Annotated in this window: 45 protein-coding genes, 2 tRNA genes, 1 other RNA gene and 2 pseudogenes; 27 read left to right on the forward strand and 23 right to left on the reverse strand. The window is 60.7% G+C overall.

The window, feature by feature from the left end; all coding sequences use genetic code 11:
- Positions 1-77: 77 nt before the first annotated feature.
- From C482_RS08790 to C482_RS08815, 7 genes are all read right to left on the reverse strand, one after another.
- Positions 78-791 (reverse strand): hypothetical protein, encoded by a 714-nt coding sequence (locus tag C482_RS08790; RefSeq protein WP_006167199.1) that lies wholly within the window; start codon positions 789-791, stop codon positions 78-80.
- 436 nt (positions 792-1,227) lie between these two features.
- A complete protein-coding gene (locus C482_RS08795; RefSeq protein WP_006167200.1) occupies positions 1,228-2,937 on the reverse strand; it encodes a DUF7845 domain-containing protein in 1,710 nt (569 codons plus the stop codon).
- Positions 2,934-3,230, reverse strand: coding sequence for a hypothetical protein (locus C482_RS08800; protein ID WP_006167201.1), 297 nt, complete (start codon positions 3,228-3,230; stop codon positions 2,934-2,936). Before C482_RS08800 ends, C482_RS08795 begins: the two co-directional genes overlap by 4 nt.
- Positions 3,227-3,400: a hypothetical protein gene (locus tag C482_RS21490; protein WP_161605595.1), complete on the reverse strand. Its 174-nt coding sequence runs from the start codon at positions 3,398-3,400 to the stop codon at positions 3,227-3,229. Before C482_RS21490 ends, C482_RS08800 begins: the two co-directional genes overlap by 4 nt.
- Positions 3,397-3,918, reverse strand: coding sequence for a hypothetical protein (locus tag C482_RS08805; protein WP_006167202.1), 522 nt, complete (start codon positions 3,916-3,918; stop codon positions 3,397-3,399). The genes C482_RS21490 and C482_RS08805 overlap by 4 nt, the downstream gene beginning before the upstream one ends.
- A gap of 239 nt (positions 3,919-4,157) precedes the next feature.
- Positions 4,158-4,397, reverse strand: coding sequence for a DUF7563 family protein (locus tag C482_RS08810; protein WP_049896589.1), 240 nt, complete (start codon positions 4,395-4,397; stop codon positions 4,158-4,160).
- Between the two features lie 351 nt (positions 4,398-4,748).
- Positions 4,749-4,823 (reverse strand) — tRNA-Arg (locus tag C482_RS08815).
- 167 nt (positions 4,824-4,990) lie between these two features.
- On the opposite strand from C482_RS08815, the gene C482_RS08820 reads away from it, so the two are divergent.
- From C482_RS08820 to C482_RS08835, 4 genes are all read left to right on the forward strand, one after another.
- Positions 4,991-5,176, forward strand: a complete 186-nt coding sequence (locus tag C482_RS08820; RefSeq protein ID WP_006167204.1) for a DUF7511 domain-containing protein — start codon at positions 4,991-4,993, stop codon at positions 5,174-5,176.
- A gap of 326 nt (positions 5,177-5,502) precedes the next feature.
- Positions 5,503-6,354 carry a geranylgeranylglycerol-phosphate geranylgeranyltransferase gene (locus C482_RS08825; protein WP_006167205.1) on the forward strand — a complete coding sequence of 284 codons (852 nt, stop codon included), beginning with the start codon at positions 5,503-5,505 and terminating at the stop codon, positions 6,352-6,354.
- Positions 6,355-6,466: 112 nt separating this feature from the next.
- Positions 6,467-6,907 (forward strand): CoA-binding protein, encoded by a 441-nt coding sequence (locus tag C482_RS08830; RefSeq protein WP_006167206.1) that lies wholly within the window; start codon positions 6,467-6,469, stop codon positions 6,905-6,907.
- Between the two features lie 119 nt (positions 6,908-7,026).
- Positions 7,027-7,221 (forward strand): hypothetical protein, encoded by a 195-nt coding sequence (locus tag C482_RS08835; RefSeq protein WP_006167207.1) that lies wholly within the window; start codon positions 7,027-7,029, stop codon positions 7,219-7,221.
- 290 nt (positions 7,222-7,511) lie between these two features.
- Here the strand turns inward: C482_RS08835 and C482_RS08840 are convergent, their stop codons facing one another.
- Positions 7,512-8,492, reverse strand: a complete 981-nt coding sequence (locus tag C482_RS08840) for a PLP-dependent cysteine synthase family protein (RefSeq protein ID WP_006167208.1) — start codon at positions 8,490-8,492, stop codon at positions 7,512-7,514.
- 538 nt (positions 8,493-9,030) lie between these two features.
- Here C482_RS08840 and C482_RS08845 point away from each other — a divergent pair.
- Positions 9,031-10,332 carry an MFS transporter gene (locus C482_RS08845; RefSeq protein WP_006167209.1) on the forward strand — a complete coding sequence of 434 codons (1,302 nt, stop codon included), beginning with the start codon at positions 9,031-9,033 and terminating at the stop codon, positions 10,330-10,332.
- Between the two features lie 120 nt (positions 10,333-10,452).
- Here C482_RS08845 and C482_RS08850 read toward each other — a convergent pair whose 3' ends face one another.
- The gene (locus tag C482_RS08850) at positions 10,453-10,800 is read right to left on the reverse strand and encodes a DUF5798 family protein (protein ID WP_006167210.1); all 348 of its coding nucleotides are present in this window, start codon (positions 10,798-10,800) and stop codon (positions 10,453-10,455) included.
- A 149-nt stretch (positions 10,801-10,949) separates the two neighbouring features.
- Between C482_RS08850 and ffs the strand changes: the two genes are divergently transcribed.
- Positions 10,950-11,261, forward strand: an RNA gene (gene ffs / locus C482_RS20405) — signal recognition particle sRNA.
- 189 nt (positions 11,262-11,450) lie between these two features.
- Positions 11,451-12,242: a helix-turn-helix domain-containing protein gene (locus C482_RS08855; RefSeq protein ID WP_006167211.1), complete on the forward strand. Its 792-nt coding sequence runs from the start codon at positions 11,451-11,453 to the stop codon at positions 12,240-12,242.
- Between the two features lie 77 nt (positions 12,243-12,319).
- Here C482_RS08855 and C482_RS08860 read toward each other — a convergent pair.
- A pseudogene (locus C482_RS08860) lies at positions 12,320-13,524 on the reverse strand (RNA-guided endonuclease InsQ/TnpB family protein).
- Between the two features lie 142 nt (positions 13,525-13,666).
- Between C482_RS08860 and C482_RS08865 the strand changes: the two are divergent.
- Positions 13,667-14,143: a hypothetical protein gene (locus C482_RS08865; RefSeq protein WP_241431908.1), complete on the forward strand. Its 477-nt coding sequence runs from the start codon at positions 13,667-13,669 to the stop codon at positions 14,141-14,143.
- A gap of 305 nt (positions 14,144-14,448) precedes the next feature.
- Positions 14,449-15,372, forward strand: coding sequence for a DMT family transporter (locus tag C482_RS08870; protein ID WP_006167213.1), 924 nt, complete (start codon positions 14,449-14,451; stop codon positions 15,370-15,372).
- Between the two features lie 120 nt (positions 15,373-15,492).
- On the opposite strand, the gene C482_RS08875 is transcribed toward C482_RS08870, so the two are convergent.
- A complete protein-coding gene (locus C482_RS08875) occupies positions 15,493-15,741 on the reverse strand; it encodes a YhbY family RNA-binding protein (RefSeq protein ID WP_006167214.1) in 249 nt (82 codons plus the stop codon).
- A gap of 84 nt (positions 15,742-15,825) precedes the next feature.
- A complete protein-coding gene (locus C482_RS08880) occupies positions 15,826-16,158 on the reverse strand; it encodes a ribonuclease P protein component 4 (RefSeq protein ID WP_006167215.1) in 333 nt (110 codons plus the stop codon).
- A gap of 711 nt (positions 16,159-16,869) precedes the next feature.
- Here C482_RS08880 and C482_RS08885 point away from each other — a divergent pair.
- The 4 genes from C482_RS08885 (at position 16,870) to C482_RS08900 (ending at position 22,649) form a co-directional block, all read left to right on the forward strand.
- Entirely contained in the window at positions 16,870-18,777 is a 1,908-nt protein-coding gene (locus tag C482_RS08885; RefSeq protein WP_006167216.1) for an ABC transporter substrate-binding protein, read from the forward strand.
- Positions 18,778-18,788: 11 nt separating this feature from the next.
- Positions 18,789-19,658, forward strand: a complete 870-nt coding sequence (locus tag C482_RS08890; RefSeq protein ID WP_006167217.1) for a phosphatase PAP2 family protein — start codon at positions 18,789-18,791, stop codon at positions 19,656-19,658.
- Between the two features lie 94 nt (positions 19,659-19,752).
- Entirely contained in the window at positions 19,753-21,672 is a 1,920-nt protein-coding gene (locus tag C482_RS08895) for an ABC transporter substrate-binding protein (protein ID WP_006167218.1), read from the forward strand.
- Complete coding sequence (locus C482_RS08900) at positions 21,672-22,649, forward strand: phosphatase PAP2 family protein (RefSeq protein ID WP_006167219.1); 978 nt, start codon at positions 21,672-21,674, stop codon at positions 22,647-22,649. The genes C482_RS08895 and C482_RS08900 overlap by 1 nt, the downstream gene beginning before the upstream one ends.
- A gap of 116 nt (positions 22,650-22,765) precedes the next feature.
- Here the strand turns inward: C482_RS08900 and C482_RS08905 are convergent, their stop codons facing one another.
- Positions 22,766-23,188 (reverse strand): hypothetical protein, encoded by a 423-nt coding sequence (locus C482_RS08905; RefSeq protein WP_006167220.1) that lies wholly within the window; start codon positions 23,186-23,188, stop codon positions 22,766-22,768.
- A 116-nt stretch (positions 23,189-23,304) separates the two neighbouring features.
- Here C482_RS08905 and C482_RS08910 point away from each other — a divergent pair, with 116 nt between their 5' ends.
- The 3 genes from C482_RS08910 (at position 23,305) to C482_RS08920 (ending at position 25,271) form a co-directional block, all read left to right on the forward strand.
- The gene (locus C482_RS08910; protein WP_006167221.1) at positions 23,305-23,811 is read left to right on the forward strand and encodes an MOSC domain-containing protein; all 507 of its coding nucleotides are present in this window, start codon (positions 23,305-23,307) and stop codon (positions 23,809-23,811) included.
- A gap of 81 nt (positions 23,812-23,892) precedes the next feature.
- Positions 23,893-24,690, forward strand: coding sequence for a YqcI/YcgG family protein (locus C482_RS08915; RefSeq protein WP_006167222.1), 798 nt, complete (start codon positions 23,893-23,895; stop codon positions 24,688-24,690).
- Positions 24,687-25,271, forward strand: a complete 585-nt coding sequence (locus C482_RS08920; RefSeq protein ID WP_006167223.1) for a cysteine hydrolase family protein — start codon at positions 24,687-24,689, stop codon at positions 25,269-25,271. The genes C482_RS08915 and C482_RS08920 overlap by 4 nt, the downstream gene beginning before the upstream one ends.
- Positions 25,272-25,305: 34 nt before the next feature.
- Here C482_RS08920 and C482_RS08925 read toward each other — a convergent pair whose 3' ends face one another.
- Positions 25,306-26,076, reverse strand: a complete 771-nt coding sequence (locus C482_RS08925; RefSeq protein WP_049896594.1) for a DUF2797 domain-containing protein — start codon at positions 26,074-26,076, stop codon at positions 25,306-25,308.
- 156 nt (positions 26,077-26,232) lie between these two features.
- Between C482_RS08925 and C482_RS08930 the strand changes: the two genes are divergently transcribed.
- From C482_RS08930 to C482_RS08940, 3 genes are all read left to right on the forward strand, one after another.
- Positions 26,233-26,580 (forward strand): BsuPI-related putative proteinase inhibitor, encoded by a 348-nt coding sequence (locus C482_RS08930; RefSeq protein ID WP_006167225.1) that lies wholly within the window; start codon positions 26,233-26,235, stop codon positions 26,578-26,580.
- 292 nt (positions 26,581-26,872) lie between these two features.
- Complete coding sequence (locus C482_RS08935) at positions 26,873-27,778, forward strand: CbiX/SirB N-terminal domain-containing protein (RefSeq protein WP_049896595.1); 906 nt, start codon at positions 26,873-26,875, stop codon at positions 27,776-27,778.
- 7 nt (positions 27,779-27,785) lie between these two features.
- A complete protein-coding gene (locus C482_RS08940) occupies positions 27,786-29,036 on the forward strand; it encodes a DR2241 family protein (RefSeq protein ID WP_006167227.1) in 1,251 nt (416 codons plus the stop codon).
- Between the two features lie 353 nt (positions 29,037-29,389).
- On the opposite strand, the gene C482_RS08945 is transcribed toward C482_RS08940, so the two are convergent.
- Positions 29,390-29,638 carry a hypothetical protein gene (locus tag C482_RS08945; RefSeq protein WP_006167228.1) on the reverse strand — a complete coding sequence of 83 codons (249 nt, stop codon included), beginning with the start codon at positions 29,636-29,638 and terminating at the stop codon, positions 29,390-29,392.
- 374 nt (positions 29,639-30,012) lie between these two features.
- Here C482_RS08945 and C482_RS08950 point away from each other — a divergent pair, with 374 nt between their 5' ends.
- The 3 genes and pseudogenes from C482_RS08950 to C482_RS08960 form a co-directional block, all read left to right on the forward strand.
- Positions 30,013-30,327, forward strand: a complete 315-nt coding sequence (locus C482_RS08950; RefSeq protein WP_006167229.1) for a hypothetical protein — start codon at positions 30,013-30,015, stop codon at positions 30,325-30,327.
- Positions 30,324-30,983, forward strand: a complete 660-nt coding sequence (locus C482_RS08955; RefSeq protein WP_006167230.1) for a zinc ribbon domain-containing protein — start codon at positions 30,324-30,326, stop codon at positions 30,981-30,983. Before C482_RS08950 ends, C482_RS08955 begins: the two co-directional genes overlap by 4 nt.
- Positions 30,976-31,263 (forward strand): annotated as a pseudogene (locus tag C482_RS08960) (hypothetical protein); the annotation flags it as partial. The gene C482_RS08955 and the pseudogene C482_RS08960, both read left to right, overlap by 8 nt.
- 177 nt (positions 31,264-31,440) lie before the next feature.
- Here the strand turns inward: C482_RS08960 and C482_RS08965 are convergent.
- Both C482_RS08965 and C482_RS08970 read right to left on the reverse strand, forming a co-directional pair.
- Positions 31,441-32,133 (reverse strand): phage holin family protein, encoded by a 693-nt coding sequence (locus tag C482_RS08965; protein WP_006167232.1) that lies wholly within the window; start codon positions 32,131-32,133, stop codon positions 31,441-31,443.
- 86 nt (positions 32,134-32,219) lie between these two features.
- A complete protein-coding gene (locus C482_RS08970; RefSeq protein WP_006167233.1) occupies positions 32,220-32,450 on the reverse strand; it encodes a methytransferase partner Trm112 in 231 nt (76 codons plus the stop codon).
- A gap of 138 nt (positions 32,451-32,588) precedes the next feature.
- Here C482_RS08970 and C482_RS08975 point away from each other — a divergent pair, with 138 nt between their 5' ends.
- The gene (locus C482_RS08975; protein ID WP_006167234.1) at positions 32,589-34,331 is read left to right on the forward strand and encodes an ATP-binding protein; all 1,743 of its coding nucleotides are present in this window, start codon (positions 32,589-32,591) and stop codon (positions 34,329-34,331) included.
- The gene (locus C482_RS08980; protein WP_241431910.1) at positions 34,328-36,784 is read left to right on the forward strand and encodes a hypothetical protein; all 2,457 of its coding nucleotides are present in this window, start codon (positions 34,328-34,330) and stop codon (positions 36,782-36,784) included. Before C482_RS08975 ends, C482_RS08980 begins: the two co-directional genes overlap by 4 nt.
- Before the next feature lie 120 nt (positions 36,785-36,904).
- On the opposite strand, the gene C482_RS08985 is transcribed toward C482_RS08980, so the two are convergent.
- Positions 36,905-38,290, reverse strand: a complete 1,386-nt coding sequence (locus C482_RS08985) for an adenylosuccinate synthase (RefSeq protein WP_006167236.1) — start codon at positions 38,288-38,290, stop codon at positions 36,905-36,907.
- Between the two features lie 387 nt (positions 38,291-38,677).
- Here C482_RS08985 and C482_RS08990 point away from each other — a divergent pair, with 387 nt between their 5' ends.
- Positions 38,678-38,983: a hypothetical protein gene (locus C482_RS08990; protein WP_006167237.1), complete on the forward strand. Its 306-nt coding sequence runs from the start codon at positions 38,678-38,680 to the stop codon at positions 38,981-38,983.
- Between the two features lie 415 nt (positions 38,984-39,398).
- Here the strand turns inward: C482_RS08990 and C482_RS08995 are convergent, their stop codons facing one another.
- The 4 genes from C482_RS08995 to C482_RS09010 form a co-directional block, all read right to left on the reverse strand.
- Positions 39,399-42,137 carry a DUF7527 domain-containing protein gene (locus C482_RS08995; RefSeq protein WP_006167238.1) on the reverse strand — a complete coding sequence of 913 codons (2,739 nt, stop codon included), beginning with the start codon at positions 42,135-42,137 and terminating at the stop codon, positions 39,399-39,401.
- Positions 42,138-42,174: 37 nt separating this feature from the next.
- On the reverse strand, positions 42,175-42,453 hold the full coding sequence (locus C482_RS09000; RefSeq protein WP_004216022.1) for a UPF0058 family protein: 279 nt from the start codon (positions 42,451-42,453) through the stop codon (positions 42,175-42,177).
- 211 nt (positions 42,454-42,664) lie between these two features.
- Entirely contained in the window at positions 42,665-43,837 is a 1,173-nt protein-coding gene (locus C482_RS09005; protein ID WP_049896592.1) for an ABC transporter ATP-binding protein, read from the reverse strand.
- A gap of 131 nt (positions 43,838-43,968) precedes the next feature.
- Positions 43,969-44,439, reverse strand: coding sequence for a DUF5793 family protein (locus tag C482_RS09010; RefSeq protein WP_049896596.1), 471 nt, complete (start codon positions 44,437-44,439; stop codon positions 43,969-43,971).
- 164 nt (positions 44,440-44,603) lie between these two features.
- Between C482_RS09010 and C482_RS09015 the strand changes: the two genes are divergently transcribed.
- Positions 44,604-45,350, forward strand: a complete 747-nt coding sequence (locus C482_RS09015) for a class I SAM-dependent methyltransferase (protein WP_006167242.1) — start codon at positions 44,604-44,606, stop codon at positions 45,348-45,350.
- 103 nt (positions 45,351-45,453) lie between these two features.
- A tRNA-Gly gene (locus tag C482_RS09020) sits at positions 45,454-45,524 on the forward strand.
- Here the strand turns inward: C482_RS09020 and C482_RS21495 are convergent.
- A complete protein-coding gene (locus C482_RS21495) occupies positions 45,493-45,648 on the reverse strand; it encodes a hypothetical protein (protein WP_161605596.1) in 156 nt (51 codons plus the stop codon). The two genes, C482_RS09020 and C482_RS21495, sit on opposite strands and share 32 nt — an antisense overlap.
- Positions 45,649-46,081: the final 433 nt, after the last annotated feature.

The following is a 46,081-nucleotide window of genomic DNA, read 5'->3' on the forward strand; positions in this document are numbered from 1 at the left end:
GTAGCTCTCGCTGAGCAGGTCTACGAGCATTGTTCCAAACTAACTCTACGACCTGCTCACTTCTCAAACTGGCCTAACTAGACACTGCCTCCCGGTAGAATCTCTTCTGAGATGCGCATTATATTGGATATGATCTTTCTTGGGCCGATTTCCCAGACATGATATAGAACCTCAGCCACATATGTGAAATAGAAAAACAATATTATTGTTGCCAGGATCAAAAATGTATTGGAGATTTCATCATATACGATATTGGTGACAAGAAGTGCTACAAGACTTGGAAAAGCTATTAAAACCATCATGCCAGATGTCTGGTAGTGGTCATACATTTTTGAAAGAATCTTATTATTCTCCTCCAATTCTGCTTCTCTGTCTGAGGTGTTTTCCTTCCCGGTTTCAACCAAGATGATATCTTTCTCTTGGCTTAGAACCGGATTTATTCTTGTGAATTTGTATACTGTGACCACGTGTATGTAAAATGTTATAGCAGATATTATGAAGAGTGAAAAGGAGACGAAGTAAAGTGATCTAAGAGTAGTTGTGATTAGTACTGAAGATTGTTGTCTCAAAAATGTATTACTTTCCAACCTGGCAGAGTTAATTGAATCTATTGATAGGAAACTCGCTGAAGGCAAATAACCCGCCGAAAGCAAACTGCCAATGGCCACCATTCCAGCAATTGTTGTCGCTATAATCACTCTTGATTTATTTTGTAAATATTTATACATTTCAAACTGCAAAGAGAGGTACTCCGTATATTCACCTTTTGCAATCTCCACTCGATCTCTCATACCCGGACAGTGGAATCCATATTACTAATATGTTAACAGAAACTCATTATTACTCCCGGTACTCAAATTCAAGTCACCAGACATACTGACGAATCCAATATCTTAGATAAGGGATTATGAGCACCTAATAAGGTGAATTAGAGAGAATCGCAGACGACCTACACCAGCCACCGTTTCGTGTGCTTCAACTGGAGTTCTGCGTGCGGAGCTGGGGGCGGGGCAGTGTAATTTTTTGGCTCTGTCCCCTTGGGGACACCCGTCAAGGGGCGTTTCGCGCGCAGCGCGAAATCGACCCGCATGGGGTGCGGCGCGATCGCGGTGCCGACCCCGGCCTCGAGCCGAGGACTACAACCAAAACTGGATAATCACCGATAGAATACAATCTGAGTTGCTGAAAACAAGTATCACGACAGTGTTGCCACTCACGAGGGCCGTTCTACCAGCTGGCGATCGAACCCACGCGGTGGCTGTCGCGTCCGCCGCCAGGTGTCCGCCAGACCATCGACACCTTGCTGAACTCCACTACGTCGTTCCCTGAGTGCCGCCAGGCGTCGATCGCCTCCTGTGCGACCTCGCGGGCGTTCTCGAAGCTATCACCCTTCAGCAGCGAGAGAATCGCATCGATGCGGAGCTTCTTCGGATTCCCTGCCTCGTCGTATTCGATCTCGGCACCGTTCTCCGCAAGCCACTGCTGGAACGGCGACGATTCAGCAACATGATCGGCGAGGCCCATCACGTGCTGAATCCGATCGGCGAAACTCTCGATCGCGTACTCCGCCGACTCAACGAGCGCACGCAACTCCTCGCGGTACTTCCGGACTCGGAAAGAGACCTTGCCCTGGTCCAACTCCAGAATGTCGTCCAGATCCTGAATCGCTCGGTAGATCGTCGCCGGGTGCTTGCCGAGTTGGTCGGCGAGTTCGTCGACGGTTGACCCACCATCGGTCGCGACCTCCTCGGTCACTTCCCGCGGCGTCTCACCCAGATCCTGCAGCGTGGTCATGAGCAGGTGCTCGCTCTTCGCCTCGAGGCGCGGCGTCGGATCGTCGTAGAGTTCGACCAGGTCGTCTCGAGCAACCGCGTCGAAGTGATCGTCTTCGACGTAGACACCGTTACCGTCCGGTCCGAGCGGGATATCTTCCCAGTGGAGCGCGTTCAGCAGTGTCTCCTCAATCTGCTCGGTGACCTCGTGCCGATCGGCCCACGCCCACGCCGTGTTGTCGTTCATCTTCTTGTTGACCAAGACCTCCACCTTCGGGTGGTACGACGGGTGGTCTTTCGAGACNTCGGCCCACGCCCACGCCGTGTTGTCGTTCATCTTCTTGTTGACCAAGACCTCCACCTTCGGGTGGTACGACGGGTGGTCTTTCGAGACTGCGTCTGGATCGGCCAGCTGGTAGATCTCGAACTTTCGGCCGTAGGTGTGGTCCGGGAAGAGTTCCTTCGTCGAGGCCGGGTTCAGTATCAACCGGTTCTGGTGGTTGATCACTTCCTCGTTGTCGATGTGGAGCTCGGCTTTGACTCCCTCCAGGTCGGAGAGATGGAGCGCGATCTTCTGCAGGACACCCGCCGAGGAGAGCTTCGCAGCCCATTCACGCCGAATACGGACGTAGCGCTCGTACGCCCACATGCGACTCGCCTCGTGCGGCGGCACTCGGAAGTATTCCGAGTGAATCCGTTCGTTGGCCTTCTCGAAGATCACCGCGAAGAACTCTGGCAGCAACTCGAGTCCACGTTCTGGTTCGATGTTACTCGTATGGAACTCGACGTCGACGCCGTCGACCTCGCCGACCTGATTCTCCCAGGGAAGGTTCACGGGTTCACCGGTTTCCCAGTGTCGCATGTTCGGGAACCGCGGAGAGATGTTGAACGACGCCTTGCTCTCGCCGCGCCCACGGCCCACGATATCCCACTCGTAGAGCCGTTCGGCGTTGATCCCGTCCGAGAGCCGCGGCGCGAACCCGGACTTGCTGTAGCTCACTTTGACGTGCCACGGTTCGCCGTCGATCTTGGTGTCCAGCTCGAGGTAGCCTTCGAACGGCGGGCCGAGCATGACCGACGAGAGCGCGTCGTACGGGCCGCGGCCCCAGTCGGGCCACTTCCAGCGGCCTTCGCACTCGTGCGGCGTCGTCTCGACCTGACTCACGCCTCCTCACCTCGTTCCTGCTCGAGGAGGCCCGAGAGAACCGCAACCGCGTTCCACCACGTCGCAGACCCACAGCGGTGACAGACGTGCTTGAGTGACGTGAGGTCTTCCGCCTCGAGTTCGGTCGGGTCCTTGCTCGGGTCTTTGCTCACTTCCGCGAGCGGAGCGCGCTTGACTCGCGTCCGCCCACAGCCCACGCAGATCGCGTCGACGGGAATGCCGACCTGACCGGCTGCTGGGCTCTCGAGTTCAGCGGCGAGATCTCGCTCGCCGTGCTCAAGGTCGGAACTCACAGCTGACCACCGTCCTCGAAACACCCGTGACGGTGACCGTCAGCGATCGTGTAGAGGCGCTGCTGGCAGAACCGACAGTCTCGAATCCGGTCAGCCCGGGCCCAGTTACCCAGAGCGTCCCGAATCTCGGCGCGGCCATCTCTGACCGCCAGATCGGTGGCGGAACTCATCGTCGATCACCGACTCTCGTCGACGGATCGACGCTCGCGGGATCGATGACGTGCGACCAGGCGAGCTTCGCGACCTCGGATTCCGAGCGCGACCCGCCGACCTCGTACCACCGACCGGTCAGCAACTCGTCGACGATCGTCGCCGGCACGATCGCGCGGGCCACCTGGGGAAGCCCCGGCCGCGGAGTGTAGACGACGAGCAGGTACATCCCAGCGGCTTCGAGCAACTGCTCGTGGGCGTCGCGCTTGACGTAGAACCGCCCGCGAGTCGTGCTGTCTCCGTTGCTCGTCTCTATCTGGCAGCCTTTGATCTCGACCGGCGTCTCCGGTTCGACCACCACAACGCCGTAGAACGGCAGCGAATGGGCCGGCTCGAGTAGCGCGGTCGTTCGTGCATCGTGCCAGGTTGCGGTCCGATCACCGACGTACTCCAGGGCGTTGATCGTCTGCACCAGCTCCGCCTCGAGTGCGTCGCCGCTGGCCTTCGAACTCTCGAGGGCCGACGTACGCGAACTCACAGCGGACCCTCCCGTGCGTCGCGAACGTCGCGCGTGCAGTCTGAACAGAGCCGGCGAAGCCCAGTGATCCGGTCACCGCATCGTTCGCACTCGTCGGCTTCGACGAGACGACTCACGCCGTCTCACCTCGGCTTTCGATTGCCAGACGAACTTCCTCGTCTGTCGCTTGATGGGCCGGATGAGCTATGGGCGTCTGACTCTCGACATCGTACAGCCGACTCGCCGGTACGAACGCCGGCTTACGCATCGGCCTCACCTCCATGCCGGCCGGCGGACGTTTCCGGATCTGGCACCGGCACGTCGACGCCAGCAGCGGAGCCACGGCTCAGTCGAGCGTACGAATCGCAGTCTCCACAGCGATGGGCTCGGTCCCGATCGTCACCGAAGACCCGGCGGAACCGATCGGTGACGTGGGCACCACAGTGTTCGCAGGTCGAATGGTCGACCGACGGCCACGGTGCGACCGTCACGCCGACCACNGGAACCGATCGGTGACGTGGGCACCACAGTGTTCGCAGGTCGAATGGTCGACCGACGGCCACGGTGCGACCGTCACGCCGACCACCCCCCATTTGCGAAGAAATTCGCATGACGTGACGGGGCCGCAATCTGTTTCCCGTTTGGATCAGATTTGACCCCGATGAGATTGAACCCCGAAAGCGACGAATTCGCTTCCGTGGATACCTCTACGGTAGGATTTGAATTAGTTGAGAATCGGGCCGTCTGTGAGTGGGCGCTACAGGNGATTGAACCCCGAAAGCGACGAATTCGCTTCCGTGGATACCTCTACGGTAGGATTTGAATTAGTTGAGAATCGGGCCGTCTGTGAGTGGGCGCTACAGGATTTGAACCCGTGACAGCTTGGTCCGAAGCCAAGTACTCTGTCCAGACTGAGCTAAGCGCCCGCATCCTTCCGTATCCGTCGACCTCCTATAAGTCACTCGATTTTCACCGCTTCCGACAGGCACCACCACACCCCCACTCCACCCGATCGCTCGGCCCCCTCTCGGTCATTCCCAGGCCATGAAAACCACCGTGATTGGTCTTTGTCTGCAGGGCAAAGACACCGCTGATGACCGCACACGAGTATACGGCCACCGCCGAATCGGCTCCGCCTGCATCCGATGCACTCGAGTTGCACCACACTGAGCCGGGGGTGGTGATGGTGGTGCCAGCGGATGCGAGTGAGGACGAGCGAGCGGAGGCATGGTTGACGGTGTCGGAGTCGGCGTGTTGTGAACTCGAGCGGTGGCGGTAGGGAGCGATTGATCGGCTGACCGGCTGACCGGCTGAGCAGTTGCAGCAGTACCACTACTGGCGGTAACTATCGGGAGCGACGAGGAGGCGGTAGTGGGTGAGTCTTTGCGACTGTGTCTATCTACCTGTGTCTCCGTCTGTGTGTGCCTGCACCTGTGCCTGCGCCGACATCAGTGATGGAACCATTGCTGCTGAACTGACGCCACTAGCCGGGAACACCAGCTGCACCCCCACGGTTTGGGCTCGATTGCGAGCTCCTCAACACATCCAGCACGCCCTCGAACGCGGACCGTACGGTTTAACCGGCCTGCCTGAGCACTCCCGGCAATGACAGCGGGGGAGACGATTCGCGGGTTACTCGAGCTGACACGACCGGTGAACGTGCTGGCCGCGAGCGTGTTGACGTTTATCGGCGCGTTCGTCGCTGGCGGCCTTGGCTCGTATCCACTGCAGACAGGCGCAGCAGTCGCCGCAACCGGGTTGGCAGTCGGTGCCGGGAACGCGATTAACGACTATTTTGACCGGGAGATCGACCGGATCAACCAGCCCGATCGGGCAATCCCGCGCGGGGCAGTGAGTCCGCGTGGCGCGCTCGTGTTCAGTATCGTGCTCTTCGCCGCCGCAGTTGGCCTCGCGCTCACCCTCCCCCTGGAAGCGCTCGCCATCGCCGGGATCAACCTGCTTGCGCTGGTGGCCTACACGGAGTACTTCAAGGGCCTTCCTGGCCTCGGAAACGCGCTGGTAGCCTACCTCGTCGGGAGCACCTTCCTCTTCGGCGCGGCGGCGGTCGGCGAGATCGGTCCCGCAGTGGTTCTGTTCGCGCTCGCGGCGGTCGCGACACTCTCCCGCGAGATCATCAAGGACGTCGAGGACATCGAAGGCGACCGCGAGGAGGGGCTGAACACTCTCCCGATCGCCATCGGCGAACGCCAGTCGCTGTACGTCGCAACCGCCCTGCTCGTGGTCGGCGTCGTCGCGAGTCCGCTGCCCTACGTGCTCGGCTACTTCGAACTCGAGTACCTCCTGCTCGTGCTCCCGGCGAACGCGATCATGATTGTGGCGGTCTACGAGAGTTTCGAGGACCCCACGATTGGGCAAACCCATCTCAAGTATGGCACCTTCCTCGCGGCGCTGGCATTTATCGTGGGACGGGCGGCACTCGAAGTCAACGTGTTCTGAGCCGAACGGAGTGCGAGCGAGTGGAGTCCAGCAGGGACCAGCCACGCAAGGACCGCTCGGGGAGGCGAGCACGGGCGAATCATACAATTGCCTACGGTCGCTACACGATACTATGACAGCGACCGTGGGAAGCAACGAGCCAGACGCGCTCCGAGAGATACTCGAGTGCGAGACGATCGCGGTCGTGGGCTGTTCGCGGACGCCGGGGAAGGCGGCCCACGACGTGCCAGCGTACATGCTCGAGCAGGGCTACGACGTGGTTCCGGTGAATCCGTTCGCGGACGAGATTTTTGGGCGAGAGGCGTTCGATTCGCTCGCAGACGTCGATGAGCAGTCCGACGACGACATTGACATCGATATCGTTTGTGTCTTCCGTCCGAGCGACGAGGTCGCCGGCGTCGTTGAGTCGGTACTCGAGTCCGCGGTCGGTGACGTGATCTGGCTTCAGCAGGGGATCCGCGACGACCAGGCGGCCGAGCGCGCTGTGGACGCCGGATACCGTGTCGTACAGGATCGGTGTCTCAAGGTCGACCACCGGCGGCTCGTCGTTTGACCGAGACCGAAAACAGGCGTAGTGGGCCTGGTGGCGGGTAGCACCGGCCATTGATCAAACACTGAGGGGTACCACCGACAGAGACTTACATACCAGCGGACTACACGAGAGACGTACCTATGTGTGACCGGTCCGGGAACTGTTCCAACGACGGGGTCTGTCAGCTCGTCCTGCGGAACCGGCAGACGGGCATGGATGTCGTCGAGCACCACTGCAAGGCACATCTCGTCCTTCGGGTGTGGGAGGTCGAGCGCGACGAGGAGTTCGAGGTTGTCGATGCGACGACGTTACAGCAGTCCTCGACGGCTGGGTAGCAATAGTGGGTTGTAGGTAACGGGTAACGGTCTCACGAGGAACCGAGAGACCGAGGAACGGGATACCAGATAGAATCTGTGAGCCAACGCCAAACTGTGGGCTGAGCGACGACTCACCGTTCACAACGTCTAGCCGTCTCCTGCCCACGTGAAAGGAGGCGCACGTGCTCACTACACGCTGACGCGACTACGCTACTGTGGCGGTTCTGTGAGAGTAGCCTAGGATGAGCAGCGACAGTCACACAGTCAGGAATCGAGTACTGCACACGCAACACGCATCGACGCCGTGCTCAGGAACTCCACTCTTCGAACGAGCGGTAGATCCCCTTCGAGAGATAGCGCTCACTCGAGTCCGGGAACACAGTAACGACGGTGTCGTGCGGCGTTTCAATTTCGCCGTCGGCGATCTCGCGGGCAACCTGCTTTGCAGCGACGCCGGCAGCACCGGCACTCGAGCCGACCAGGTGTCCTTCCTCGCGTGCGAGGCGCTCGAGTTCACCGTGTGCGTCCTGATCTGCAATCGGGTACACCGCGTCGACGAGTTCGGGGTCGAACAGCTCGTTCGTCTCGACGTTGTGGGTGCCGATCCCCTCGATCTTGTACTCGCCTTCCTCGCGGTCCTCACCGAGCAGTTCGCCGTAGACGGAGCCCTCGGGTTCGACTGCACCGACGTAGGTCTCCGTGTCCTGTTCGAGAGCGTAGCGGGCGATCCCCATCAGCGTGCCCGCGGTGCCACAGCCGGCGACGACGGCACCGACGTTCCCGTCCAGTGCCTCGTAGATTTCTGGGCCAGTGGTGGCGTAGTGGGCCTCCGTATTCAGCGGGTTAGCGAACTGCTGGGGGACGACGGCGTCGTCGAGTTCGTCGGCCAGTTCGTGTGCGCGGTCGATTGCGCCGCCCATGCCGTCCTCCGTCGGCGTGTTGATGACCTCTGCGCCGAGGGCTGCCATAAGCTGCTGTTTCTCGACGCTGAAGCGCTCGGGGACGACGAAGATGGCGTCGAGGCCGAGTTGCTGGGCGGCCGTCGCGAAGCCGATGCCTGTGTTGCCTGCAGTCGGCTCGATGACCGTGCCGCCCGCGGGAACATCGCCGCGTTCGAGCATCCGCTCGAGCATGTAGCGGCCGATCCTATCCTTGACGCTCGCGCCTGGGTTGAACGACTCGAGTTTCGCGTAGATTCGGACGCCCTGCGGGCCGTCTCGAATCCGTACGAGGGGCGTTTGCCCGATCGTCTCGAGCACCGAGTCCAACGGTCGCTCGTGGGTCGTCATCATGATGGCAAATGTTGCCACTGTTGTTAGGTCTTCCCTTTCTTCGTGTCCCAATCCGAGAGTCCCCTGTCCGAAAATCCTCGACCCAACACCGTTCCAGTGGGGTGGGTCACAATGTCACGACAGGGTGAACGTGAGTCCGTTGTCGCTAGTTCCGTCTCCAACCAACCCGCCCGCGTCGAATCGTGATATAGATTATATCACAAACTCTCAGTATGTTTATAACCAACGTGTCCGTCCTTCGGTGTACCGTTTCATGATCGACCGACGTGCATTGCGTTCGGTGTACGATCCGCTTGCGCCCCCTGCTTCCGGGCGGCCCGAGTAGCTGCAGCATTCTCCATCCGTTTGCCTCGCTCCGGCCTGTAGCCGCAGTACACCCATCACCGATGCACGTACATGTCAACCGCTATCGAAGCAGTCGCACACGCCAGTCGTTCGATCGATCTCGTATCGCCAGATAGCCACCCGCCCATCCGAGGATGGCCCCGCGTTTCTCGCGAGGATACCGCACCACCGCACCGGGGTGAGCAGTGAGATGGCGACCTCGAGTGCAGACACCAAGTCGGCCTCGGTGTGGCGCAATTGGGACTTCCGGCTGTTCTTCGCCGGCCAGTTCGTGACGAATCTTGGAGACAGTCTCTACACGGTCGCCGTGCTGTGGCTCGTCTACGACCTCAGCGGGTCGACCGTGCTGTCGGGCGTTGCCAGCTCTCTGCTGTTGCTTCCCTGGTTGCTCCAGTTGTTCGCCGGGCCGCTCGTCGATCGGCTTCCGCTCAAACCCGTCCTCGTTAGCGCACAGATCGTACAGGGAGTCGTCGTCCTTGTCTTGCCGTTGGCAGCGATTACTGGCCGACTGAGCGTTGGCGTGTTGTTCATGGTCATTCCGGTGCTTACGATCGCAGCGCCGCTCATGTCACCGATGCAGTCCGCCGTGCTCCCGCGTATCGTCGCTGAAGACCGACTCTCCAGCGCGAACTCCGCGCTGGCGACGGTCACACTGGGACTGGATATGCTGTTCGATGCACTGGGTGGCATCGTCATCGCCATCTTCGGTGTGACAGTGCTCTTCGTCTTCGATTCGATCACGTTTGCGATCGCTGCACTGTTGTTCGGGAAGATTACAGCACTCTCCGCGGATACCGTGAAACAGGAGCGAGAAGCGGAAGCGACGGACCCACTACTTGCCACATACATCTCTGATCTCCGAGTCGGGTTCGACGCACTCCGTGGAACCGTTTTCATCGAACTGGTTGTTCTCACGGCGATCGTCAACTTCGTGACCGGAATGACGCTTGCAATCTTGCCGTCGTTCGGGAGTCTACTCGACGGAGCCGCCGTCTACGGGCTGTTGCTCGGTGCACTCGGCACTGGTCGGCTCATCGGATCGGTTATCGCTCCGTCCTTTGAGCACGTCGGATACGGTCGCATTACGTTCGTGAGCTACCTGACGACCGCGTGCGTCTGGCTCGCGGCCGTGTTCGTCCCGTCGACTGCGCTCACGATCGCCCTGTTTGGCCTCGCCTGGATCCCGCCCGGGGTCAACAGCGTACTCACAGCGACGCTGAACCAGACGGTGTTCCCGAACGAACTCCTCGGACGGGTCACCTCGCTCAAGGGAACGGCCTCGGGAGGGACGCTCCCACTGGGATCGCTCGTCGGCGGCGTCGTCGCCGCAGTGATAGGGACGACGCCGACCATGGCAGTGGCTGCGCTTGGGTTCGGAGTCGCCGGACTGTACGTTCTTGCTCGTCCGCGACTCCGACAGCTGCCAGCGGTTGCGGGCGCGGATCTAGACGATTTCACCGTTCCGACCACGGACGTGCGAAACGCACCGTGATGTAACGGGTTCAATCAGATCACGTACAGGGACGCTGAATTTTTGCCGCGCTGCTATTCCCCGGTAGTGTCCGCTGAGAATCGCGAGAAGACGGTTCAGTGGCTGCGCGCAATTCAGAGGTTACTCGGCGGCCTGTTCGCCAGCGTCAGCGTTTGCAGCGTCTCCGCTTTCTGAACCGTCGGCATCCGTCTCGTCGTCTGCCTCGGCCGCGGCGAGGTCGTCAGCGTCATCGATGGCGGCATCGGCGAGGATCTGTTCGCCGTCGATGTCGTGCTCGTCAGCGATCGCGAGCAGCAACTGGCGCTGCTCTGCGATCTGGTGATCCATTCGTTTGACGGTATCGTGCGTGTCGTCAACCTCCCCTTCGAGATTCGTGATTCGCTGCTGAAGCTGCTGTACCTGCTTGTACATCGCTTCGGCGCGGTCGGAGAGGCCCTGAATCTTCTTTGCGGTGCTGCCAAGTCCCATGTATCAGCAATATAGCGGCTGGCTAATGGGCTTTTTCCTCCGATCGGCGCGCGAAACCAGCTGCTTGACGGCGCTCCAACCAGTAGATACCAGCGCGCCGTCGTGCGGTTGTCGAGGCGAAAGGTCCTTAAGTAGCCAGGGACTACATCCGAGTGGATAGGTCGGGCAGTTTGGCCCTGCTCACTACCCGCGCTATGGTCATTAGCGGGGACCAAATACCGCGGGCGTCCGGTCAGACCGACCGGGGCCTCGGGAGCCAACGTGGAAGCCTCGTCCGTCGGGGACAGCGGTCTACGGTGGCCGTCCGCAGGGACGTCCCATCGTGGTTAGCCGGCGACAGCCCATCAGGCGCGGAAGCGAGCAGTGGACCGCCGGACACCTGTCGCTCGACGGGTCGCGGGGTGGAGAAGGCAACCGGGATTCCCCCGGCCGGAACGCCGGGCAATCGCGGCCTCCACATTCATACTGCATTCTACTCGTTCAGCTTCAGCCACGGGTAGAGCGTTGGCTGGCAATTCTCGTGCTACTGGCAACATCGAAACATCGGCACTACCCGGAACACCCGAAACATGCACACCACCCACAACGCCCAGCATCGCAGCACCAGCCGCGACCACAACACGATTAGCCCTCAATCACCACCACAACATATGATCAGTCTCGCGCTTTCGATCCGGCAGGACGACTGCCCACTGAGCGCGGCCAGCGACACCCACGACATCGCGTTCGTCACCCCACACTGGCACTACGACCACGACCGCTCCCAACTCGAGTTGCGCATCCTCGCAGACGCCGCCGACCGGACCGCACTCGAGTGCGGGCTGGACGTGATCCGTGCGCACGCAGAAACGGACTCCTTCAACTTACTCGCAAAACAGGGTGGAACCGCGCGCGTCCACCTGACGATGGGGACGACCGTGACGATGGGCACCGTCGTCGCCAACGGTGGCTACCTCACCGCGCCCTTCGAGAACGTCGATGGCCGCGAGCGCTGGCAGATCGGATTCGACGACGAGCGCGCGGTCGAACACACGCTGACCGTCCTCAGCGAGCACGACGACGAGTTCGAGGTCCACGACCGCCAGCGCCTTGACCCCGAGACGGTGCTCGCGGATGTCCGCGCCGATGCAATCGGTACCACCGTCCTTGAGGGCGCACGACAACTCACCGCAACTGAGCGCGAGACCATTCGCCGGGCCGTCGTTGGCGGCTACTATGCGGTCCCGCGGACGGCGACGCTCGGCGACCTCGCGACCGACCTCGGCGTCTCGGACGCCGCGGTTTCGAAGACGCTCCGACGCGCCGAACAGAAGTTGTTGGCTCCGATGGTGAAGGCACTCGAGTCCACTGCGGAATCACGCACTGGTCGATTGGGGTGGCCCGAAGATAAGCACGGTCACGATTACGAGTGTGAGCGCGAACGCAGGTATCGGCGTCAATAAGCACTATTTTCGTGAACTACCCCACCCTACTCAGCCGCTGGTGCGGCTTCGTTGAGGGTAGCGTGAGACCGACGGTCTCACGGACCATGCGAACGGGCGCTTCGCGCCCGTGAGCAGATGGGGCTTCCTGTTTCTATGACGCGCTTTGCAGACACCGAATGGGTGTCCGTAGGGAGCGCAGTCTCCACAGGTGTGTCTTCGGGCCATCCCAGCCCTAACTCAGAAAAGCCGCGCTGCAAGACGTTCACCGCCGTCGCAAAATCGCACGCGATTTTGCTGCCCGTCAGACGTAGTCTGACGACCGCGTTCGCGTCCCGGTCACACTCGAACCCACACGACGGACACGAGTGTTCTCTGATCCAGATCGGTTTCGCTGTTTCCACACCGCACGACGCGCATTCCTTCGTCGTCCCAGCGGCTTCCACCTGAACGACGTGACAGCCGTACAAGTCTGCCTTATATTCGAGGAGGGAGATGAACTGTCGCCACGCTGCATCCTGTTTGTTCCGAGCGTTGTACGACTGTTCCAACATCCCCTTCACATCCAAGTCCTCGACGAATACGGCGTCGTATTCGCGGACGAACCACGTCGACAACTTGCGTTGTTCACGGCGGAGGAGGGCGTATTCGTCTTCGAGGTCGAGCCAGCCCACGATCTTGCCGTCACTAGTGTGGATGTAGTTCAGAATGCCGAGATCAACACCGACGCTGTTGCTCGTGTCGAGCGAATCTACGTCAGGTTTCTCGGGTAGATCAGCTTCATCGGTTTCGAGGCCGAAGGAGACGAACCACTCACCAGTTGTCTCCTTCTTGATGATGACTTCTTTGATGGCTGCTTCGTCTGGAATCTCCGGTGGTAGCGGATCGGGATGTCGCCGATTTTGGAGAGCCAGAGCGTCGCACGTCGGCCACTCGTGTTTTTGAGTTCGAAGCCAGACTGCGAGTACGTCATACTTTGAAACTCTCTCGGGGACTTCCACTTGAGTTTCCCGACCTTTCGACCGTTTTGTTTCTGCTCGGAGAGTCCGGCAAGGTTCTGGTAGAACCGGGTGACGGTTCGTTGCAGAGCCTTCGAGTTAACTTCCGAGAAGACGGGGAACTCGTCTTTCCAGTCGGGGAGTCGGTAGTGGTGTTTGTATGCGGAACCGATATCGTCGGCGTCTACGTTCTCGTACTCGTACAGGGTGTAGTTGTACGCTTGGCGATGAATGTCGATGTGATGTTGCAGTTCAACCGCTCCCTCTTGTGTCGGGTATGCAGGGTAGCGGTGACTGTACTCCATCGCTATCTCTCGGTTAGAGATGTGTTAGCTTAATGGTTTGTACTACCGTGCGGTAAAACCGCACTCATTCCCGGTGTTGGTTGGTCAAATCGCTGTTTGACCTCCCTGAAGACATATAGAGATTCATACCAAGTAGTTGTTCATGAAGCGACGCAAATTTCTTGCTGTCGGTGGTCTCGCTCTTGGAGTGGGGTATGCATGGAACAGGTTTCGATCCCCGTCAATCCCCAGTGGTATGACTGTGGATACGCGATACTACGACGGAAATATTTTCGATGCGCGTGATGTGTTTGGGCCGAGAGAAGAGTCACACACGCTCATAACTGACGAAGAAACCGCAGCCGCCGAATTTAGAGATCTTGAACAACTGTCCGATTTCACCAAAGAGACCAGTTTTGATGAATCATATATCCTCGTTGTTCAAAACGGAATGCGGTCAGAAGACGATCTCGAATTACGTTCGATTGACCGTGTTGAAGGCGGCTTACAGGTCGCTATTTCGATAGACAAGCCACTAATCCCCGACCACGACGACCTGATCACGCATACTCTTCTCATCAGGATTACTGACAAGAAAACCGTGCCCACGTCAGTAGATGTCAGTATAGACGGTTATTGATGATCGGGCTATTTCATCAGGGTTTGACAACCCCCCATCAGTTCCTGCATCGTATATCTCTCCTGTACTAACCGAAGGACCTGTAGGACTATAGTAACAACTGCAACTATTTACACACTGGCCGCACAGCTGTCGTGCGATCAGGTGTGCATTGACTTGCAGTGGCTACTATAGCTCCATCGGAGGAGTTCAGTAGAGCCGAAGATGACGAACGCGAGCACACCGAATCCAGTCTGGTCGCCCACTCGAACCGAGGTTAACATCCTAACGATAGCATCCATCCCCGGACAGTTCCTACTCCGAATGTGTACTGGAAAGCCGTTTCATTGCCGTCGATCTCGCCGTATCTCTTCGCACTGGCCCCGCTCGCTGCCGCAGCGCTCTGGGGTGGCCTCTACGGCGTCAGCAAGTGGGGATTCGATGCGGTCCCACCGCTGACGCTTGCGTTCCTGCGAGTCGCCGTCGGTGCAGTTGCACTGCTCACTGTCGTCCACCTGGTCTACCCACGCCGGCGCTTTTCCCGACGAGACCTGCTCAGCTTCACGGTTCTTGGTGCGGTTGTTGCAGTCTCGCTCGCGACGCAGTTCGTCGGCACCGCGCTGACGACCGCCAGCCAGGGCTCGCTCATCACCGTCCTGACGCCGATTTTCACGATCCTGCTCGGCGTCTCCCTGCTTGGCGAGGAGCTCTCGCCGCGGCTCATCGCTGGCATCATCATCGCGACTGCTGGCACCGTCGTCGTCCTCTCCGGCCAGTATCACCTCGCCGAACTCGCCGGTGTCGCGACGACCGGCATCCTCATGCTCCTGCTCGCGAGCGCGACGTGGGCACTATACACCGTCCTCGGAAAGCCACTGATCGAGCGCTACTCCGCACTCGAGACGGCGACGTACTCCTGTGTTGCTGCCGTGCCGATACTCGCCGTCCTCGTGCCGGTCGAACTCGCCCGCACCGAGGCCTCGTTGTCGTCGATTCCGGTGACGCCGGAACTTATCGTCGCGGTGCTCTACCTCGGACTCCTCGGAACGGCTGCCGCGTGGTACCTCTGGTACAAGGGACTCGAGTACGTCGACGCGAGCGTCATCTCGGCGTTCTTTTTCGTCCAGCCGGTCGTCGGGGCGATTTTCGGGGCGGCGGTGCTTGGGGAGTCGCTCGGCTCGCGGTTCGTGCTGGGTGGTGCCGTGATGGCGGTTGGCGTCTATCTGGTGTCGACGGAGTCGGCGGCCTGAGTCGGCGTGACCTGTCTGCTCCAAAAGAGTCGCTGTGTCTCTTCTCGTTGCTTGCCGATCCGTACTGATGGTTGTCTGTGGCTGTCTGTGACTGGTGGTGCTTGTCGGTGGTTCCGGCGTTTATCGGTGGAAAACGGCCGTATGGCCCCGTGTATCGATCAACTGTGCGTTGACGCTGTCTGCGAGGCCTGCTGCCTTTTCCTCGGTCGAACTGCCGGCTCGGGCCGCGCGGAGGAACTTCACCTTCACGAGGTCTCGATCCGCGAGCTGGTCGTTGAGTTCGTCGACGACGGCGTCGACGCCACTCTTGCCGACCCAGACGGTAACGTCGACATCGTGGGCCCGCTGTTTGAGTTGCTGGTGGTCCATACCGACACGTATCGGGTCCAGGCGGTTAATCCTCTCGAAGACAGGGCTGTGCTGTCATCGCTGCCACGACACCAGCATTCGCGGTCAGTGCTCGGTAACGGACGACTCTGACCCGGTGTCCGACACAGCACCATCCGCTCGATCCTCATAGGGATACCGTGCGTGGGCACCACACTCACAGGAGATTACGACGTGGCCGTTCTGCAGCCTGACTCTGGCGTTCTTGCCCGGACGAAGATAGGCGTCACAGGCGTCACAAGTGAACCGCCGGAACGAACGTGGCAAGGTCAAACGATTACGCTCTGCGACGCGACGGGCGAGACGAACGTAGTATCGCGCGCGGTCGTCCTCGCCGTCGGCTGCCGCCGCTCGAGCGAGGTCATGGAGGCGATCAATCCGTTCCTCGGCGACGGTCATGGCCACGGGTTGTACCGGTTCGCCTATTGGTGTTGTGTTCTGTTCCGTCAGCTCTCACGCATCATCGATTCCGATACATCGCTGGTTCACGCACATCGCTGGATCCAGAACACACTGGTTCCACCTTTTCCGACTGGCACCCAGAATTTCACTCATCAATTCTGCCTCAGGAACGGTTTAACTACCTCATATCGGTGTGTCTGACGTTCAGTTCGACTAGCTTTACTCGAGTACACCACCGTTCAACAGCACCGTATTCCGAAGCGTTTTATACGGGGGGTGTCGACGACCTGAAGTGTACGACCGACCGCACTGTCCCGCCCCGTGACTACATCACGAGACCCCCCTCCACTGATCGTACTGCGATCGACAACCCGTGAACGCGCTACAGCTCCCCCTCCGACCCGATGACGGACGCCGTTTCCACGCATACATCACCAGAGCGAATATCGAATGCTATGCGTTCCCGTCACTCGGTTACCGTCACTATAACGATACGTCGTTGGATCAAACCGAAACTGAGCCCGACGGACGACTCCCATCTCCACCACCGAAACGTCCCGATCTCTCCCAGACTACACAGAATGACGACGACCCTCAGCACGACAGCCGAAGCGAGACCGACAGCGAGAGAAACGATTCGTGGTCCACTCACGACCGTCTCCAGACAGCCGAACACAACCATAACCACGACAAACGGAGGTGCAACGCATGAACTCGCCGTCTGACGACGCTGACACTGGCACCAGCCGCCGATCGCTCCTTGCCGCCGGTGCGACCGGGCTATCGATCGCTGCGAGCGGCTGTATCGACCGCGTCCAGAGTGTCGTCGACTCCGATGCTGCCGAACAGCTCTCGCTCTCCATTCTCTCTCTCCCCGCCGCCGACGGCGACCGAGAGAGCGCCGAAATCGCGCGCCATCTCGAGGGTAACCTCGAGGCAGTCGGCATCGACGCGACGATCAGCACTCGTTCTGAGTCAGAGTTTCTGGAGGCGATCTTGATCGATCAGGACTTCGACCTCTACGTCGGTCGCCACCCGGCAGACTTCGACCCGGATTTTCTCTACGAGACGCTGCATTCCACCTACGAGTACGACCAAGGCTGGCAGAACCCGTTCAGTTTCACCGACACGCTGTCGATCGATCCGTTGCTCGAGCGCCAGCGCAACGAAACTGGTGCCGATCGCGAACGGGCCGTCACAGAACTGCTAGAGGCAATTGCACAGGTGAAGCCGTTCGAACCGATCTGTGTCGCGAACGAGTACCGGGCCGTTCGGACGGACCGATTCGACGGCTGGGACGAAACCCACCTCGGGACCGGCAGAGGCTACCTCGGACTCGAATCCGCCACTTCGTCCGACACCGAACAGCTTCACGCACTCGTCACGGACCAGCGGCTGGCCCAGACCTTCAACCCGCTTTCCCCGACGACGCGCGAGCAAGATGTCATCGTCGATCTGGTGTACGACTCGCTCGCCGTTCCAACGTGGTCCGTCCCCGACGAGGCAGAGGCGACCGAGGAGGAGACACAAGCGGGCGCAGAAGTGATCGACGCGGCAAACGTCTCGATCGAACCTTGGCTCGCGACCGACTGGGAGTGGGACGGCGACACCCGAACCATGACCGTCGACATCCGCGAGGACTGTACGTTCCACGACCACACCGAGGGCGACAGCAACGACGACAATGGCAACAACGGTACCGACAGTGCCATTCCACTCACCGCCGAGGATGTCAGGTTCACCTATCGCTTCCTCGCGGACACGACGTACGGACGCACCTCGAGTGCTTCGCCCGCACCACGCTATCAGGGCCACGCGAGCGCCGTCGACTCAGTCACCGTCGAGGACGACTACCGACTCACGATCTCGTTCTCGACGGACCGAGCCGTTGCTGAGCGCGCGCTGACGGTCCCAATCCTTCCATCCGGATCGGACTCACCCTGGATCGCCCATCTCGAAAGCAGGGTCGACTCCACAGACGACGACTGGTCGCCGACGCAGGGCGACTGGAGCATCGTGACGACCGATCATGCGCCACCAACTGGCAGTGGACCCTACAAATACGACTCCCACGACGCAGGCGAATCTGTCACGCTAACGCGCTTCGAGGACCACTTTACGCTCCGAGACGACGATCACGACCTGCCAGCGCCCACAGCCGACGAACTCCACTTCGAAGTCGATCCGGGTACGAGTTCGTCGGTCGAACGGGTCGCAAGCGGCGACGCCGACATCACGACATCGGTGCTCGATACGTACGCACTCGAGTCAACGTTAGACGACGAGGCTGTGTCGTTCGTCGAATCTCCCTCGTGGTCGTTCTATCATGTCGGCTTCAACACGCACAACACGCTGTGTAGCAGCCCCCGATTCCGTCGTGCGGTCTCGCAACTGATCGACAAGCAGTGGGTCGTCGAGGACGTGTTCGCGGCGGAAGACAGCGCACGACCCGTCGCGACGCCGGTTGCCGAGGAGTGGACGCCTGACTCACTCGCCTGGGACGACGGCGAGCTGGTAACGACGTTCATCGGTGAGGATGGTGATGTCAACGTCGACGCTGCGCGAGAATTGTTTGCATCGGCATTCGAGTACGACGGCGGGGAGCTTGTACGGTAACACAACATCACATGCTTGCACAAGTACTCACACGAGTCGCGCTCGTCGTTGCGGTCGCGCTCTTGGTCTCGCTCGTCGTCTTCGTCGGTCGCGACCGGCTCCTCTCACTACGGACGGAGTGGCGACCGCGACTCCGCCAGAGCGCTCCTGCGTTCGCCCTCTTGCTCGCGGTCCTCGGACTGAATCGGATCATGCGCCAGGACGGATACGACATCTCACAGGCGTACGGCGTCCATATGACCGAGGTGTTCTACTCGCTTGAGGGCGAGCTCGTCCTGGCCTTTCGAGCGATTGCGACACCGGAAGTGACGACGTTCTTCTCGATCTCGTACGTTTACGTCTACGCGTTCGTGCTGGTCTTCCCGGTCGTCGCCTACTTTGCGCTCTCGGACACTGTCGTCCTTCGACAGCTGTTGACCGCGTACTCGCTCAACTACGTGATCGGACTCACCTTCTACCTGCTCGTGATCGCTTACGGGCCGCGAAACGTCATGATCGAGGGAATGGACGCAACACACCTCTACTACGCGAGTCCGGAGTACATTCACCTTACAACGGAGGTCAACCAGAATCGGAACGTCTTCCCCTCGTTGCACACTTCGCTGTCTGCAACCGTCGCTATCTTCGCCTACATGACCCGCGACCAGTACCGAGCGTGGTTCCCTGTCGCCGTCGGCCTCGCGACGAGCGTCATCATCTCGACGATGTACCTTGGCATCCACTGGGCCATCGACGTGGTTGCTGGCCTCATCCTCGCCGTCGTCTGCGTTGCACTTGCAAAGCGACTCGTGGGCCGCTGGTCGCTGTTGGCTCTTCTTGAGCGCGTTCGAGCCGCCGGACGGAGCGAGGCTACATCCGGTTCGGGCCGCAAGCAAGGGTAGTTGGGTGCAGCGAGAGTCGATACACAACTACGAGAGAAGACGCTGCAGCGCAATACTGTTATATCACCACGAGCGAACTGTGGCAACGGACCTAATGAGCGACCCCGGCCCGTCAGCCAGCCCTGAACATCACACACGCGCCAGCGACGACACCGATCGCAGCGGTCTGAGTCGGCGGTCGATGCTCGCCGCGACAGCCGGTCTCACCGTCTCAACGAGCGGCTGCATCCGCGAAATCCGGAGCATCGTCAACCGAAACGAGGTCGAACAGCTCTCACTGACAATCTCGACGGTGCCCGCCGACGGCGACCGAGAAAGTATCCAGCTTGCCCGCGCCGTCGGATCTGCACTCGAGTCCGTCGGTGTCGATATCGCGATCGACATGCTCTCACACGAGGAGTTTCGGCGCGCAATACTCGTCAATCACGACTTCGATCTCTACGTTGGCCCCCACCCTGGAGACACGACCCCGGACTTCCTCTACGAACTTCTGCACTCGCGCTTCGCAGAGGAAGCAGGCTGGCAGAACCCCTTTGGACTGACGACCCTCTCCATCGACGACCGGCTGGAGGAGCAACGCGTCGCCGAGAACGGAGGCGAGGACGACGAGAACGGTGACCGTGAGGATGCAATCACAGCGACACTCGAGTCGGTTGCGCGCGAGCAGCCGTTCGTTCCGATCTGTCGACCGACGGAGATCAGACTCGCGCGTTCGGATCGGTTCGAGGGCTGGGGAGAGGGCCATCCAGCGACGCGCTTTGGCTACCTTGGTCTCGAGCCAGAGTCGAAGGATGCAGCGGCGGAACTGCGAGCGGTAAACACGGATGCACGGCCGTCGCAGAACCTGAACCCGCTGTCGGCGGAGTATCGCGAGCGGAATCTCGTTGTCGGGTTGCTGTACGACTCGCTCGCGGTGGCGCGGTGGCGCGGTGACGAACGCCCGATTGCTGGGGGCGAGCAGGTGGATGCCGACACTGGCACGGAGACCAACTCCGAGCTCGACCCTGACTCCGCGACCGACCTCACTCCGTGGCTCGCCGCTGACTGGGAGTGGACCGACGACGAGACGCTCCACGTCACCCTCCGGGAGGACTGTGCGTTCCACGACGGCACGCCGCTCACTGCCGAGGACGTCGCTTTCACCTACGAGTTCCTCGCGGACACAACCCGCGGCAGCCGGCGCTTTTCGGCACCGACGCCTCACTATCGGGGCCGCGTTGACGCCGTCGACGACGTGACCGACCTGAGCGAGACCGAACTCGAGTTCACCGTTGGGACGAGTCAACCGGTCGCCGAACGCGCACTGGAGGTGCCGGTTCTCCCGAAACACATCTGGGACGAGCGCACGGCCCAGGCGAGCCTCCCTGGCGTCACAGTTGCTGAAGGGACGACCGAGGCGCTCGTCACTGACAACGTGCCGGCGATCGGCAGCGGTCCCTACCAGTTCGAGGACCGAACCGACCGCGAGCACGTTACGCTCGCGCGCTTTGACGAGCACTTCACGCGACGAGACGGCGTCGACCTCCCCGAACCGACGAGCGAGCGTCTGCGAATCCAGATCGACCCCCGCAGTACGTCCGCGATCGAACTCGTCGAGAGCGACAGTGCCGACGTGACGCTCTCGACACTCGAGTCCTACGTCGTCGACGACGTGTTCGAAGACGACGGGGACGTTCCAGAAACGACGATACTCGAGTCCCCCTCGTGGTCGTTCTACCACGTCGGATTCAACGCGCGGAAGGCACCGTTCACCAACCCGCGATTCCGGCGGGTGGTCGCCCAGTTGCTCGACAAGGAACAGCTGGTCGAGGAGGTGTTCCACGGCTACGCAGAGCCGATCGCGACGCCGGTCGTCGAGGAGTGGGTCCCCGACTCGCTCGCCTGGAACGGAAACGATCCGGAAACGCCGTTTCTCGGAACTGACGGCGATCTCGACGTGGCGGCGGCGCGGGAGGCGTTCGAAGGGGCAGGACTGCGCTACGACGACGACGGTAATCTCCGGGTGAGACACTGATGCTAACGCAGGTTCTCCTCCAGTTGGTCGTCGTGGTCACGCTCATGGTGCTCGTCTCGATCGCGGTCTTCGTCGGCCGCTACCGGTTGCGAGATACGCGACTCGAGTGGCGCGCTCGCATTCGGGCGGCAGCACCGGTGTCGGCACTCCTTGCTGCCGTATTGCTGTTCAATAGTGTTGCGAGACAGTACGGCCCCGACGTCTCCTGGATAATTCACTGGAATCTTACGTGGCCGATCTACGATGTCGAGGGTGAGTTCATCCTCTGGTTGCAGTCGTTCGAAGCGCCAGCGATTACGGCGTACTTCTCGTTCATCTACATCTACGGCTACGTCTTCTTGCTCGTCTTCCCCGTTATCGCCTACTTCGCGCTCTCGAATACGCGCCCGCTGCGCGAGCTCCTGACGGCGTACACGCTGAACTACGTGCTGGGGCTGGGACTCTACGTCTTCATCGTCGCCTACGGGCCGCGAAACATGATGCCGGAACTGGTGGACGCGCTGCTGTACGATACGTATCCCCAGTACCAGCACCTCACGCGGCAGGTCAACCGGAACACGAACGTCTTCCCATCGCTGCACACCTCGCTCGCGGCGACTGTGATGTTCCTGGCCTTCCGAACCCGAGCGATCTATCCGAAGTGGTTCCTCCTCGCGACAGGCCTTGGTGTCTCGATCGCGATCTCGACGATGTACCTGGGTATCCACTGGGCCATCGACGTGGCCGCGGGAATCGTCCTTGCCTACATTTGCGTCGCGCTCGCGCACGTCCTGGTCGGCCGTTGGTCGTTCACGGCGTGGGTCGCGTCGCTTCGGGACTCGAGTACGAGTACGGGCGCAGATACAAACACGGGCGCGAACGCTGGCTTTCCTAAGACACCCCCGTCGGAGTCAACGTCGAAGTCACACTCACACTCGGACTCGGACTCGGAGCCAGAGTCTGAAACGGGTTCGGATCCCGAACCAGAGCGTGCCTAACCGCTGCGACAGTGCTGTTGGCCATGGCAGGAACTCGACGGCTCTGGGTGACGGAGTGCGAAAATGAACTGTGAGAACTGAGCACCGACGGTGCTCAGCAGTCAACAGCTACGACGTTAGTTGTCTTCGAGCGCGTCAGCGATCCGCTTGAGTGCGCGAGTCTGGTCGCGCATCTCGTCGCGCAGTTGGCGAACTTCGCGGACGAGTTCCTCGTTGCCGACCTCCTCGCTGCCGCCTGGGCCACCGCCCATGCCGCCCGGACCGCCTGGGCCGCCACCCATCATACCGCCCATCATCTGTGCGAACGGGTTTCCGCCGCCGCCCATCCCGCCGGGGCCGCCGCCACCGAACGGACTCTCTGGGGGCTCACCCTCGCCGTCACCTTCTTCGGCGCGTTTCTCGCGGATTTCCTCGACGCGCTCTCGGAAGGATTTCTCTTCGCTCTCTTCACCCTCGTCGCCGCCGTCGCTACCGTTGTCTGGTTCGGTTTCGTCCGTCATATCCTCGGATTCTTGACCGCCGCGGAAAAGGATTGCCATGTTTTCGGGGTCGTTGACGTATCCTTCCTCGCCTCACGGGGACGCGGTCAAGAACCAACCCAACCTGTCGCTTCGCAAACCCAACGACTATCTCAGTTCAACGCCAGAGCGACCGTATGACCGGACGGATTCACGCGATTCACATTGCCCCCGAACAGGGCGCGCCGTTAGAGTCAGTTGAACGCGTTGAGGCCGTGGCCGGCCGCGGGCTCGCGGGCGATCGCTACTACACCGCTGAGGGAACGTTCGAGAACTGCGAGGGCAGCGATCTCACGCTCATCGAGCGCGAGACGCTCGCCGCCGTCGAACAAGACTACGATATCGACCTCGAACCCGGCGTCCACCGGCGAAACGTCACGACGGCTGACGTTGCACTGAACCACCTCGTCGGCAACCGCTTTCGCGTCGGTAACGCCGTCTGCGAGGGGATTGAACTCTGCGAGCCGTGTTCGTATCTCGAGCGCCATCTCGAACGCGAGGGCGTCCGCGACGCGCTCGTCCACCGCGGCGGCCTGCGCGCACGGATACTCGAGAGCGCGACACTCGAGACGGGTGACCAGATTGTCACTGTCACCGCCGATAACAGCGAGACGGGAGACGAAAAAGAGACGAACCGAACATAGACGGCACCCACGCCACACCTTCCTGAATCGGCACCGTTTTCGCCGCTCGCTCCTGAGGCCCGACCAACGGCGACATCTCTCATGAACGAGCGAGGCAGTCAATCACTGATGGATCAAGAAACGCTCGACCGGCGCGTCCAGGCCGGTGAAACACCGCAGTGGGTCGCCGACCACTGGGACTCCTTTCAGGAGGGGCTGCTCGGCGAACGAAACAACTCGCCGTTTCCCTGCTTCTTCGGCGCGGAATCGGTCGCCGCGGGCGAGCCGCTGTACACCGCCGTCCCGTCGATGAGCGATGCCAACGCCCTGTTGACCCTGCGCGATCGGGTACTCGAGTACCTCGATGTCTACCAGGACCACGCGGGACGCGCGTCGCTCGTCACGTTCTTCAAGCCGCCCGAGGACCCGCTTTCGGAGCGCGAGTATCACGACGCGCTCTGGCACATTCTGCAGACGCTGCACCTGCACGATCCAGAGCCTTGGCCCGAGGACATTCCGACGGATCCCGACGACAAGCATTGGGAGTTCTGTCTGGGCGGCGAGCCGATGTTCCCGACCTGTCGGGCACCGTTCTACGACACCCGGAAGAGTCGCTACTGTCCGATCGGCCTCGAGATCACCTTCCAGCCGCGGGCGCTGTTCGAGAATTTGAACGTTACTGCAGAGTACGAGGCCGGTCAACGCGCCCGCGACGTGATCCAGGACCGTCTCGAAGAGTACGACGGCGTCTGCCCGCATGCTGATCTCGGCGACTGGGGCGTCGACGGCGACCGGGAGTGGCCCCAGTACATGCTCTCCTCGGATGAGGAACAAGCGCCCACCGAGTGTCCGATCACCGTCACGCGGGACCATCCGAAGCCGGCAGCGAGGTTGTCATGACCGACGCGGCTACCTCGTCACCCCCAACCGACACAGACCTGGACGACGCTGCACTCGTCCTCGTCGACTTCCAGACGGGCTTCGACGACTCCGCCTGGGGCACACGAAACAATCCCAACGCTGAGGATCGAGCCGCCGAGTTGCTCACACACTGGCGCGAGACGAAGCGCCCCGTCGTTCACGTCCGCCACGCTTCAACAGAGGCAGCGTCACCACTTCGGCGCGACCAGCCTGGATTCGCGTTCAAACCCGCCCTCGAACCGCGCGACGACGAGCAGACGTTCGCCAAGTCAGTCAACGGCGCGTTCGTCGACACCGCACTCGAGTCCTGGCTGCGCGAGCGCAACATCGAATCGCTTGTCGTCGCCGGACTGACGACGGATCACTGCGTCTCGACGACGACGCGGATGGCCGAAAACCGTGGCTTCGATGTCCACCTGGCCGCCGACGCGACCGCGACGTTTGATCGGACGTTCGACGGCGAGGAGTTCGACGCGGAGACGATGCACAGAACGGCGCTGGCACAGCTAGATGGTGAGTTCGCGACGGTCGTACGAACGGCGTCGCTGGTCGACAGCTAAGAACTGGCTCCCGAGAACGGAGAACACACCCCTGTCAGCCGAACGAGCCAAGCGACGACTGCAACTCCCGCTCTGTCTCGCCGTCCTCGAGTTCGTAGCCGACCAGATCACGCATGTCGACCGCGTAGGTCGTCCCACCCTTCTCGACCACGAGAATTCGCCCCTTCACACCGCGAACCGTGCCCGACACGATTGTCTCCCGAACCGGCCGGGACTCGAGTACGGGTTCGAATTCGTAGTCGAACTCGAAGCGCTCGATGACCTCGAACTCTGCAAGCACGTCGTTCCAGGCGTCCTCGTCGACGCTGCTCGCGAGGGCGGCGATCTTCGGGCCGGTACGGACGCGGTCGACGAGCCACTCTGCGATTTCGGCCTCGATTTCGCGGGCGATCTTCCCGTTCGAGACGGTGTGGATATGCGCCGCTCGGTCGGCTCCCTGCTCGCGGAGGCGCGTTTCGAGCCGCCAGCTTCGGGTGACGCCAACCTTGAACGTATCGGGGGCGAAGGCGGCGATGTAGACCGCGTGCTCCTCGTAGCAGTCCATCTCGTCCTTCAGGCAGGTACCCGTACAGCGGGCACAGACCCAGGTACTCGTGTGGAACTCACAGTACGGTGCCGACGCGCGGTCGCAGGCGATGTGGCCGGCCTCGCCGATGGTGCCCGCGCAGTGGCGCTCACCGAGCGCGTAGGTCAGTTCGTCGCCGGACTCGAGTGGCCGGTGCTCGATGTCGTTGCCGTCAGCGTCGCCGTCTGCGAGGAGGAGAGCCGAACCGCGGCCGCTCGGCTCGTAGCCGACCACTTGCACGCGCATTCGTTGGTGGTGGGGGCAAATATACTCCTCGCTGTCGTTACGAACGGGCCCGACTCGAGTGGCGCGCGTACTCGAGTTCACCGCCAATACAGGTTCGTCTTACCGGTCACCCGGACGAACAATTATGGGCCGTGGGGGAGATGCGGACGTATGGCACTCGATGGAGAACTCGACGCGACAGTATCGTCGGGCGCGACGGGACCGGATGCCGTCACGCTCGCGTTTACGGTGCGAAATGAGGGCACAAAGACAGAAACGCTGCGGTTTTCGGACGCCTGCAAGGCAGAGTTCGTCGTTCAGGACGAGGGCCGAGAGGTCTGGCGCTACACGGACGGGCGGATGTTCGCCCAGATGCTGAGTGCCGATGAACTCGATCCGGACGAAGAGACGACCTACGAGGCGGAGTGGGAAGAGCCACAGTCGGGTGAATTCACCGTCGTTGCGGAGTTGCAGGCGCGGGGGACGACGTGTGAGGCGCGGACACAGCTGACGATGTGAGGCTCTTGGGCTAACATTTGAGGGGTGCCGAACTAACGGTTTGAGAGCTCTTGAGCTGCTCGGCTCTTTGTGCGTTGTAGTCTGAAACGTGGGAACTGTGATCGCTGCCTCGCCATCCGTGAGCGGAACGGACGGGTAGTGGACGTCGAACAGAAGCGAGTGGACAACCGGACTACCAATCCTAAATATTGATTTTCGATGTCAAACATCTTCTTTCCAATTCCCGAGTCCGAGTTCCCGGTTCGACAGAAACAACGAAGTGAATAAACCATCCCCCTCCTAACGAATGGACATGCAAGCGCTGGTCATCGCGGCACACGGCTCGCACCTGAATCCGGATGCCTCGACGCCGACGTACGCCCACGCGGACACGATCCGCGAGACGGGCGCGTTCGACGAGGTTCGCGAGGCGTTCTGGAAGGAGGAACCGCACTTCCGTGAGGTGATCCGCACACTCGAGTCCGACGAGGTGTTCGTCGTCCCGCTGTTTATCAGCGAGGGCTACTTCACCGAGCAGGTCATCCCGCGAGAGCTCCGCCTCGGTGGCTGGGAGCCCGACAAGTGGGAGTCAGACGGCACGAGCGCCTCACAGGTTACCCTCGAGGCTGAGGATGTCGGCAAGACGATTCACTACTGCGGCCCGGTCGGTACGCACGACGCGATGACGGACGTGATCGTCCAGCGCGCCGAAAGTGTCACCGACGACCCTGACGTGGGCGAGGGCTTCGGCCTCGCGGTGGTCGGTCACGGCACCGAGCGCAACGAGAACTCGGCAAAAGCAATCGAGTACCACACCGAACGCATCCGCAAGCGAGATCGCTTCGACGAGGTCAAGGCGGTGTTCATGGACGAGGAACCGGAGGTGGACGACGTGACGGAGTTCTTCGAGAGCGACGACATCGTTGTTGTGCCCCTCTTTATCGCCGACGGCTACCACACGCAGGAGGACATCCCCGAGGACATGGGACTCACCGAGGATTACCGTCTCGGCTGGGACGTCCCCGCCGAGGTCGACGGCCACCGCATCTGGTACGCCGGCGCAGTCGGCACCGAGGGCCTGATGGCCGACGTCCTTCTGGAGCGCGCCGCCGACGCGGGTGCAGAACTCGGCGACGCGATCGACCGCGTTCGTCAAATCACGAGCCCAGCGAACGGTGCTGACGGTGATGCCAGTCGACACAGCCAGGCGGGTGACTAAGATGGGGATGGATGACGAGTCGACGAGCGCCACACAGCGGTTACTGAGTACGCTTACGGCTGCCGAAGAGAGCGAGACAACAGGTCAGGACCCCACCGTTGCCTTCGACGGTCTCCGAGTCACACGAGACGCAGACGATGAATTCACGCTCACGATCGACGCCGCCGACATCGCACAATCCAGTCTCAACGCGGGTGCACTTGAGTCCCTGCTCGCTGGCGACGAACTCGAGAGTGTCGCGGCGTACGTAACGAACTGGCACTACTGGCAGGAGACGGTTGGTGGCGAGGGAACTGCCCGGCGGGCGTTCCTGCGCTGGTGTGAGCATGCGTCGCTTTCGGTTTCGGCGGGGACTCAAGGTGGGAATGGCGATGAACGCGGAGCCGAACAGGGACAGAAACAGGACCGAACGCTTTCCGTCCCGGACCGTTACGCTGCCCTGCAGGATGGCATCGATCGCGAGTGGGGGCAACTCTGCATCACTGCTCGCTTCGCGGATGTCGACCATTCTGACGGCGAACGCGTCTACGACCTCTGGCACGTCGCAGATGCTGGTACGGACATTGCCGATCTCACGGTGTACGACGACCCGGGTGAGGCACGCGAGATCGCTACCTACGACGAGGACGGCCGGTACCGGCCGCTGAAGACTGCGCCGACGCTCGAGACCGGCTGGGCATTTACCGGGCTCTCGGGCGAGGAGCTCGTCGACGCCGTCGGCTTCTTCTACCCGGCGACGATTGCCAACTGGCACCGCGAGCGCGAGGGCAACCTGGACATCGACCACTGGACCGAGACCGCAGACCGCCAGAGTGGGATCTACGAGGTCGTCTCCGAACTCCCCCGCGAGGCCGTCGACTGGATGGCCGAAGCCTGCTGTGTCGACTCCCAGTGTCTCCGCCGGCGTGAGTGGGAGTACGAGGACGGCGACGAACTCGACGCCAATGGCGGTGACGGGCCGTTCCCCTGCCGGGAGCCGTGCTCGCTCGTTGTTGCCGCCGCGCGCAAGTGGGCTATCGCCGAATCCGAATCCGAGCGGACGTACGAACTGGAACTGACACCGACCGAGCGCAACCAACTCGAGGAACTAATCGACGCGGTTGCGGACGACAGAACGGACGAGATTCGTGAGGCAGACGTCAACGATGGGGCGAACCGCTACCGCGCGCGATACCTGCGGGCGAAACGGTTCTCGGACGAGGGTGGGCTTGCGATGCGAGAGCAGTCTGAGACCGAGTCCGAAGCTGAATCCAACTGACGAAGCAGGAGCCGCGACGCGCGATCCCCGTTCTGTTGCTGACTTTGTTTGATCCTACTGGTTCTGTTTGAGCACAGTATAACGAGATTTTCCGCTTTGTCAGGGGACACCTGCTGACCGTGGTCTGAGGTGATGAACTTCAATGTCGGTATCTTCGCCACTCTGCACTACACTCTTGTGAGCAAAAGCGGGCACCATCTGCTTGAGTATCAGTGCGCTCAAACTCATCCCCACACCATTCGCACACGAATGTGAGCGTCTGAACCAGACTCTCGTCGTGCACTTGCACATGGTGTTGTGGCATCGAAGCTTCGGAATCGAACCAGTCTTCGTTGCAAGATGGACACTCTATTTCACTCATCTTCCTCCTCCCGAGGGTCTTCGACCAGTTCGTAGAGCCCACCTCGATTCAGTTGCTCCACCCATCCGGCGTTCTTCAGGTTCCGGAGTGCGTACTCCACCTGCCCTTTGTCCAACTCAGAGTGTTCTCGCAAGTAGAGAGGGTTCACACGCCCCCACGGGTCGCCGGAGTCACGTCCCTCTTTGAACTGCTTGAGGACGTCTTCCTCCCGATCATTCGGTTCGTAGTTTTCGTTGACCATCGTGTGTTCTGCCGTTCTACTTCACAGGACATAATTCTCAGCCATACGCCTAATGATTTTCTTAGCATACGGTCGAGCATTTTGCTAAGCATAAATTCTAAGTAGTACCCGGTTGTAGGTGTAGTTGAGAACACGAGGCACGTCGCAGAAGGCGACCGGTGTTGAAGGCACCGACGCCTCGGGTTCTCGGAAATGGCCAGAGAACCTATGTCAATGAAGACGTCCGCCGGACTTCAGAATTCCGGCAGCGACGCGAACGAAGACGATCGCACTACCAACAAGAGGCGTGTCCGATGCACTTGCTGGGACGTCGAAGCAACGTGCCGCCACAATCACCACCGTGACGGGTACCGTTACAGCAAGGAGGGGTCACGATGAGTCTCCCCGAACCGACGGACGTGATCGTACCTCATGAGGACGCCTCATACTCGACGTTCGACTTTCTCACGCAGGTGATGGAGGGTGCGTATCCCCACGGTGTCGCTCTCGAGTACCAGGATTTGGTTCTGATCAGCCAAGTCGACGCCGCCCAAACGACGAATATCTGGCACGTCCGCGCGGAGGACGGGTCGATAATTGAGTCACTGAATCTCGACGCCTTCCGGACAGCCACCGTACTCGAGGAGACGCTCGACAAGACTGTGGCCTACGTTCCGTCTGACCGCAAAGAGTGGGTGAACAGCCTATGAGCAGCACACCACTCCCTACGACGACTTCCCGAGACCGAACACTGGAACCCACGCCGGTCGGTGTGGATGTCGGGGTGAAGAACCTCGTCGCTGCGGCCCCGACAAACGGCGACTTGGAGGCATCGCTCGTGATCGAGGGCGATCACGTTCGAAAGCGCCACGAAACCCTCGTCGAGGCGATGCAAGCACTCCAAGGCGCGAAATTCGACACCACAGACGGGCAGACTCAGCTGTTCGCGGCACTCTGGCACCAGATCCGACCGCAGGTCTACGATGCCGCTGTCCGCGCCGTTCGCTACGCCCAGAAGTTTCCCGCGCCGACGCTCGTGCTCGAGGATCTATCGTTCTGCGAGGCGACACTGTGGGAACGACGCACGGTCGACGATGTCGGGACGTGGTTGCTCCCGGCCCTCCAGCAAGCGGTTGCACTGAAAGCACAGGAGGTCAGAATTCCCGTGACGTACGTCAATCCGAAGTACACGACCCAGCAGTGCCACGTCTGTGGCGATCTTGGTCGCCCCGAGAACGACACGCTGGAGTGTACAACTGAGGATTGCCCCGTCGGCACCGTGTGCCGCGACCGAAGTGCCGCCGTGAGTATCGCCCAGCGAGTTGACCGCGAAGGGATGACCGAGGTGATCGGTCATCATGATTGAGGACATCGACCGCGACGTGTTCATCCGGGTTCAGACCGATCTACTTGTGGTCGGCGACAGCATCATGACCGATCGACATCACGCCAGCAACGGTAATTACGAGGACGACGACCCACAGAACCAGATCGGCGGGATCATTCCGGCGTTCCCGCTCTCGGGGTGGCTTCGCCACGGGATGGAAGAGACCGTTCAGGAGTACGGCGGGACGGCCTGTCACCCTGGCGAGGCCAACGCGAATTTCAGGAAAGACGGCATCCTCCGGGTCGGCAGTCACTCGAAATACGGCTTCGGAGATCTTCGAGTGAAGTCGGTCGAACCGCGGTCAGACCAGTGTAAGAACTCAGAGAAGAACAGCGAAACAACGGAGTGAGATATCCGAACGATGACGGGCGAATCGGCGACTAAACATCACTCGGTTCCATGAATAAAGAAATCGTATTCACAACAACTGGCATGCTTACCAGTACAGCAAGAACAATGCAACCGCGACACCAGCAAAAACGATTCCAACACCAATCGTCGCAACGGGCCCACCGACTGCAGAGGTGACCGCGACGGCCAGCGCGAGCGCGAAGATTCCCAGACCAATTACGGCGAGTACCCCAAGATCCGTTTTAATCCCGAGTTGCGTCGTTATCTCCTCGACGAGCGTCGGCTGTTCGTCGTCCGCTGAGCGTGCTGGTGCAGCGAGTGACTCGTCAACGTCAACCCCTTTCGGCGGTGGTGTCACCGTCACCGTGATCGAAACCGACTCCGACCCGTAGCCGGTGAGTAACTCGAGTTCCCCGCAGACTGGCTGGTCGAGTCCGTCGGCGGTAATGTCGATGGGAACCGGCGTTACGGCGTCGGGTTCGATGTAATAGTTGGGTGTCCGAAGCGAGGCGACGTGTGCGATGTCGCCGCTGAGTCGGCAGTGGACGTGTGCTGGCGAGCCCTGCCCGTGGAGTTCGACGACGAACGAGGAGTTGGTCTCGATTGCGTTACGTTCGGGTGAGAGGGCGTCCTCCTGTTTGCGGTCGACGTGGACCGGCAGCACCGTTATCGTTCCGGTGGGTACACCACTGTCGCGGGCTTGCGAGCCGGCCGTTCCCTGCGTGTTACTGGCCAACGACTCGTTCTCGTACGACGGTGTGGATTCGGATCCAGTCACGGTACAGATACAGGTAGTGGTCTGGTGCCAGTTACAAGTAGTTTCCGTCGTTTGACACGGTCGTGCCTACTTGCGTTCCGTCGAACTTACGCGGGCGACTCCTCTTGCATGTCTGGCGGGAGCAGGTTCGGAATGCCGTCCTCGATCGGGTAGCGCTCACCACACTCGGAGCAGACGAGCGTTCCGTCGACGACTTCGGCTGCGTCCTCGCCGTCGTCTGAATCGCCATCGACACTCTCATCGTACGTCGCATCTTCGAGTTCCAGTTCGTGCTTGTCGAGCGGGCAGCGCAGGATATCAAGCAACGACTCCTTCATACTTGGAAGGCATATCGCAGACAGCAAAAGGCTTCGGGAACCGTCGGCGTAGCTCGGTCACTACCAGTGAACATAAATACGACACTGTGCATCACAGTACCAATGCATTCGAGCGCCGTTTTGAGGTGACTTCGACAGATGCCCTCTTCCGCTCTCGTAGATAGCGTCGCCGAACTTGGTCGTCTCGCATCCGAACTCGACGCACTTGATTCAGTGACAGAGGTGTACACCCACGCCCTTCGTGCAGCCGACCGCGTACTCGAGTTCGACACAGCCATCATCTGCACGGTCGAAGACGGCGTCTTCGAGCCGCAAGCGAGCTACGCAACGCGGTTGTTCCCTGCGACACCACTCGCTGCTGACGCCGGTATCGCCGGCAAAACCCACCGTGAGAACGAAACCCACGTCATCGGCAATCTGACGACACACACCGATGCCAAACCAACAAGCGACGCCTTTCGATCTGTGCTTTCGATCCCACTCGAGGACGGCGGCGTCGTTCAGTTTCATGCAACCGAGCCGGACGCCTTTTCGGAGGGTGACCGCCACCTCGGCGAGTTGTTCGTCGCAACGGTGACGAGCGCCCGAAATCGAGTCAGCTACGAGAGTGCACTCGAGACGGAGCGCGATCAGTTCGCGGCGCTGTTCGAGAACGTTCCCGATGCGGCACTCCAGTACCATCTCGAGGATGGGGTGCACGTGGTCGACGCGGTCAACTCGACGTTTATCCGGGTGTTCGGGTACGACGCCGAGGCTGTGGTCGGCGAACCGCTAACGGAACTCCTCGAACCGGTAGTGAGCAAACCGACGGACGCGGCGGCTGCTCCAGCGGGAACGCCACCACATCACGAGCCCGCTGGCGCTGGGACACCACCGGCGGGCTACAGGCAGACGCAACTCGTCGAAACCGAACTGTCCGAACGTGCCGATGTCGAAGTCGTTCGCGAAACCGCGGACGGACCGCGCCCGCTCTTGCTCCGGAATATTCCGGTCGCAACCAACGACGGGACGACCCGCGGCTATCTGATCTACACCGACCTGACCGAACTCAAACTCCGGGAGCGCGAACTTGAACGTAAGAACGAGCGTCTCGATCAGTTCGCGAGTATCGTCAGCCACGACCTTCGAAACCCTCTCAACGTCGCTGAGGGCTATCTCGACATTGCACTCGAGGATGCCTCGAGTGACATCCAGCCTGCACTCGAGGAGATCGAAGACGCACACAACCGCATGGCGCGATTGATCGAGGACGTACTGACGATGGCCAAGGGTGAGGCAGTCACCAATCCCGAACCAGTTGACCTCGACACAGTCGCAACGGCTGGCTGGGACAACGTCGAAACCGCCGCGGCGTCGCTCGAGGCGACGAGTCAGTTGCGAATCAAGGCCGACCGGACGCGGTTGTTGCGACTGTTCGAGAACCTCTTTCGAAACGCGGTCGAACACGCCGGCCACGACGCTACGGTTCGGGTCACTGGTCTGGCGGGGGGATTCGCAGTCGAAGACGATGGACCTGGAATCCCGGCCGAGCGCCACGAGGACATTTTCGAGTCCGGTCACACCGGTGCGGCCGAGAACACCGGGCTCGGATTGGCAATCGTCGAGCAGATCGCGACCGAACATGGCTGGACGGTCGAGGTTTCGTCGACTGACAGCGACGGCAAAAACGGAGAAGACACCGGTGCACGGTTCGAGTTTACCGACTGTCGTCTCCAGGAAGACGACGCCGAGACGGGTCACGAATTCGAACCCCCGTTCGAGCATGAACACCAGTCCGGCGAGGGTGCGAGCGCGGGCGCGGGCGTGGATGAACAGGATGATGGGTCCGAACACGAATTCGACTGGGAACTCACCAGACACCAACTTGAGGGATGGCGATGACCGACACGACTGCCACCGATCCCGTGACGATTACGGTGCGCGGAACAACGTTGCAGGCCCAGGACATCGCCGGCAACACGAACTCGTTCGGACTGGTTGGCTGGGATCGTCTTGAGAATCAACACACGTTCGACGAACCGATCGATGCAGCCATCACCGGCCGTGTCTCCGAGATCCGGTATGATCTGCTGAACATGGTCGATATCAGGCGCGTTGACGACACAGCACCTGGCTCAGACACTGCACTCGACGACAGAGTCGGCGTCGAAAACGGGGACAGGGGCACAGACACAGGCACAGACCCGAGCACGGACAGATCCGTGGACGCGGACGCGAACGCGAACGCGAACACCAACACGACAACGAACGCGGACACAGACACCACCAATACACGCATCTCCGTTGAGGCAGGCGACCAGGAGTTTTCCCTGCGCAACGGTGCGTACGTCTGCCGGTTCGACTCGAACCTCTTCGTTCGGCTGCGATTCGACGCACCAGCGAGCGTCAAAAACCGATGCCGCGGGCCACTGACGATCTCGTTCGAACACCCCACGCGAGTCACGTTCGGATTCAAATCACCTGTCGACTATCCGCGCGAAAAAATTAAAGTCAGACCAACACCGGACGGCATCGCCACCGCCCTCTCACACCTCTCTGTGTCGATCGAAACCACGACCGAAGACCGGGCCCACCGAAACTACCGGGGCTACCCGCCGCTGCTCGAGATCGACCCCGCGGTGACGGATACGCACGTCCCACCGGCAGTTCGCGAGGAAACACCCGACACAGAGCTCGAACTTGTCGTTCCACCCGACCGCTCGGCGCTCTTCATCGCAGCACCACTCGCGTACTACCTCAGTGCTCGCGTTCGAACGACAGCCCAAGCCACACTCGACGAGGACGAAAGCGCACCGCTGTTGCGCGCACCGTCGCTCGACCTTCATCACGAATTCGAGGCCGGCTCCGCGTTCGCACCGTCCGTCCGCTCGCTTCTGCGGCGCACGTTCTTCCTCGACTTGCTCGTCTCGTGGATCGAGCCGACGGAACTGACGGTACTCGAGTACGATGCGCTGACGGCGTCGGGGATCGATCTCTCTGGGTGTCCCGGGATGTCGATTGCGGAGCGAGTGCAGACGTATCTCTCGTTCCCGGACCAGCCGATCGACGAGATCCTCCCGCGCTGGCCCTACCGGATGACGGTGTCACCGACGACCGCCCATGTCGGCGTGTTGCCACACCTGCTCTACGATATGGCGGCGATCGAGACGCCAGTGGACTCGAGTGGGAGTGGTGATTCCGCGCCGTCGGCCGAGTCGCCTGGAGTGGCCGGGAACTTACAGTCGGTGCCAGCGGTGGCGGATGTTCTCGAGCAGGACCTGGAGAGTAGCCAGAGTGAGAGAGGGCCACTTGATGATCGGCTCGCGGTGCGACAGCGAATTCACGGTGTGCTTGCGGACCCGGAGCGTGGTGGTGAGGATGACGAGTGTGCTGTGGATGGGCCTCGACTTTCGCTTTCGTCTGTATCGGCGTCGTCATCTTCATCTTCATCTGCGTCTGCGTTTGGGTCATCATCTGAGTCTCAGTCTCACCAATCCACAGCGAACTGCTCGCCGTTCGTCGCTCATCCGGAGGCCTACGAGAATCGGCTCTCGGATCTCGAACAGCAGTCCGACGAGCGACGCGTCGTCGTCATCTTCGCGACCGAGCACATCCCTGAATCCGCGCGCGAGCACATCGTCGATACGTACCGTCGTCGGTCGGACGCGGTCTCTCCGCGCGTCGAACGGGTCGACGATCCAACGCGGGTCGAACTCGCGGACGTGTTTGCGGCCGGGGCTGATTTCCTGCACTACATCGGGGACTGCGACGACGACGGTGTCGGATTCGCGTGTACGGACGGCGTCCTGTCGTCGTCGGCGCTGCCAACCAACGAGGTCGGGTTGTTCCAACTCGACGCAACGAACGCAGTTGGCGTCGCGCGGAAACTGATCGAGACCGGGAGCATCGCCGGCGTGGCGGGATACCAGACGGCGGCGTCCGAGCGCGACATAACGGTGACGACGACCGTCGGCGAACTGCTCCTCTACGGGCAGAGCCTCGCAACGGCCCACACCTGTGCGACCGTACAGACGAATAGCTCGGGTGGTGTGGTCGTCGGTGACGGGACGCACCGCTTCGTCGCGAAGTGGCAGCCATCGGAGATCCAGTCGCTACAGGAGACCGATGGCGGTGCGATTCGGGGCCTTTCCGTCCCGTTCCCGGTCGATCCCGTCGGGGCACACTGGCGCGGCAGCCGACCCGAACACAAGCGACTGATTCCAGCGACGATCACACACGAGGTCGCCCCAGCGGAACTCAACGAGTACATCACGAACACGGTTCGGCCAATCTACTACAACGGCGAGTTCTACTGGCCAGAGGAGCAAAAACAGTTGTTGTATCCGATGTCGTAGTGCGCGGGTTGCAATTGCGAACGCGAATGTGAACGGAGTCGCGATCGTAACCGTGAGTGCGATTGTGATTGTAGTCGCAGTCACGGTTACGGTCACGGTCACGACCGCGCCAGTATCGCGCTACTCCGCGGTCGTCGGCGTCTCGACGACGACAGTCTCCTCACGGCCTGGTCCCACACCAACTGCGTAGATCGGCGCGTCGAGTTCGTCGCTGATGTACTCGAGATACGTCCGTGCGTTCTCGGGGATCGCGTCGTACCCTTCCTCGGCGACGGCGGCCCAGTCGACGTCGTCCCAGCCGTCGAACGTCTTGAACGTCGCCTCACAGCGCCCCCACTCCTCAGTCGTCGGGGGCATCGCGAGCAGTTCCTCGCCGTCTAACTCGTAGCTGTGGCCGATTTTTACTTCGTCTAGACCGGCGAGCACGTCGATGTGATTGATCGTGAGGCCGGTGAAGCCGTTGACGCGCGCGGAGTGGCGCAACATCGGCATGTCGAGCCAGCCGACGCGGCGTGGGCGACCAGTGACAGTCCCATACTCGCCACCCTCCTCGCGAATGTACGTCGCAAGTTCCTCGTTCTCGCCGTCTCCCTGCTTGTCGTACCCGGGCGTATCACCTTCGACGCCGCCGAGTTCGGTCGGCAGCGGGCCGCTCCCGACGCGCGTGAGGTACCCCTTGACGATGCCGATGATCTCGCCGTCTGCGATGACGTTGGGGCTGAGGCCCGTGCCGACTGCTGCGCCGCCCGCGGTCGGATTCGAGGACGTGACGTAGGGATAGTTCCCGTGGTCGATGTCGATGATGGTCCCCTGTGCACCCTCGAACATGACAGTCTCGCCATCAGCCATCGCGTCCGTGAGGAACGCACTGGCGTTGACGGTCATATTCTGCTCGGCGAGGCGCTCCCCGATCTCGCGGTACTCCTCGAAGAGCGCGTCAACATCGAACGCGTCCGGATCGTCGAGGTCCGAAACGTCAGCGCCGTAGACCTCCTCGATGAGCGCGCGCTTCTGTGGCACGACGTACTCGAGTCGGTCCCGGAGTACCTCGGGGTCGAGCAGGTCGCCGATGCGAACGCCGCGGCGGCCGGCTTTGTCTTCGTAGGTTGGGCCGATGCCACGACCGGTCGTGCCGACTTCCTGGTCGTCTTCGCTCTTGACGTCCTCCTCGATGCCGTCGAGGACGCGGTGGAACGGCAGGATGACGTGGGCGCGTTCTGCGACCCGCACGTCTGGATCGAGTCCTTTCTTCTGGAGCGTCTCGATTTCGTCGAACAGCGTTCGTGGGTTGATCACGCAGCCGTTGCCGAGAACGCCGACCTTTCCGCGGACGGCACCCGACGGTACGAGTGAGAGTTTGTACTTCTCGCCGTCGTGGACGACGGTGTGTCCGGCGTTGTCGCCGCCCTGATAGCGGGCCACGACGTCAGCGGTGTCGCCGTAGAGGTCGACGACGCCGCCCTTGCCTTCGTCGCCGAGTTGTGCCCCGACGATTGTGACGGTCATAACAGCGGCGGATTCTTGCCGGTCCGATAAACAGATTACGGTATCGGTGGGGGTATCCCCTGGGATTGGTGAGTGACATATACAGCCCTGTGCATACTTTCTATGGAGTATTGGACACGAATACGCGTGTTTGGCCGCCGATAGCTGTCCACGAATCACACATGTCGAACGCTGTGAGACTTCCCGCCCAGCCACCCCGCGATAGGCGGCCGAACGTTTTCGGTTCAGAACCGGCCGTAAACTGCCGTGTACCGTCATAATCGTTCATCGCATACCGTCACAAGCGGAAGCGTTAACTACTGGCAACAACGAGAACTGAGTTGAGAGTGGACGTCTCCATCTTGGAGAGTAACTTTTAAAGGGTACAAAGACAAGTTAACAAATGCCATGATAGACCGACTTGAGAAGGAAGTCGATATGCTCGAACGACATCTGCAGGTCCTGAAGATGGTCATCGAAAACGAACCAATCGGTATCGTGAAGATGTCCAACGAGACCGGCTACCCACACCACAAGGTTCGCTACTCGCTGCGTGTCCTCGAAGAGGAGAACCTCATCGAGCCATCCAGCCAGGGTGCGATCAAGACCGAACGTACCGTCGAATTCGTCGACGAACTCGACGGCAAGATTGACGACATCGTCGACAAGCTCGACGGCATGAAGATCGAAGACGTCGCTGAAGTCGAAGGCTAACCGGCTCCAACGGGACGAGTCCAGAGACTGCTCTCGGATCAACTCGATCGAACAGATCACCTGCGGGTTTCACCGAACCAGACCTTCGGAGACGGACAGCGGCTATGTTACGCCGTTGCCCTCCACTCCTCTACCCGTCTCGGTCGATGGAACCACACTGATCTGTCTTTACTTCTCACGACACAGTGCGGGCGGAGCGACGCCTGCGCGCGTTGTGACCTGCATCGGTAGTACTCGCACGGTCCACGCGACTATCGGGACGTAAGAACGGAAGACGGGAACCGAAAACAGAGAACTGGAAACGGGGGACAAAAGGGACCCAGAAAACGGGAATACGGAAAGAGCACAAGTAGCGAAACGAACCGCGGAAACCCCGGCCGCGCTCACCCCCTCTCCCGCCGACGATCAATACCCCTTACAACTCAGGCACGTTCATGTGGAACCCTTCGCTGCGTGACTCCACCAGACAGAGGTGATAGCCACTCTTGCGCGAGAGGTTCACGTAACTGAGCTTCGAGCCACGGCTCAGGAATCCGCTACTCGTCGCCTCCTCTGTCACCTCGAGTGCCCCCGGCTCGAAGTAGCTTGAGGTAACCGCAACCGCCGCTGCGAGATCCGGATAGTTCGCTTTGACCGCCGAAGCCGCAACCTCGAGCTCCTCGAGTAGTTCCTGGCTCGCCGGTTCACGCGAGTCGTTGAGCGTCGCCAGAATGAGCGGATTCCCCATCTTGTCGAACGCAACGACATCGAAGGTGACCTCGTCGGGGACGTCTTCGGTATCGTCGTCCGCGAGTGAGATCGTCGCCCCGAGTTCGGCACGGTCGATGCGCGGAATGGCGTCGTAGAGGTCCGCAAGAGCATCCGCGTTGCCAGTATCGCGAATCTCGTAGAGCACCATCTCGGTGAGCCAGTCGACGAACGTGAACTCGATCGTGTCCTCGAGGTAGGCCTCGTACGGCTGGCCGTCGACGGCAACACTGTCTGCCTCGAACTCGGTATGGTGTTCGAGCCGCAGGTTCGAGGCAACCTCGTTGCGATCTGCTGCGCCATCGTGTGCCGTCTCGAGTGTCGGCTGGCTCTTGGAGTCATAGCGCACGAAGAGGTTCGTTCCCGAGAGCGCTTCTGTCGGCGAAAGATGTGTCTCGTCGTCGAACCCGGCACTGGATCCGGATCCAGACTGGGCACTGCCCCCAGCACGCGCCTGCTCGAGTTCGGACTCGAGTTCACTGATCTGTGTGCGAAGCGAGTCGACAGTGCTCGTCAGTTGCTGATTTTCGGCACGGAGCTCGTCGCGTTCGCTCTTGAGCTCTCTTGCCTTCTCTGCGAGCGCGTTGTGTTTTTGCTCGAGTTCCTCGATTCGACGGGTATACTGAGCGAGATTGCGCTTGTGTGCGTCGTCGCCACCGTTGGCTGTGACGTTTCGGTTCGCGTCGGTGGACCGTTTGTGTTGGTCGCTGGCTGGCCGTGATTGCGATGGTGTAGTCGTCGACTGGGTCGTCTGTTCGTTTTGTGAGTCTGTGGTCGATGCGGATTGTGGGGTGGAACGAGAATTGGAATTGGAATTGGAACTGGAACCAGCAGCACTGCCAGCATCAGAGCCACTCTCCGACTGCGACCGAGACTGCGAGCCCGAACGAGACCGACTGTTCGCCCCACCCGAGGGACCAGCCTTCCGCGCGCCGTCCGCCGCTGAGTTGTCGGGATCGATCGAGGGGATCGATCTGGTTTCGCGCCAGGCTTCTTCGGCTTCGAGTTGTTGGTCGAGTTCGCCGTCCGCTTCGCCTTCGCCTTCACCTTCACCTTCACCTTCTCGCCCATCAGTGTCTGTGTCGGTCTCAGTATCGGCTTCGACTTCCCGCCCGTCAGCGCCATCGTCAGCCGTTACCGAATCCGAGTCGGCCCCAACGTGGTCGGGCGCGGGCGGTGCCGGCGTCGCCTCTGACGCGCCAGCGCCATTGGCCTCGTCAGCGTCGTCTTCGATCCAGGAGATATCGCTCTGATCGAGTTCCTCCGCGGCCGCTTCGACCGTTTCCGGATCGGGAGTCGACGAGAGCCCCGACTGACTTTCATCCGCAGTTTCCCCCGTGTCTGTCCCGGCCGAGGAATCCACGACGGCGTCCGTCGGATCTGCGGACTCGTCGGTATCGGTCTCCGTCGGCGCAGTGATCCCTGCTGGCCCGTCCGACTCCTCGTCGACGATCGAACTCGAGTCGTCAGTCGTGATGCCGGATTCAGAGGTGGACTGTGGCTCGGAGTCTGGTTTGGAGTCGATATCGGTGCTGGTGTCGGTATCGGTGCCGGTGCCGGATACTGAGGTTAAATCCGTCGCGAGGGTTGGGTCTGTGTCTTCGTCCGCAGCCACGTCTGCTTCGGTTCCTGCGGTTGCTCCCGTTTCTGTCCCCGTTCTTCCACCGGACCCGGACACGTCGAGCTGGTCGATTGCAGATTCGGTTGGATCGACGCTTGGCTCCGCTCGTGTCGCGGAGTCAGTCGTGGTGTCGGAGCTATCGGTTGTATTGTCAGTGCCAGTCTCTTCCCCTGTATCGGCGGTAGCGTCGGCCGCTGGGCTAGGTTTGGATGTTCCTGCCTGCTCACTGGCAGTCGCACTCGCACCCGCACCCGGAATATCAGTCACGTCGATATCGACATTCATGACCTGATAGATCCCGACCTCGTCGTCAGCTCGTTCGAACGCCTCGTCGCCGGTGAGCAGGCGCTCGGCGTTGCCGATGTAGGCTGCGGCCATCCGTCGGCCGCCGTAGTAAACAGCGTAGTAATCCCCACTGAGAACGTTCTCGCTCAGTTCGATGTAGCCCGTGAACGACCCGTCCTGGAGCGTCTGGTCGACCTCTCGGAGCGGTGTCTCGTTGGTATAGTACTTCGCCTGTACGTCGCCGCCGCGCTCTTCCATGACGGAGAGCAACGGCAACGAGGGATGTGGTGCCCGATAGGCGGTGCCGCTTGCGCCCTCGAAATCTGTTATCTCGCCGTCAACGATGCCGACAACGCGGCCGTTAAGCATAAACAGCCACGCGCCAGCGGCAGCGACGGCTCCCGAAAAGTCGCTGTCAGCGAGAGTAGACAGGTCATCGAAACCACCGCTGAACGGACGAGAATCCCACTGCTCGACGCGCTCTTGCGTGCGCGGGTCCATAGTTCAACAAGCGGCAAGTGCAACAAATACGTTTCGCCTAGATTTTCGATTCGGCATCCTCGGCGAGTTCTTTCATGCGCTTGCCAATTCGGCCGGCACTCGAGAACTCGTCTTCGCTCATTCCCTTTGCAAGGGCGTTTCCGAGGACGAAGACCGCGTGTTTGTGTTCGCTCTTCGATTTATGGACGTGCGAGGGGTCGACGTCGAGCTGGTGGTACGGCTCGAAGAGGCCCTCGTCGACCTCCTCGCGCTCTTCGAAGTACTCCATAATGACGACGAGTTCTTCGTGGAGTTCGAGGAGTTCATCCTTGTGCATGTCCACGGGTACGTACGGTTTCGGCTTAAGGGTTGTGTGCTTTGCAGTCGCAAAAGTAGCTATTAGTGGGTATACAAGCCAGGCGCGGGTGGAACGGACTTCTACAAGGTGTGCAGGCCGAGTGCCTCGGACTTGACCCAGTGGTGGTTCACGGGTGAGTCGCACTACTGTGACTGGCGAACGTGACAATCAACAGCAACAATCGGTGCCGTCAGTCGGCTGCCGTCGCCGGTGCACGATCACGCTGGTCTGCGGGGAACCAGGCCAACTCGTGGTCAGCCGTGACACGCACCGCAACCCGTTCATCCAGATCGATCTGGTCCGAGTGGTTGTGCATGCACTCGATCGTCTCACCAGTATCGAGTTCAACGCGGTAGAGAACTGTTGGTCCGAGGTAGCGCCGGTAGACGACGCAGCCGTTCGCCTCGCCGTCTGCCGCCGGCAGCGCCGTCACATCGTCCGGTCGGACGAGGAGATCGATACCGGTTCCATCGTACTGGTGTGCGAGCCCGTTGACGTCATCTCGCAGCACGCGCCCGAGCGCGGTCTCAACGTGATCGCCGTGAACCTCTCCCGAGAGGAAACTCGCGTGGCCAAGAAAGCCCGCAACGAAGCGTGATTTGGGTTGCTGGAAGACGCGTTCTGGCGTATCAATCTGCTCGATCTGGCCGTCGTTCATTACCGCGACACGGTCTGAAATCGAAAGCGCCTCCTCCTGATCGTGCGTGACCGAAATCGCCGTTACACCAGCTTCCTTGATAATCCGACGAACCTCCTCGCGCATCTCGACGCGCAGGTCCACATCGAGATTCGAGAACGGTTCGTCGAGCAACAGCATCTCTGGCTCCGGCGCAAGTGAGCGCGCCAGCGCGATCCGTTGTTGCTGGCCGCCTGACAGCTCGTTCGGATAGTGGTCTCCGTGGTCTGCGAGCCCGACCATCTCGAGTAGCTCCGTGACGCGGGCGTCGCGTTCGTCGCTTTGCCACTCCTGAAGCCCGAAGGCAATATTTTCTCGGGCGGACATGTGTGGAAACAGCGCGAATTCCTGAAAGACGACGCCGACGCCGCGTTCTTCTGGCTGGACAAACTGTCCGTTGCCTGCGACGGTGGCCTCCTGGAGTTGCACGTGGCCAGCGTCGGGTTCTTCGAGCCCAGCGATCAGCCGAAGCGTCGTGGTTTTGCCGCAGCCGGAGGGGCCGAGCAGGGTGAGAATTTCGCCGTCATGAACGGACAACGAGAGGTCTGTGATGACGGTCTCAGAGCCGTAACATTTCCCGATCCCGTCGAGTTCCAGCACGACGTCGTCGGCGACTGGTGTTGGTGTCGGTGTCTGTGTCCGTGCAGTCTCCTCAGTCGTCGTGGAAAGTAGTTGTCCATTCCCCATTGTCGACATCCGGCAGCAGCCGGGACACATTCAGTTTAGGGGAGCCTAAACAACTTATAATTGCCGGTCCGTTCCAACCGAGTGAGACGAACGAAGAGAGTCCGCTGAGATCAGAAAGAGACAATCGAACGTCACAGTTCGACGCCGCTCGGGATCAGACTGTGCTGGCGCAGCAGGCTCCCCTCGTCGTCGTAGACGAGGAACGTTCGTTTGTCGTAGCCAACGAACGGCTCGCCCTCAAGCCTGATTTCTACCTCGTAGCGCCCGTCATCGTCGTTGGCCTGCTCACCGTAGCCTCGTGCAGCCTGAATAAATCTAAGCACGTCGTCTGCTTCTTCGTTCAACTCGAGGATGAAGTCGCCAGTAATTCGATTCGTGACGCTCACGACGCCAGCGGCGTCTTCGTCGAGTGGCTCCTGTAGCCGGAGGGCAACATCGGTCTCGCCCGCCTCGAGAACCTCGTCACTGGGGCCAGTAAGGCGCTCGCGAAGCATCGCCGCTGGGCCGGTGAAGTCGATCGATACCGAGGGTTTGCTCGGTTCCTCGCCTGTTTCGACCCAGTCGACATTACTGACATGTAACGTGAAGTGCTCGCGCCTCATTCCGTAGTCATCGGTTAGCGCTCCCATCGTATGAACGTAACGCACGGGTCATCATTGCACTTGACAAACACGTATTCAAGAGTCTCTTCGGAACAAGATCGTCACCTTTGAATGTTCCACCCTGTTGCGAACGCTTTTTGCGCACTCATCGACGACATCGGACAATGGCCGCTCCCCACGACCGCTCGCAGGACCGGGCCGACCGCGCAGCCGTTCGTGATACCTACGATCAGATCGCGACGCACTTCGCGAAGACCCGGGAGTACGCCTGGCCCGAAGTCGAGTCGTTCGTCGCAGACACCGTCGGTGACCACGCTCGGACAAACAGTAGAACCGAGATGCCTCCCATTGGACTCGACCTCGGCTGTGGCAACTGCCGGCACGCCGAACTGCTCGCCGACACCGGCCACTTCGACCACGTCCTCGGGGTGGACGTCAGCCGTGGCCTCCTCGAAACCGGACGCGAACGGGCACAGGAGCGCGAGTTCGCCGTCGATCTCTGCCAGGGCGACGCCGCCGAACTCCCCCTTGCAGCGAACGCAATTTCGGCCGCCGTCTACGTCGCGACACTCCACCACCTCCCCACACAGGCTGCTCGCCAGGCCAGCCTCGACGAACTTGGTCGCGTACTCGCCCCCAGTCCCGATGGCCGCGCGCTCGTCAGCGCCTGGTCGACCGCCCACGACCGCTTCGACGAAGACGAAATCGACACCGCCGACGGCACCGGCTTCGACACCACGGTCGAGTGGACCCTCCCCGGCGGCGACACCGTCGACCGCTTCTACCACATCTACACCCCCGAGGAGTTCGAGCAGGATCTGGCAGCGAGTTCGCTAGCGGTACTCGAGTGGGAGGTCTCGAGCGGCAACTGTTATGCAGTCGTTGCTGGCGCTGCTGGGTCGGATGTGTGAGTGGGTCGGGGAGTGATTCGCCGGAGGACAGCGCGCCAATCGCTGGCAGGCGGTGACTCCGAAACGGAAGCGCCTTAAACATGGAGCCAAAATCAGGGAGTGAGCGCGGATGGTCTAGTGGTAGGACCTGAGCCTTCCAAGCTCATGGCCCGGGTTCAAATCCCGGTCCGCGCATTCCTTCGACGAACAACACCGTGATCCGAAGGACTCGCCAGTAGGGGTCGTCTGGAAACCAGTCAGTATCAACGAACTCATCGCATGTGCAGTAGTAAAGTTCTATTTGGTTCTCGTCGCTCACTCGTCACAAACCGCCTCCAGAAGCTCTTCGTACAAATCAGGGTGGTATTCCTCTAGAATTTCAGCATCCTGCTCCAGTTCTTCAATTCGCTTTCAAATCCGACTCGCGGCCTCGTACCGCTTGCTGTCTGGATGTCAGCTTCGCCGGTAATCCGTTCACGGTCTGTCGCTGTCATGACGGCTCTGTATTATCCCATACCTAGCTTTACGGAAACCAGACACTTGGATATTAGCACCTATGCCCACAAGAGTAGCCATGAAGTCAACATTAGCTATGGAGCTACTCATTATGTAGTGTAGTGAGCATAGTAACTAATGAGGAGCATGGGACACCGGTCACTACACACGCGGCCAAGCCAAGGGTTACTACCGCCAACTGAACCGTAACGTCGTCTTACGAACTCACTCTAAAACACGTCTGATGAGGCTCTATC

Origin of the sequence: Natrialba chahannaoensis JCM 10990 (assembly GCF_000337135.1) — an archaeon.
In the GTDB taxonomy this organism is placed as follows: Archaea; Halobacteriota; Halobacteria; order Halobacteriales; family Natrialbaceae; genus Natrialba; species Natrialba chahannaoensis.

Bases quoted from the DNA above. Each gene is read 5' to 3' on its own strand.
- C482_RS08895 (WP_006167218.1), top strand. From the start codon at position 19,753: ATGAGCGACCCCGGCCCGTCAGCCAGCCCTGAACATCACACACGCGCC.
- C482_RS08970 (WP_006167233.1), bottom strand. From the start codon at position 32,450: ATGAAGGAGTCGTTGCTTGATATCCTGCGCTGCCCGCTCGACAAGCAC.
- C482_RS08820 (WP_006167204.1), top strand. From the start codon at position 4,991: ATGACCGCACACGAGTATACGGCCACCGCCGAATCGGCTCCGCCTGCA.
- C482_RS08950 (WP_006167229.1), top strand. From the start codon at position 30,013: ATGAGTCTCCCCGAACCGACGGACGTGATCGTACCTCATGAGGACGCC.
- C482_RS08845 (WP_006167209.1), top strand. From the start codon at position 9,031: ATGGCGACCTCGAGTGCAGACACCAAGTCGGCCTCGGTGTGGCGCAAT.
- C482_RS08825 (WP_006167205.1), top strand. From the start codon at position 5,503: ATGACAGCGGGGGAGACGATTCGCGGGTTACTCGAGCTGACACGACCG.
- C482_RS09000 (WP_004216022.1), bottom strand. From the start codon at position 42,453: ATGCACAAGGATGAACTCCTCGAACTCCACGAAGAACTCGTCGTCATT.
- C482_RS08875 (WP_006167214.1), bottom strand. From the start codon at position 15,741: ATGGACCACCAGCAACTCAAACAGCGGGCCCACGATGTCGACGTTACC.
- C482_RS08935 (WP_049896595.1), top strand. From the start codon at position 26,873: ATGCAAGCGCTGGTCATCGCGGCACACGGCTCGCACCTGAATCCGGAT.
- C482_RS08980 (WP_241431910.1), top strand. From the start codon at position 34,328: ATGACCGACACGACTGCCACCGATCCCGTGACGATTACGGTGCGCGGA.
- C482_RS08990 (WP_006167237.1), top strand. From the start codon at position 38,678: ATGATAGACCGACTTGAGAAGGAAGTCGATATGCTCGAACGACATCTG.
- C482_RS08945 (WP_006167228.1), bottom strand. From the start codon at position 29,638: ATGGTCAACGAAAACTACGAACCGAATGATCGGGAGGAAGACGTCCTC.
- C482_RS08915 (WP_006167222.1), top strand. From the start codon at position 23,893: ATGAACGAGCGAGGCAGTCAATCACTGATGGATCAAGAAACGCTCGAC.
- C482_RS09010 (WP_049896596.1), bottom strand. From the start codon at position 44,439: ATGAGGCGCGAGCACTTCACGTTACATGTCAGTAATGTCGACTGGGTC.
- C482_RS08905 (WP_006167220.1), bottom strand. From the start codon at position 23,188: ATGGCAATCCTTTTCCGCGGCGGTCAAGAATCCGAGGATATGACGGAC.
- C482_RS08910 (WP_006167221.1), top strand. From the start codon at position 23,305: ATGACCGGACGGATTCACGCGATTCACATTGCCCCCGAACAGGGCGCG.
- C482_RS08920 (WP_006167223.1), top strand. From the start codon at position 24,687: ATGACCGACGCGGCTACCTCGTCACCCCCAACCGACACAGACCTGGAC.
- C482_RS21490 (WP_161605595.1), bottom strand. From the start codon at position 3,400: ATGAGTTCCGCCACCGATCTGGCGGTCAGAGATGGCCGCGCCGAGATT.
- C482_RS08840 (WP_006167208.1), bottom strand. From the start codon at position 8,492: ATGACGACCCACGAGCGACCGTTGGACTCGGTGCTCGAGACGATCGGG.
- C482_RS09015 (WP_006167242.1), top strand. From the start codon at position 44,604: ATGGCCGCTCCCCACGACCGCTCGCAGGACCGGGCCGACCGCGCAGCC.
- C482_RS08865 (WP_241431908.1), top strand. From the start codon at position 13,667: ATGAAGCGACGCAAATTTCTTGCTGTCGGTGGTCTCGCTCTTGGAGTG.
- C482_RS08835 (WP_006167207.1), top strand. From the start codon at position 7,027: ATGTGTGACCGGTCCGGGAACTGTTCCAACGACGGGGTCTGTCAGCTC.
- C482_RS08830 (WP_006167206.1), top strand. From the start codon at position 6,467: ATGACAGCGACCGTGGGAAGCAACGAGCCAGACGCGCTCCGAGAGATA.
- C482_RS08985 (WP_006167236.1), bottom strand. From the start codon at position 38,290: ATGACCGTCACAATCGTCGGGGCACAACTCGGCGACGAAGGCAAGGGC.
- C482_RS08955 (WP_006167230.1), top strand. From the start codon at position 30,324: ATGAGCAGCACACCACTCCCTACGACGACTTCCCGAGACCGAACACTG.
- C482_RS08850 (WP_006167210.1), bottom strand. From the start codon at position 10,800: ATGGGACTTGGCAGCACCGCAAAGAAGATTCAGGGCCTCTCCGACCGC.
- C482_RS09005 (WP_049896592.1), bottom strand. From the start codon at position 43,837: ATGGGGAATGGACAACTACTTTCCACGACGACTGAGGAGACTGCACGG.
- C482_RS08885 (WP_006167216.1), top strand. From the start codon at position 16,870: ATGAACTCGCCGTCTGACGACGCTGACACTGGCACCAGCCGCCGATCG.
- C482_RS08975 (WP_006167234.1), top strand. From the start codon at position 32,589: ATGCCCTCTTCCGCTCTCGTAGATAGCGTCGCCGAACTTGGTCGTCTC.
- C482_RS08940 (WP_006167227.1), top strand. From the start codon at position 27,786: ATGGATGACGAGTCGACGAGCGCCACACAGCGGTTACTGAGTACGCTT.
- C482_RS08855 (WP_006167211.1), top strand. From the start codon at position 11,451: ATGATCAGTCTCGCGCTTTCGATCCGGCAGGACGACTGCCCACTGAGC.
- C482_RS08890 (WP_006167217.1), top strand. From the start codon at position 18,789: ATGCTTGCACAAGTACTCACACGAGTCGCGCTCGTCGTTGCGGTCGCG.
- C482_RS08900 (WP_006167219.1), top strand. From the start codon at position 21,672: ATGCTAACGCAGGTTCTCCTCCAGTTGGTCGTCGTGGTCACGCTCATG.
- C482_RS08790 (WP_006167199.1), bottom strand. From the start codon at position 791: ATGAGAGATCGAGTGGAGATTGCAAAAGGTGAATATACGGAGTACCTC.
- C482_RS08930 (WP_006167225.1), top strand. From the start codon at position 26,233: ATGGCACTCGATGGAGAACTCGACGCGACAGTATCGTCGGGCGCGACG.
- C482_RS08995 (WP_006167238.1), bottom strand. From the start codon at position 42,137: ATGGACCCGCGCACGCAAGAGCGCGTCGAGCAGTGGGATTCTCGTCCG.
- C482_RS08880 (WP_006167215.1), bottom strand. From the start codon at position 16,158: ATGACCGTCGCCGAGGAACGGATTGATCGCCTCCATGACCTCGCTCGA.